At 38.3% G+C, this 57671-nt stretch carries 45 protein-coding genes and 1 other annotated feature; of the genes, 32 read left to right on the top strand and 13 right to left on the bottom strand.

From position 1 onward, the window contains the following. Positions 1-745: 745 nt before the first annotated feature. Complete coding sequence (locus H8Z77_RS06230) at positions 746-6067, bottom strand: beta-L-arabinofuranosidase domain-containing protein (protein ID WP_186996508.1); 5322 nt, start codon at positions 6065-6067, stop codon at positions 746-748. 946 nt (positions 6068-7013) lie between these two features. After that, positions 7014-7259 (top strand) — a binding site (T-box leader). Positions 7260-7413: 154 nt separating this feature from the next. On the opposite strand from H8Z77_RS06230, the gene ilvA reads away from it, so the two are divergent. The 4 genes from ilvA to pepD all read left to right on the top strand — a co-directional run bounded on the left by ilvA (position 7414) and on the right by pepD (position 11864). Continuing rightward, positions 7414-8616, top strand: a complete 1203-nt coding sequence (gene ilvA, locus H8Z77_RS06225) for a threonine ammonia-lyase (protein WP_186996507.1) — start codon at positions 7414-7416, stop codon at positions 8614-8616. Beyond that, positions 8594-9529 (top strand): radical SAM protein, encoded by a 936-nt coding sequence (locus H8Z77_RS06220; protein ID WP_186996506.1) that lies wholly within the window; start codon positions 8594-8596, stop codon positions 9527-9529. The genes ilvA and H8Z77_RS06220 overlap by 23 nt, the downstream gene beginning before the upstream one ends. A 116-nt stretch (positions 9530-9645) precedes the next feature. Further along, complete coding sequence (gene pduB / locus H8Z77_RS06215; protein WP_186996505.1) at positions 9646-10356, top strand: microcompartment protein PduB; 711 nt, start codon at positions 9646-9648, stop codon at positions 10354-10356. 29 nt (positions 10357-10385) lie between these two features. Continuing rightward, complete coding sequence (gene pepD / locus H8Z77_RS06210) at positions 10386-11864, top strand: beta-Ala-His dipeptidase (RefSeq protein WP_186996504.1); 1479 nt, start codon at positions 10386-10388, stop codon at positions 11862-11864. Between the two features lie 112 nt (positions 11865-11976). On the opposite strand, the gene H8Z77_RS06205 is transcribed toward pepD, so the two are convergent. After that, positions 11977-12525, bottom strand: coding sequence for a hypothetical protein (locus tag H8Z77_RS06205; protein WP_186996503.1), 549 nt, complete (start codon positions 12523-12525; stop codon positions 11977-11979). A gap of 569 nt (positions 12526-13094) precedes the next feature. Between H8Z77_RS06205 and ruvC the strand changes: the two genes are divergently transcribed. The 12 genes from ruvC (at position 13095) to H8Z77_RS06145 (ending at position 25383) form a co-directional block, all read left to right on the top strand. Next, entirely contained in the window at positions 13095-13595 is a 501-nt protein-coding gene (gene ruvC, locus H8Z77_RS06200) for a crossover junction endodeoxyribonuclease RuvC (protein WP_186996502.1), read from the top strand. An 18-nt stretch (positions 13596-13613) separates the two neighbouring features. Further along, positions 13614-14231: a Holliday junction branch migration protein RuvA gene (gene ruvA, locus H8Z77_RS06195; protein WP_186996501.1), complete on the top strand. Its 618-nt coding sequence runs from the start codon at positions 13614-13616 to the stop codon at positions 14229-14231. A gap of 21 nt (positions 14232-14252) precedes the next feature. After that, positions 14253-15287 carry a Holliday junction branch migration DNA helicase RuvB gene (gene ruvB, locus H8Z77_RS06190; RefSeq protein ID WP_069989365.1) on the top strand — a complete coding sequence of 345 codons (1035 nt, stop codon included), beginning with the start codon at positions 14253-14255 and terminating at the stop codon, positions 15285-15287. A 36-nt stretch (positions 15288-15323) separates the two neighbouring features. Next, positions 15324-16673: a phosphoglucosamine mutase gene (gene glmM / locus H8Z77_RS06185; protein ID WP_186996500.1), complete on the top strand. Its 1350-nt coding sequence runs from the start codon at positions 15324-15326 to the stop codon at positions 16671-16673. A gap of 22 nt (positions 16674-16695) precedes the next feature. Further along, complete coding sequence (locus H8Z77_RS06180) at positions 16696-17562, top strand: class I SAM-dependent methyltransferase (protein ID WP_186996499.1); 867 nt, start codon at positions 16696-16698, stop codon at positions 17560-17562. Positions 17563-17631: 69 nt separating this feature from the next. Next, positions 17632-18474, top strand: a complete 843-nt coding sequence (locus H8Z77_RS06175) for an energy-coupling factor transporter ATPase (RefSeq protein WP_069989360.1) — start codon at positions 17632-17634, stop codon at positions 18472-18474. Between the two features lie 4 nt (positions 18475-18478). Then, positions 18479-19345: an energy-coupling factor transporter ATPase gene (locus H8Z77_RS06170; protein WP_186996498.1), complete on the top strand. Its 867-nt coding sequence runs from the start codon at positions 18479-18481 to the stop codon at positions 19343-19345. Further along, positions 19339-20151 carry an energy-coupling factor transporter transmembrane component T family protein gene (locus H8Z77_RS06165; RefSeq protein WP_186996497.1) on the top strand — a complete coding sequence of 271 codons (813 nt, stop codon included), beginning with the start codon at positions 19339-19341 and terminating at the stop codon, positions 20149-20151. The genes H8Z77_RS06170 and H8Z77_RS06165 overlap by 7 nt, the downstream gene beginning before the upstream one ends. A 9-nt stretch (positions 20152-20160) precedes the next feature. Beyond that, entirely contained in the window at positions 20161-20895 is a 735-nt protein-coding gene (gene truA / locus H8Z77_RS06160; RefSeq protein ID WP_069989354.1) for a tRNA pseudouridine(38-40) synthase TruA, read from the top strand. Positions 20896-21096: 201 nt separating this feature from the next. Next, entirely contained in the window at positions 21097-22233 is a 1137-nt protein-coding gene (locus H8Z77_RS06155) for a DUF5711 family protein (RefSeq protein ID WP_069989353.1), read from the top strand. Positions 22234-22246: 13 nt separating this feature from the next. After that, positions 22247-22948, top strand: coding sequence for a CvpA family protein (locus H8Z77_RS06150; protein ID WP_186996496.1), 702 nt, complete (start codon positions 22247-22249; stop codon positions 22946-22948). A 152-nt stretch (positions 22949-23100) separates the two neighbouring features. After that, positions 23101-25383, top strand: coding sequence for an ATP-dependent Clp protease ATP-binding subunit (locus H8Z77_RS06145; protein WP_186996495.1), 2283 nt, complete (start codon positions 23101-23103; stop codon positions 25381-25383). A 93-nt stretch (positions 25384-25476) separates the two neighbouring features. On the opposite strand, the gene H8Z77_RS06140 is transcribed toward H8Z77_RS06145, so the two are convergent. Further along, entirely contained in the window at positions 25477-26004 is a 528-nt protein-coding gene (locus H8Z77_RS06140) for a cysteine hydrolase family protein (protein WP_186996494.1), read from the bottom strand. Between the two features lie 93 nt (positions 26005-26097). Here H8Z77_RS06140 and H8Z77_RS06135 point away from each other — a divergent pair, with 93 nt between their 5' ends. The 11 genes from H8Z77_RS06135 (at position 26098) to H8Z77_RS06085 (ending at position 34447) form a co-directional block, all read left to right on the top strand. After that, a complete protein-coding gene (locus H8Z77_RS06135; protein WP_069989347.1) occupies positions 26098-26292 on the top strand; it encodes a hypothetical protein in 195 nt (64 codons plus the stop codon). A 102-nt stretch (positions 26293-26394) separates the two neighbouring features. Further along, positions 26395-27198 (top strand): hypothetical protein, encoded by an 804-nt coding sequence (locus H8Z77_RS06130; protein ID WP_186996493.1) that lies wholly within the window; start codon positions 26395-26397, stop codon positions 27196-27198. 176 nt (positions 27199-27374) lie between these two features. Then, the gene (gene thyX / locus H8Z77_RS06125; RefSeq protein ID WP_069989345.1) at positions 27375-28154 is read left to right on the top strand and encodes an FAD-dependent thymidylate synthase; all 780 of its coding nucleotides are present in this window, start codon (positions 27375-27377) and stop codon (positions 28152-28154) included. A 1-nt stretch (position 28155) separates the two neighbouring features. Further along, positions 28156-28392, top strand: coding sequence for a DUF896 domain-containing protein (locus tag H8Z77_RS06120; RefSeq protein WP_186996492.1), 237 nt, complete (start codon positions 28156-28158; stop codon positions 28390-28392). Then, the gene (locus tag H8Z77_RS06115; RefSeq protein ID WP_186996491.1) at positions 28392-29054 is read left to right on the top strand and encodes a dTMP kinase; all 663 of its coding nucleotides are present in this window, start codon (positions 28392-28394) and stop codon (positions 29052-29054) included. The genes H8Z77_RS06120 and H8Z77_RS06115 overlap by 1 nt, the downstream gene beginning before the upstream one ends. Before the next feature lie 7 nt (positions 29055-29061). Further along, complete coding sequence (locus tag H8Z77_RS06110; protein WP_186996490.1) at positions 29062-29958, top strand: DUF2156 domain-containing protein; 897 nt, start codon at positions 29062-29064, stop codon at positions 29956-29958. Between the two features lie 7 nt (positions 29959-29965). Beyond that, positions 29966-30787, top strand: a complete 822-nt coding sequence (locus H8Z77_RS06105; RefSeq protein ID WP_186996489.1) for a GNAT family N-acetyltransferase — start codon at positions 29966-29968, stop codon at positions 30785-30787. Between the two features lie 13 nt (positions 30788-30800). Beyond that, positions 30801-31337, top strand: a complete 537-nt coding sequence (locus H8Z77_RS06100) for a DJ-1 family glyoxalase III (protein ID WP_069989334.1) — start codon at positions 30801-30803, stop codon at positions 31335-31337. Next, positions 31331-31927: a 5-formyltetrahydrofolate cyclo-ligase gene (locus H8Z77_RS06095; protein ID WP_186996488.1), complete on the top strand. Its 597-nt coding sequence runs from the start codon at positions 31331-31333 to the stop codon at positions 31925-31927. Before H8Z77_RS06100 ends, H8Z77_RS06095 begins: the two co-directional genes overlap by 7 nt. Before the next feature lie 10 nt (positions 31928-31937). Beyond that, positions 31938-33194 (top strand): endolytic transglycosylase MltG, encoded by a 1257-nt coding sequence (mltG, locus tag H8Z77_RS06090; protein ID WP_186996487.1) that lies wholly within the window; start codon positions 31938-31940, stop codon positions 33192-33194. A 14-nt stretch (positions 33195-33208) separates the two neighbouring features. Then, positions 33209-34447 (top strand): peptidase U32 family protein, encoded by a 1239-nt coding sequence (locus H8Z77_RS06085; RefSeq protein WP_270739728.1) that lies wholly within the window; start codon positions 33209-33211, stop codon positions 34445-34447. Positions 34448-34752: 305 nt separating this feature from the next. Here H8Z77_RS06085 and H8Z77_RS06080 read toward each other — a convergent pair whose 3' ends face one another. The 3 genes from H8Z77_RS06080 to H8Z77_RS06070 all read right to left on the bottom strand — a co-directional run bounded on the left by H8Z77_RS06080 (position 34753) and on the right by H8Z77_RS06070 (position 40444). Then, a complete protein-coding gene (locus H8Z77_RS06080) occupies positions 34753-35697 on the bottom strand; it encodes an FIVAR domain-containing protein (RefSeq protein WP_186996485.1) in 945 nt (314 codons plus the stop codon). Beyond that, positions 35669-38899 carry a discoidin domain-containing protein gene (locus tag H8Z77_RS06075; RefSeq protein WP_186996484.1) on the bottom strand — a complete coding sequence of 1077 codons (3231 nt, stop codon included), beginning with the start codon at positions 38897-38899 and terminating at the stop codon, positions 35669-35671. Before H8Z77_RS06075 ends, H8Z77_RS06080 begins: the two co-directional genes overlap by 29 nt. Positions 38900-39184: 285 nt before the next feature. Beyond that, the gene (locus tag H8Z77_RS06070; protein ID WP_286165480.1) at positions 39185-40444 is read right to left on the bottom strand and encodes a glycosyltransferase family 2 protein; all 1260 of its coding nucleotides are present in this window, start codon (positions 40442-40444) and stop codon (positions 39185-39187) included. A 430-nt stretch (positions 40445-40874) separates the two neighbouring features. On the opposite strand from H8Z77_RS06070, the gene H8Z77_RS06065 reads away from it, so the two are divergent. Genes H8Z77_RS06065 through ybaK form a run of 3 tightly spaced genes read left to right on the top strand, consistent with a single transcriptional unit; the run spans position 40875 to position 43483 of the window. After that, positions 40875-41702, top strand: a complete 828-nt coding sequence (locus tag H8Z77_RS06065; RefSeq protein WP_186996483.1) for a putative RNA methyltransferase — start codon at positions 40875-40877, stop codon at positions 41700-41702. 13 nt (positions 41703-41715) lie between these two features. Further along, the gene (locus H8Z77_RS06060) at positions 41716-43011 is read left to right on the top strand and encodes a Na+/H+ antiporter NhaC family protein (protein WP_069989322.1); all 1296 of its coding nucleotides are present in this window, start codon (positions 41716-41718) and stop codon (positions 43009-43011) included. Then, positions 42995-43483: a Cys-tRNA(Pro) deacylase gene (gene ybaK, locus H8Z77_RS06055; protein ID WP_186996482.1), complete on the top strand. Its 489-nt coding sequence runs from the start codon at positions 42995-42997 to the stop codon at positions 43481-43483. Before H8Z77_RS06060 ends, ybaK begins: the two co-directional genes overlap by 17 nt. A gap of 173 nt (positions 43484-43656) precedes the next feature. Here ybaK and H8Z77_RS06050 read toward each other — a convergent pair whose 3' ends face one another. The 6 genes from H8Z77_RS06050 to H8Z77_RS06025 all read right to left on the bottom strand — a co-directional run bounded on the left by H8Z77_RS06050 (position 43657) and on the right by H8Z77_RS06025 (position 51508). Then, positions 43657-44559, bottom strand: coding sequence for a DMT family transporter (locus H8Z77_RS06050; RefSeq protein WP_186996481.1), 903 nt, complete (start codon positions 44557-44559; stop codon positions 43657-43659). A 140-nt stretch (positions 44560-44699) separates the two neighbouring features. Then, entirely contained in the window at positions 44700-46043 is a 1344-nt protein-coding gene (locus H8Z77_RS06045; RefSeq protein WP_186996480.1) for an MATE family efflux transporter, read from the bottom strand. Positions 46044-46223: 180 nt separating this feature from the next. Further along, entirely contained in the window at positions 46224-48746 is a 2523-nt protein-coding gene (locus tag H8Z77_RS06040) for a DUF6273 domain-containing protein (protein ID WP_186996479.1), read from the bottom strand. Between the two features lie 85 nt (positions 48747-48831). Further along, on the bottom strand, positions 48832-49512 hold the full coding sequence (locus H8Z77_RS06035; protein WP_186996478.1) for a hypothetical protein: 681 nt from the start codon (positions 49510-49512) through the stop codon (positions 48832-48834). 14 nt (positions 49513-49526) lie between these two features. Then, positions 49527-50786: an SPFH domain-containing protein gene (locus H8Z77_RS06030; protein WP_186996477.1), complete on the bottom strand. Its 1260-nt coding sequence runs from the start codon at positions 50784-50786 to the stop codon at positions 49527-49529. Positions 50787-51049: 263 nt separating this feature from the next. Continuing rightward, positions 51050-51508 (bottom strand): Lrp/AsnC family transcriptional regulator, encoded by a 459-nt coding sequence (locus H8Z77_RS06025; RefSeq protein ID WP_069989304.1) that lies wholly within the window; start codon positions 51506-51508, stop codon positions 51050-51052. A gap of 142 nt (positions 51509-51650) precedes the next feature. On the opposite strand from H8Z77_RS06025, the gene H8Z77_RS06020 reads away from it, so the two are divergent. After that, entirely contained in the window at positions 51651-52997 is a 1347-nt protein-coding gene (locus H8Z77_RS06020) for an MATE family efflux transporter (protein ID WP_186996476.1), read from the top strand. A gap of 4 nt (positions 52998-53001) precedes the next feature. Here H8Z77_RS06020 and H8Z77_RS06015 read toward each other — a convergent pair whose 3' ends face one another. Continuing rightward, the gene (locus H8Z77_RS06015; RefSeq protein WP_069989300.1) at positions 53002-54009 is read right to left on the bottom strand and encodes an AraC family transcriptional regulator; all 1008 of its coding nucleotides are present in this window, start codon (positions 54007-54009) and stop codon (positions 53002-53004) included. A 208-nt stretch (positions 54010-54217) separates the two neighbouring features. Here H8Z77_RS06015 and H8Z77_RS06010 point away from each other — a divergent pair, with 208 nt between their 5' ends. After that, complete coding sequence (locus tag H8Z77_RS06010) at positions 54218-57652, top strand: glycosyl hydrolase (RefSeq protein ID WP_186996475.1); 3435 nt, start codon at positions 54218-54220, stop codon at positions 57650-57652. Positions 57653-57671: the final 19 nt, after the last annotated feature.

The raw sequence follows: 57671 nt of genomic DNA, 5'->3' as shown, positions 1-57671 counted from the left end.
ACTTCTTATAAACTATTTAATGATAACTATAATTATTTTAATATTTATTTTTTCATAACTGTAATAATTAATTAAAACTACTAATTGAATTGATGATCTATACAAACTCTAAAAAGATACCATATGGGTGTATTTCTTATTAGTATGATGATGTACTGTGCAATTGACTTTTTATTCTGTTCAACTGTTTGTATATAATATCTTCTACACCAGAAGCAACGATTTCAATATTTGTATTTCAAATTGGTCTGTTTTTCTAAAATATTAGATTTTTTTCCTATGATATATTCTATGAATAAATAGGGTAAAATACTTTACTGGTATATGGAGATTGTTCTAGATATCTTTGTACTCCTATGGACTTGCATAACCTTTGTCAGATCCTATATTCTATATACTTTCTATCTATGATATTTTGACACGAATGCTATAGTGCAAAGTCATATGAAATATAATTTAAATACATGCACTAGATTACTATAAATAATGCAATATGATACTAAAATCGCCATTTTGAATCTGCTTAATTTTTTATATTGTTCATGGTAATTCCTTCTTTTACTTTGTAATGCAGCCGATAACTCTACAGCTATTTTAATAAAAATAGATATTCTTTTATCTAAAGATTTTTATTCTCACCGGCTAATCCGGGGTTTCTTTTTGATAAAGCTCCAAAAACAAGCCACTAATCTGAATAGATTAGTGGCTTAAATATTTTTTATTTATGAAGGAGATGTCAAATTAATTATTTTTTCTTTTTCAGGGTTACTACTGCTACGCCTGCCAATACCAGTGCTATTACTCCTGCGATTGGAGCAACATCACCTGTTTTGGCTGCGTTTGCTTTTGTTGTGGTAGATTCTTGCCCTGTTTGTGTACCGTCTGCTTTATTGTCATCTGGTGTTTCGGTAGATGGTTTTTCTACTGCTACCAGACCTTTCATTGCTTCTTGTACACTTGTTACTGCTGCGTCTACTTCTTCCTGAGTTGCGTTTTTATTTTCCATTACTGCGTTTGCTTCTGCTACTGCTGCTTCCAGTACTGCGTAGCTTTCCGCTGTATATGCGTTTGCATCTTTGCCGTTGGCTTCCGCAATTACTTTTTCCAGGATGGATTTATCTGCTTTGTATCTCAGGTTCAGCATCGCATTCAACAGATTGGTTTCTACTGTTTCGATTTCTGCTTGCATTGCATTGTCTTTATCCGCTAATAAATCTTGTGCTGCTTTCAACGCTTCTAAGAATTCTGCCTGACCTGCTTCTACATAGTCATTCATGTCATAGCCTTCTGCCAATGCTACCAGAGCTTCTAAGGAAGTAATATCACCTTTGACAAAGCCTAATTTATGGATTTCTGTCATCAATGCTTTCCATGCTGCATCTATTGCATCCTGAGTTGCTGCTGGGTCAGCCGCAATTTCTTTTGCTGCATCCAATGCTGCGTTGAAGGATTCCTGTACATATGCGATAACATTGTTAAAGTCATCAGATGCTTTCTGTTCTTCTGCATATTTAATTACTGCATCTAAGATAGATTTATCTCCTTTGAGGACAACTGTAATGGTAGTATCTTGTTTAATATTGGTTAAAGTATACTCTGTCACAGCACCAATTGATTTACCATTCACTAAAATGTCTTGCAGTTCTTTACCATTTTTAACGGAAACTGTAAATGTAGTAGAGCCACCAAAAGATACTTCTGAATCTTCGATTGTAACAGTCGCATAATTGTTTTCGATTGCTGTTACAGTATAACTTGGCATGTTTGGTGTATTGTTCCAAATTGGATTTCCACCTTGAACATATGGGATGTAATCCATAGTATGATTGATATTGAGCCAAGTTTCATAGTTGGATTTATCCTGACCACAACTAGCAAAGTCTACTAATTTAACTGGAATACCATTGATAGTTTTTGTTTCTGCAAACAACCAACATCCTTCTTCGCTTCCATCTACAACTTTCATATTTTCTAAGTCACTGGTTTGCAATGTAGCGCCACTAGCTGGCAGGAAGTTATAGTTAGTGTCATATGCAAGTAAAATTGGTCCATAGTAAACAGAAGTTTTACCCGCAAAATTCTTTTCGCCTACCCAATAATGTACTGCGATGTCTAGATTTAATTCTAAGGTATCTCCATTTTTCCATTCACGGTTCATGGTATAGTATTCTCCAGAAACCAAACCGCTAACAGATTCACCATTAATTTTTAATGTGTTTCCTTGCATTGCCCAAACAGGGATTCTCAAATTAAAGTTAAATGTTTCATTTTGTTCCAGATCCAATGTGATTTTAATTGCTCCATCTTTTGGATAATTAGTTTCTTGGTGAATTGTAATTGGATTTCCTGCTGGAGTATAGGAGTGAGCATGGGATGGACCATAATAATTTAAATATAAATCCGTATTATTTGTTAAAACGCCCCATTGTGATAATTCTCCTAAACCACGTGCTGCGTTTGCTTGGCAGCAGTTAAAATCTGGGGAACCACTGTTGTATTGAAATGCGATTTGTTCTTGAGATGAGCCTTTACTGCCATTCATTGGAGTATTGTAGGTAACTTGTTTGTCGTTATTTAACAAGGAGCCTAACATTCCATTGAAATAGGAGATTTCCATTTGGTCCGCTGCGAAGGAATCATGAGATAATTGTAAATATTCTGTGCTAAGAGCCATCCAAGCGACAGTACAGCAAGTTTCAATTGCACCAGTATTGTATGGATCTCCACAAGCTTGTTCACCACTGGTGAAACCTCCTGTATTATGCACATCTGTTTTTTGAATACTGTACCAGATATCCTGCAATGCATTGTAGTAGTTGTCATTATGGTCTACTTCATATAAAGTTCCCAATGTAATAATGGTGTGCAATGCTTCCCATCTTGGCAGTGGAGACTGATAATAATCGTTTCCATTTAATGCGTTATTTAGCCAGTCACCGGATCTTGGCCAATCTTCTACTACAATCTGACGAGCTGCGTTGAGATAACGTACATCACCAGTTTCTTGGTATAAAACAGCAAAACCATGGCTAATACCTAAGTTCATTGTCTGGCTTCCAGCAGAATCAAAAGTACGTCCGCCTTCTATAAAATACTTATAAACATAATCAGCAGCTTTTATTGCTGTATTCAGGTAAGTTTGGTTTCCTGTAATTTTATACCAGTTATATAGGCCATAGATGGAATGGTAATGTCCCCAAACATCCCAGTTGCTTCCTTGTCCGCCCATAACGGAATTTCCTGCATAGATTCCTAAATAACCATCTTTTCCTTGTGCGTTTGTCATAGCGTCCGCCAATTCATTTCCAGCAACCAATAGGTCTGGATCTGGATTTAACAAATAGCTATAGGAAATACCAGTCAATAATTTTCCTGGAAACTCATCATACCAAGCAACCAATGCCCCAGTATATTGGGAAGATTGTTTCAAGGAATCCATGTTCCAAACAGTTTTGAAACTATCTTCGGATGAAATTGCAACAGGAGCTGCTTCGGTTCCATTTACATTACCAACAATTGCAAAATTGTCTAAATAAAAGCTCTTGTCCACAGTATCCTCATTTGGATGGATTCTCAATTGGAATTGGTGAACGTCTTTTAAGTCAATTGTATGTTGTTCTTCTCCTAATTCATCCCAATACACTTCAAATACTTCTGGCGTCAGGGCGATTTTGATCCAACCTTTGAATTGGGCAGGAATCAAAAATGCACGGTTGGATACAGTAGATTCTGTCCAGTTTACACCATCACCGCATAAATATGCTTTGGAACCGTCTTTCATCTGCCAGGATTCTCTTCCTTTTTTGCCGGTAATATTTTGTTCCTCAAAAGCAAATCGGAATTCCAGATTACCAGAGGTCATTTCGGTATTATCAAGATAGAACCAGACCTCTTTTGCACCAGTCCAATCGATTGTAGCAGTACTATCGCCAACAAATCGTACATCTGTATCAGCGGTAAGAGGTGTATTTTTTAGGCTAGTCCATTGGACAGCCTGTGTTCCATCATAGCCTTTGGACTCGTTAATATCCAATTTGTAAATACCTTGACCTAATGCTCCACTAGCATCGGATAAAATACTGCTTAATGCAATTTTTCCATCCCCTGCGGTTACGGATTCAATCTGTTCGATAATATTAGGGTTATCTTTTAAAGCATTTACTTGCCATTGGTCAATATTACCCTGAATATTTTCTCCAACATATCCTTCCAATCCAAAATCCTTTAACAAGCTAACTGCTCGTTCTATGTCCGGTTTTGGCATAGTTGGAGCGTCAGGTGTTTCTGGATATTCTGGAGATGGTGGATCAATCGTTTCACCAGCATTTGGATCAGTTTCCTCGGATACGGTTACATTGATTTGAATTGTTGCCATACGAAGTTGTTCATCCGTTACCCGAACAGTAAAGGTATCGGTTCCAGAGAAGCCTTGATTGGGAATATACAACAACATACCAGAATCCTGATTGATATATGCCTGGCCATGAGAAGCACCAAATGTGCGGTAGGTCAACCTGCTGCTGGTTTCACTGGTCGCACTAGCATCGGTAATTGGAGTAGAACCATTTTTATAACAAGTTAAATTTGGATTGTTTAAAATGTTTTGGTTAAATATAGGAGCTCCTATTGTTGGATCAACAGGTTCTACTGGTAAATCCACGCCATTCACATTTCCTACAAATCCAAATCCATCTAAATAGAGAGTCTTGCCAATGTTGCTGTCATTGGAATTGACATGCATGTTAAATTGGTTAATAGAGGAATAACAAACTGTGGTTACATTTCCACCAGATGACCAATATTGAGTAAAGGTAGCATTGCTTAGTGGAATACGAACCCAACCTTTAAACCCTGCATCCAAAGTAATCAAGTTATTTTCTACTTTTTTGGTTGTCCATGCTTTACCATCATTGGTTTGGTAAGTTGTCCCATTTACCAGTTGGAGTGCATGTTGGAATCCATCTGTAGTATCTTCTTGGAAAGCGAACCGAATCTCTGTTGGTTGGTCTCCAAATTCGGTAGCATCCGCATAGAACCAAAGTTCTTCCGCACCAGTACCATTGGTATCTTTTATTGTACAAGCTTCGCTCCATAAGCGGATATCCACATCGGAATTTGGCAAACCGGCTGTAGATTGATTGATTTTCCACGCCAAGGCAGAACTTCCATTGAATCCTTTGTCTTCGGAAACACTTAAATCATAATATTTGTTTAACATGCCATAGAAGTCGCCCAACATTCCTGGCAAATCGGTGATTCCTTCTACTCCCCACATTTCTTTATAGGAGTAATTTCCTTGTGAGGGCAGTTTGTCTGAAAAGCCTTGGCCAACAATGCCAAAACTATCTAAGTATGCTGTTTTATTTAATGTAGTATCGTTACCCACAATGTGCATATTTAACTGATTTACATCTTTTAAATACATATCATCATAGCCATTCCAATAGGCGGAAAAAGTAGACATATCTAGTGGGATACGAACCCAACCATTAAACCCTACTGGGAAAGTCATCCTTTGGCTACCATCCACTTCTCCTGGAATCCAGTTTAACCCATCATTATAATAGTATAATGCCCCTGATTTCATAGAAAGAGCATGTTGAACATTCAGGGATGTTCCATCTTCCTGATAAACAGTTTCTTGGAAAGCAAAGCGGATTTGTGGTTCCATAGTTCCATATTCCCTAAAGTCCACATGGAACCAAACTTCTTCTGCACCGGACCAATCTGTCTGCCTATTTTCTAATTCATGGTAACGTAGGTCGATATCGCTATAATTTGGGGAAGAAGCAGTATTGGTCCATGCAATAGCATTGCTGCCATCTACACCTTTTCCTTCTGCAATATCCAATGTAAAAATGTTATCCCGGATCATCCCATAAGCATCACCAATAGAAGCCCGAAGCTGTTCCCCTGTAACATCTTCCATTCCCCAAACTTCCTGGAACGTTTGGATGGGTTCAGATGGCGCAGCTGCGCTAACTGTTAAGCCTCCAGTTGCCAAGGATGATGCTAAAATTGCAGCAGCGGTTGCTGCGCTAATTATTTTGCGTAACTTTCGGTTCATTTTTGACCTCCTTTTCAAAAAAGCCTGCAAATTTTAATTTATTTCAATTTCCAATTTCTCTTTTTTTATTAGTTACAACCCTCCTTTAGAATGAAATAATCATTTTTTAGATTGGAAATGAAATGCGCCCAAAACATAAATTATGTAAATAATTACTATTTTATTTTTTAAAATCGGTATAATTTATGTACTTGATTATATAATATATACAAAGTGAAGAAAAGTCAATTATTAATGAAAAAAATGATAAAAAGCGATAAAAAAATCAAAATCAATCGACTTACAATCATAAATAATCAAAATTAGGGTAAATTAACTTTCATAAATTGGATGATTTTTACCATAATTACTATTTTGGAAATATAGATATTATATGGATAAAAATATTATATTGAAACTATTTTTGGTTTAATAACAGTAGTTTAGATAATAAACCTTTATTTAATTAAATGTGAAAGTAATTATCAAATTGTTTGGATTGGATTTGGTTATAATCGTTATCAAAAATGGATGATTGTTTTTGATTGCAAAATGAGCATATTTTATTGTTATTTAACCGTTTATCAGTTTTTCAATTATATATTGACTTTTTATTTTATTTCAGTTAAACTTTAATTGTAAGAAGAAAACAGTTTTATTGCTAATAAAAAATAATATCTAGTAATAAAACAAACAAATTAGCTTTTTTCTTCTCTTTTCTCATTCTTTATATATTTTTTGAAAATTCATAAGCCCCATTTGTGAATTTTCATCCCTGCAATTGGAATTGTCTCCTTACCAGTTGCAGGGATTTTTTTATTTCGATATGATCGGCAATGAGGAAAACAGGGCTTACGTTAGTGATATAAGAAGGCTGGCGATATAAACCGAATACTTTTTATTAAATTATTTTAATTTTACTACTTGACAAATGGAAATAAAAAGAATAAACTAAATTTAGAATAATAAAATTGCGTTGAAAGGGAAGAAATCCAGAAACTTTGGTTCAGAGAGTTGCCGGATGGTGAAAGGTAACCCAAAATCTGCGATGAAAATCACCCTTGAGCAGCCAGCTGAAATTGAGTAGTTCAAGATTAAGCCAGGCCGGTTTCTCACCGTTAACAAGAGAACGTATTATTGGATACGGTTAAGGGGCTGCATTTTTTTGCAGCAAATAGAGTGGTACCGCGGAGTTATTGCCTTCGTCTCTTTGGATAGAGACGAAGGTTTTTTATTTTCCTTTTATAAAATAAACCATTCCGTAACATAATTACATTAAGAAAACAATGTAATGTTTAAGGAAAATAATCTGACCAAAATATTCTTAATTGTATCGGCAAGATATCAAAAAGTGAGGATGGATTGTAATGTTGACTTTGGACAAAATTTATCATGCAGCTTATGTATTAAAAAATGTGGCCCGTAAAACAGATTTGATTTATGCCCAAAAATTGCGGCCGGACGCAAGGATTTATTTGAAAACAGAGAATTTACAGGTAACGGGGTCCTTTAAAGTAAGAGGAGCCTACTGTAAGATGGCAGAGCTTTCCGAAGAAGAAAAACAAAAAGGGGTCATTGCCTGCTCCGCCGGCAATCATGCTCAAGGAGTGGCTTTGGCTGCACAAAAAGGGAATATCCCTGCTATGATTTGTATTCCAGAAGGCGCCCCTATTTCCAAAGTAGAAGCAACGAAAAAATATGGTGCCCAAGTGGTTTTGGTCAAAGGTGCTTATGATGATGCTTACCAAAAAGCATTGGAATTGCAAAAAGAAACAGGGCGGACTTTTATCCATCCTTTTGATGATGATGAGGTCATTGCAGGCCAGGGAACAATTGGTTTGGAAATTCTAGACCAGTTGCCAGATGTGGATGCAGTAATCGTACCAGTTGGCGGGGGCGGATTAATTGCCGGTGTTGCATATGCCATCAAAAGCTTAAACCCCCACTGCAAAGTATATGGGGTGCAGTCTGCTGGTGCTCCTTCTATGTTTAACGCAGTAAAACATGGACATATGGAAGAACTGAAATCTGTTGCGACGATTGCCGATGGTATTGCGGTGAAAAAGCCAGGGGATATTACCTATGAACTCTGTAAAAAGTATGTAGACGATATTGTCACTGTAACAGATGATGAAGTATCCAGCGCAATTTTGGCTTTGATTGAAGAACAAAAATTGATTGCAGAAGGTGCAGGAGCAGTAGCTGTTGCGGCCGCTTTATTCAATAAAGTAGATGTTGTTGGAAAACGGGTGGTATGTCTGGTTTCTGGCGGGAATATTGACGTGAATATTTTGTCCCGTGTCATTACCCGTGGGCTGTTGAAAGCGGGAAGAACAGCCAACTTTACCATTGCGTTGACGGATAAACCAGGGGAACTACAACGGGTTTCCACTATTGTTGCTGATTTGGGCGCTAATGTGGTTGCGGTACACCATGACCGTGCGGATGAAAATATGGCGGTAAACGCATGTTTCTTGAAACTGACGATGGAAACCCGTGACCATGAACAGGTAGAGGAGATCCGAAAAGCTTTGGTTGAGGCCGGATATGAAGTTACAGAAATCCACTGAGGAAGAACTTTGGGCTCTATTGAAAGAATGCCGGATTTGCCCCAGAAATTGTGGTGTAGACCGTTTAGCGGGAAAGCAGGGATTTTGCCGCGCGATTGGAAAAGAAATCCAGGTGGCACGGACAGCCCTCCATTTTTGGGAAGAACCCTGTTTGTCTGGAACCGCCGGTTCTGGAACCGTCTTTTTTTCCCATTGCAATATGCAGTGCGTGTTCTGCCAAAACTATGAAATCAGCACACAGGATATTGGACAAACCATTGATGTAGACCGGTTAGTAGAGATATTTTTCCGTCTGGAAGAACAAGGTGCGTTAAATTTGAATTTGGTTACCCCAACCCATTATATAGTTCAGATTGTGATTGCCCTCCAGAGAGCCAAACAACAAGGGCTTTCTCTGCCGGTTGTTTATAATTGCAGTGGGTATGAATCCGTTTCCTCTCTGCAATTGTTGGATGGATTGGTGGATATTTATCTTCCGGATTTCAAATATTATGAGGAACAGCTTGCTTTGAAGTACTCCCACGCAAAGCATTATTTTACCTATGCGAAACAAGCGGTCCAGGAGATGATACGTCAAACCGGAATCCCCGTATTTGATTCGGATGGAAGGATGCTATCCGGCACAATTGTCCGGCATTTATTGCTGCCTGGTCAATTGGAAGATTCAAAAACAGTGGTACACTGGTTCGCAAAACACTGGAAGGACCAGGCGTATTTCAGTTTGATGAGCCAGTATACACCGCTATCCTGGGTAGAATCCTATCCAGAGTTAAATAGGAAGGTAACCCAGGAGGAATATGATGAATTATTGGAGTATGCCCTCCAAATGGGGTTGGAACATGTCTTTGTACAGGAAGGAGAAGCTGCCTCCGAAAGTTTTATTCCGTCTTTCCAAAACCAAACCTTGCTATAAAAGGTAGTTGTGAGAATTGGAGTTGATTTTTTCCCTTTTATCCGGTATAATAAAATTGATTTTATATGGAGTGAATAGGATCTTTTACTGAATATTAAAAGAAGGATTTCGATACAATGACAAACATACTCAACCAACTGCCAGGTGTACCAGAATTTGTTGGGACCGCTGCTGCTGATACCATTGGTTTGGTAATCGCCAATGTGGATGAGCAACTGCGCAGTAGAATGAACTTGGATTTAACCTATCCTACCATTGGTTTAATAGGTTCCCGTACTGGTGCTGGCGCCCAGATTAAGGCTGTGGATGATGCTGCCAAAATGAGTAATATAGAAGTATTATCCATAGAATTGCCACGTGATACCAAAAGCGGCGGTGGACATGGTAACTTTATTATCATTGGAGGAAAAGATGTTTCCGATGTCCGCCAGGCAGTGGAACTTTCTTTAAAGTTGATTGACCAGAACGCGGGGGAACTTTATATCAGTGAGGCTGGGCATTTGGAAGTACAGTTTACCGCTCGGGCTGGGAAAGCAATTCATATGGCGTTTGGCGCTCCAATTGACAAAGCATTTGGCTTTATCTGTTCCTGTCCGGCACCGATTGGGATGGTTATTGCGGATTTGGCAATGAAATCAGCAGGGGTGGAACTGGTCAGTTACGGAACTCCAACCCAGGGGACCAGTTTTTCCAACGAAGTGGTTATCACAATCTGCGGGGAAGCGGATGCAGTCCGTCAGGCAGTAATAAAAGCGCGGGAAACAGGGATTCAACTTTTGTGTACTATGGGAGAATATCCCGACCCGGTAAAGACACCCTATTTATAAAGAAAAAACAAAAACGTTTTGGAGGCTTTATGGCATTCCCAAAACGTTTTTATCATATGGTTAGAAAGGTGATCGAAATGAGTATTGTATTGGATTATTTTAAGGAAATCGCTAAAATCCCCCATGCCACTTACGATGAAAAAAGGATCAGCGATTTTTTGATGGAGTTCGCAAAGCGGCATCAGTTGGAAGCGGAACAGGATGAAATGTACAATGTTATTATGCGGAAGCCATCCAATCTTCCAGGGTATCAGGGACCAACAGTCATTTTACAGGCGCATATGGATATGGTATATGTTAGTGATGGTACTCGTTCCTATGAAGATGGATTGTTGCTGGAAGAAAAAGATGGCATGTTGAAAGCAGTAGGCACTACATTGGGAGCGGATAATGGCATGGCAGTTGCCTATTATCTGGCTGTTTTAGCAAGCGAAGATTTTTATTACCCCAACTTGGAAGTGGTATTTACAGTTCAGGAAGAGGATGGATTACGTGGTGCCGCTGGTTTGGATTATTCCAAATTAAAAGGAAACTGCCTGATCAATATGGATTCTGAGGAGGAACAAACTTTTTGCACTGGGTGCGCAGGGGGAGTCAGGACACATATCAAACTTCCAGTACAGGATCAATCAGTATCTGATTTCGTGGGATATCATGTAAGCTTAGAAGGATTACAGGGTGGGCATTCCGGTATGGCAATCCATCTGGAGCGTGGAAATGCCATCCAAATGTGTGGCCGTATATTGCAAAAGATTCGGAAATACGCTTGTTTATCCAAAATTCAGTGTAAAGGCCATGCCAATGTTATTTCCCGTGATGCCAGTATGGTGTTGGCTGTTCGTCCACAAGACCAGCAAAAATTGCAGAAGGATTTACAGCAATTTGAAAGGGAATTTCAACAAGAATTACAGTTTAGCGATACAATTTCGATTGCTGTAAAAGAGTTGCCTTCCTCTGTTTCAACTGTATTTTCTTCTAATACTGTTGATGCTCTTGTAGGGTTGCTAACTTTGATGCCAAACGGTGTGTTGCACAACAACGCTGCAATGGAAGGTCTGGTGGAAACTTCCAATAATATGGGTTCATTGGAACAGTGTGGGGAAGCTCTTGTATTAACTGGCTCGATCCGTAGCAGTGTAGCCAGCAGGAAGCAGCAAGTAGTAAAGCAGCTTGAGGAACTAACCCGGTTATGTGGTGGTACCATTGAATTTTTTGGAGATTACCCACATTGGAGCTATCGCAAGGATTCTCCGTTGCGTGACACAGCGGTACAGGTATATCGAAAATTATATGGCAGGAAACCCGAAATTTTTGCTGTACATGCGGGTTTGGAATGTGGATATTTTGCCCAGGCAATGCCGGATTTGGATATCCTTTCATTTGGGCCGGATCTGCACTTTGTTCATACGGTAAAAGAATCCGCTGATCTGGCATCAGTAAAACGGATGTGGAAATTTTTGAGAGAGTTACTGGCTACATTGGCAAATCATATCGAAACAAGCTGTTAAGTATGACCTTGTTTGCCTGTTTAAGATATTCCTAAACAGGCTTTTTACTTTTTTCTAGTATGACCCTATACAATGCATATTCATAGAGAATGGTTAAGGGGTTACTCAATGTTTAAAATCCAATCAATTTCTCTTTTTTAACTTGCATTTGAATTTTTTTTGCAAACCTATTATAGGAGATTTCCATATTTTCTACTATTAGTTTTTTTCCAGTAATTGTTTTGATAACGATTCTTTCAGAGTTTACCTGATTTTGCTTTACCTGACGTACTACAGAAGAAATTTCACTGAAAGTAAAAGAATAAGGTTTTTTAAAAAAAGAAAAAACGGTTATTTTTTCCCCTTTTATTACTACCTTCCAAGCAAGTGTTTTTAAAATCAGATATATCCCCAACCAAAAGAATAAACCAAAGATATAGTAAAAAATAAAATGGGGAAGTTCTTTTGAAAAGAATGTGAATCCAAGTAAAACAGCACACGATGTTATATTACATAGTATTCCAATTATTATAACTGTACTTGGAATTGAAACAGTAAAATTGTCATCGGAAATTGCTTTACCCGGTTTGTTTTCAGATTTGTGTGTTGATAAAAATGCTAGCGGCAAACAGACTGGAAGAAAAATTATGAATAAAATGATACCAATATTTATGGGTACCACCTCCTATTATGATAGATCAATAAAATCATATAGTGTTAGTGCTATATTCCTATGAAACATTTAAAAATATTTTTTCATTATGGGCAGTAAACCTTTGATGTCGAAAGGATTGTAGTTTATTATTATGCCCACTGTAATAGTAAACTAGTATGCACTATTGATAACCTGTCATAGAAAACATATTTTCCAATTATTATAACTTAAGTTTACTATTAAATTTTTATTGTTGTCAAGAGTTTTTGTAATATTGAATGATATATTGGGAATTTTTAGTTAGAAAGAATATAGACAATTATTTAAGAATCCATTATAACAGTAGATTTATTTTCTAAATTTTTTGTCAATTTTATCATCTTTTTTCTAATGAAAATAATAGGTAAAAAATCAAAATAATTGTAACAAAAAATTAAAACCCAGCGTAAAATCATTGCGGGCTATTTTGATTTATGCTATAATAAAACGAATAGAGTTTTGTGTAAACTGAGGATTTCTCGGGTAAATCACACAAAGGACTGAAAGTGTATTTTAGTAAAATTCATAAATTTCTCCCTTAGAGATAGGAGATGTCAATGAAAATTATCGGAATTGACCCCGGTTACGCCATTGTGGGCTGGGGCGTTGTGGATTATCAACGTTCCCGTTTTACCACTTTGGATTATGGTGCCATTACTACCAAAGCGGGGATGCCATTTGAGCAGCGCTTGTTAACGATTCATCAGGAATTAGATTCGATTTTAACGATACATAAGCCGGATGCCATGTCAATGGAAAAGCTTTTCTTTACTACTAACCAAAAAACAGCTATTGATGTTGCCCAGGCAAGGGGAGTAATCCTCCTCTGTGCCACACAACATCAAATTCCATGCTATCATTATACTCCCTTGCAGGTAAAACAATCGGTTGTAGGATATGGAAAAGCGGTAAAAACCCAGGTGATGGAGATGACCAAGAGGCTTCTGCATTTACAGGCTGTGCCTAAACCGGATGATACAGCGGACGCTTTGGCAATTGCTATCTGCCACGCTCATTCCGCCGGTTCCCGTCTAGCACAGTACGGTACCCGTTACTAAGGGGAAAGGAGAGTCGAAATGATATACAGTATTTCAGGAAACCTAGTGGTTTCTCAACCTGTAGATGCTTATTTTATTGTTGCGGTAGAATGTAATGGGATTGCATATGAGATGAAAACAACCTTCACAACAGCTTCTCAGTGCCCAAAAATAGGGGAATCGGTTACTTTATATACCTATCTTCATGTCAGGGAAGACGCACTGGAACTGTTTGGATTCTATGACCAGGAAGAATTGCGCTGCTTTAAGATGTTGATTTCTGTTTCCGGCGTAGGGCCAAAGGCGGCATTATCTATTTTATCCAATGTAACCCCATCCCAATTTGCGCTGTGTGTTGCTTCTGGTGACAGCAAATCTTTAACAAAATCCAAAGGGATTGGTGGAAAAACAGCACAACGAATTGTGTTGGAGTTGAAAGATAAAATTTCTAAAGAGCAGTTATCCAGTAGTGTAGTAGCTGGAAAAGAAATTGAACTGCCTACTAATGCTGGAAATGTGGCGGAAGCTATTAGCGCATTAGTGGTGTTAGGATATTCTAAATCAGAAGCTGCCCAGGCACTTGCTGGAATTGACCCGTCAACTTCTGTAGAAGATATGATTCGGGTTGGATTAAAAGCATTGGCTACCATTCGATAAAAGGAGGAAAAGAACATCAGTATGTTTGACCGTGAAACGGATTTTGAAAGCCGGATTACTACACCGGATTTTTCTCCAGAAGATATGGATGTAGAGTTTACGTTGCGTCCGAAAACCTTAAAAGAATATATTGGCCAGGACAAAGCAAAAGAAAATTTGAGTATTTATATTGAAGCGGCCCGCCAACGTGGGGAACCTTTGGACCATGTCTTGTTATACGGACCTCCTGGGCTTGGAAAAACCACCTTGTCTATGATTATCGCCAACGAGATGAACGTCAATATCCGTGTCACCTCGGGTCCGGCTATTGAAAAACCAGGGGATTTGGCGGCGTTGCTTTCCAACTTGAATGAAAATGATGTGTTGTTTATTGATGAGATCCACCGGCTTTCCAGGGCGGTAGAAGAAGTATTGTATCCAGCCATGGAAGACTATGCGTTGGATATTATCATAGGCAAAGGGCCTGCTGCCCGCTCTATCCGCATTGATTTGCCTAAATTTACACTGGTAGGTGCTACAACTCGTGCGGGACAATTGACCGCTCCGTTGCGTGACCGATTCGGCGTTATTTTACGGCTGGAACTTTACAATGAAGAACAGCTTTCGGAAATTATTATGAGGAGCGCCAGCCTGCTGGAAATTCCTTGTGAAAGGGATGGGGCTTTGGAACTGGCAAAGCGTTCTCGTGGTACGCCTCGTATCGCCAACCGTTTACTAAAACGTGTTCGTGATTTTGCCCAGGTGTTGGGAGATGGCGTGATTACCAAAAAAATTGTAGATTCCTCCCTGCAAAAATTAGAGATTGATGAACTGGGTCTGGAGCCATTGGACCGCCGGATGCTAACTACCATGATTAAAAACTACAATGGTGGACCAGTTGGGTTAGAAACCATAGCTGCTATTTTGGGGGAAGAAGCGGTTACTATTGAGGATGTTTATGAGCCTTATTTGATGCAGTTGGGCTTTTTGTCCCGTACTCCTCGTGGAAGATGTGTCACCTCATTGGCGTACCAGCATCTTGGAATCAGCCAAGATGGACAGCAAACATTAATATAAATAGAAAATGGATTATTCGAATAGGAGAGATTACATATGGGTCGTTTATTTGGAACAGATGGTGCGAGAGGAATCGCAAATACCGAGTTAACCTGTGAATTAGCAATGCAGATTGGACGTGCTGCGGCAGTGGTATTGACACGGCATAGCCAAGAAGAAAAGCCAATGATTTTGATTGGGCGGGATACCCGTATTTCATCCAAAATGCTGGAAGCTGCACTGGTAGCTGGCTTATGTTCTGTAGGTGCGGATGTCACCTTAATCGGTGTAATTCCTACCCCCGCAGTTGCTTATTTGGTGGGAAAATATGGATGTGACGCTGGGATTATGATTTCTGCATCCCATAATCCGGTGGAATTTAATGGAATTAAAATTTTTAATAACCAAGGCTATAAACTGTCTGATGAGATTGAAAATGAGATTGAAGCTTTAATTTTGGACACCCCTGATCAAATTCCATTGAAACAAGGGGTAGAATTGGGTAGAGTATTCCAGCGCCGTTCCGCTGTCCATGACTATGTCAGCCACATTGCAAGCAGTATTGATGGGGATTTGAAAGGGTTACGGATTGCTGTGGACTGCGCGAATGGTAGTGCCAGCACAACCGCTGATTTATTGTTCCGCAGTTTAGGTGCGGATCCAGTGATTATCCATGCGGAACCAAATGGGGAAAATATCAACGACCGTTGTGGTTCTACCCATATGGAGAGTTTGCGTGTCTATATGATGGAACATAACTGCCAGGCAGCAGTTGCCTTTGACGGAGATGCGGACCGCTGCCTTGCGATTGACGAAAACGGCGATGATGTGGATGGCGATAAAATGATTGCCATTTTCGCTAAGGATATGAAAGAACGTGGTTGCCTAGCAAATGACACCGCAGTAGTTACTGTGATGACTAACCTAGGTTTTTTCCACTTTACTGAAAAAGAGGGTATCAAGACCGTTGCCACCAAGGTAGGTGACCGTTATGTACTGGAAAATATGCGTCAAAATGGTCATGTGTTAGGTGGGGAACAATCCGGACATATTATTTTCAGCGATTATGCTTCTACCGGGGATGGACAACTTTCCGCAGTACAATTGTTGAGCATTATGAAACGCACAGGAAAATCTTTGTCTGAGCTGGCTTCTATTATGGAACGATTCCCACAGGTACTGTTGAGCGTACAAGCGGACGCAGTAGCGAAAGATAAGTTTAACCAAGATGAAGACTTAAAACAGATGATTGTGGATAAGGATGATGCCTTAGGGAAAGATGGCAGAATTTTAGTTCGTCCATCCGGTACAGAACCAATTATCCGTGTGATGGTAGAAGGAAAAGACCATCAGGAAATTACAAATATCGCAAAGGAAATTGTATCTTTAATCGAGTCCAGAATTTAATGAGTAAGAAGGGAGTATGCAGATGAGAGTTGCAGCGGATTGGAAGGATTATGAAATTATAGATACTTCCAACGGAGAAAAATTGGAGCGTTGGGGGAAAGAGTTCTTTATTCGTCCAGATCCACAGGTGATTTGGCATACTCCACATCAGCATCCTTCCTGGAACCAGATACATGCTCATTATCATCGTTCCAATAGTGGGGGCGGCTCCTGGGAATTTTTAAAGCCCATTCAATCCCCAAAAACAATCTCTTATAAAGGGTTGCGTTTTAAAATAGAACCCACTGGCTTTAAACATATGGGACTATTTCCAGAACAGGCTGTTAACTGGGATTATTTTCGGGAACTCATTCAGTCAAGTGAGCGGCCAATCCAGGTATTAAACCTGTTTTCCTATACCGGTGGGGCAACCCTTTCCTGCGCAGCAGCGGGAGCTTCTGTTTGCCATGTAGACGCCTCAAAAGGGATTGTTTCTTGGGCAAGGGAAAACGCCGTTTTATCCAAGTTGTCTGATCGGCCAATCCGTTGGATTATTGATGACTGTGAAAAATTTGTGATGCGGGAAATCCGCCGTGGCAGAAAATATGATGCCATTATTATGGACCCACCTTCTTATGGAAGAGGGCCAGGCGGTGAAGTTTGGAAACTGGAAGATAAAATTTATGATTTGCTCAACCTGTGTTCCCAGGTATTATCCGACCAGCCACTTTTCTTTGCGTTAAATTCTTATACCACAGGGTTATCCCCTTCTGTTATGAGCTATCTGTTGGGAACAACAGTGGGAACCCGGTTCCGTTCTATTACAGCGGATGAAATCGGGTTACCAGTGAGCAATTCTGGCTTTGTGTTGCCTTGCGGTTCTACTGCGATCGCGGTAAATGAAATCTGAATAAATGTTACAATCAAAACCGCCCGACCTGGCTTTTCAGGCGGACAGGAGTTCAACTAGGAGAACCTTATGAATGAAATGATTCAAACAAAAGATTTGTGTTTTGAATACCAAGGGGAAGAACAAAATACCCAGGTGCTAAAACAGATGAACCTTTCAATCCGTAAAGGGGAATTTATAGCTGTTTTAGGGCACAATGGTTCTGGAAAATCCACCCTTGCCAAACACTTTAATTCCATATTGATCCCTACCAGCGGTACAGTATATGTGGAGGGAATTGATACTTCTCAGGAAGAATTGGTGTTTGACGTGCGTCAGCGGGTTGGCATGGTATTTCAAAATCCAGATAACCAGATTGTAGCCACCTTAGTGGAAGAAGATGTGGCGTTTGCCCCTGAGAATTTAGGAGTACCACCGGAAGAAATCAGAAGTAGGGTAGATTATTCCCTCAAGGCGGTGGGAATGTACGAATACCGCAACCGTGCCCCACATCAGTTGTCCGGCGGACAGAAACAGCGTGTTGCGATAGCCGGGATTATCGCTATGCAGCCGGATTGTATTGTATTGGATGAAGCTACTGCTATGTTGGACCCAAGAGGGCGGCGAGAAGTGCTGGAAACAATCCAAAAGTTAAACCGTGAATTGGGGACAACCATTGTCCATATTACCCATTACATGGAAGAAGCGGTTTTAGCGAACCGTGTGGTTGTGGTAGACAATGGAGAGATTTTATTGGATGGAACGCCAAACGAGGTATTCCGCCATGTAGAACAATTAAAACAGGTGGGGTTGGATGTCCCTCAAGTAACTGAACTCATGTATGAGCTGCGCAAAGATGGCTTTGATGTACCGGAAGATGTATTGACAGAGCAGCAATGTGTGGCAATCTTATCAAAGTTATTGGAGGGTTAAGACGGTGGCAATTATTAAAACAGAACATCTTGTGTATACCTACAATACAGGAACACCACAGCAAAAAGTCGCGGTGGACGATGTTAATTTAGAGATTGAGCAAGGGGAGTTTGTCGGAGTAATTGGCCATACTGGTTCTGGTAAATCCACCTTGATTCAGCATCTAAATGGTTTGCTCGCCCCATCTTCCGGAAAAGTATATGTGGATGGGGAGGACATCTGGGCAGATAAATCCAAGCTGCGCCAAGTCCGCTTTAAGGTTGGTCTGGTGTTCCAATATCCAGAATATCAGTTATTCGAAGAAACAGTGGCAAAAGATATTGCGTTTGGTCCAAAAAATATGGGGTTATCGGAAGAAGAAATTGACCAACGGGTACAAGAAGCCGCTAAGTTCGTCGGGCTGCCTAAAAGCTATATGGAAAAAAGCCCATTTGAACTATCCGGTGGACAGAAACGCCGTGTAGCCATTGCTGGGGTAATTGCCATGCGTCCAAAGGTGTTGATTTTGGACGAGCCTACAGCGGGGCTTGATCCAAAAGGACGGAAGAAGATTTTGGGGCAGATTCAGGAATACCATCGCCAGGAACAGAATACGATCCTGTTGGTTTCCCACAGCATGGAAGATGTGGCGCAATACGCTTCTAAAGTCTTAGTTATGAACAATTCCAGATTATTTGCCTATGATACTGTGGATGAAGTTTTCTCTAAAATAGAACAGCTCAAAGAAATGGGGCTTTCTGTACCACAGTTGTCTGAGGTGTTTTACCAGTTGCGCCAAAAAGGGTTTGACGTCAACACCAATATTTATACAGTAGAACAGGCAAAGGAAGAATTGTTGAGAGCGTTGAAGAAAGGAACCGAATTATGCTGAAAGATATTACCATAGGACAATACTTTCCAGGGAATTCGGTTGTACATCGTGCCGACCCCAGGACAAAAATTATCTTAACATTTGTTTATATCGTGTTGCTGTTTTTGATTGATAATCCAATTGGATATATTTTAACTATTGGGTTTACACTATTTTTGTATGGAATTGCACGTATTCCAGTAAAAATGATTTTAAAAAGTTTAAAACCAATTATTCCAATTTTGATTTTTACGGCTATTTTAAACATGTTTTTTGTTTCGGGCGATCCGTTGGTGAAATTTTGGATTTTTTCCATTAGTGGGAAAGGAATTAAAACCGCAATTACTATGGCAATCCGGATTTTATGTCTGATTGCGGGGTCATCCATATTGACGTATACCACATTACCGATTTCATTGACCGATGGGATTGAACATCTACTCCGGCCATTGAAAAAACTCCATTTTCCAGTTCATGAACTGGCGATGATGATGACAATCGCTTTGCGGTTTATCCCTACTTTGATTGAGGAAACGGATAAAATCATGTGTGCCCAAAAGGCAAGGGGGGCGGATATGGAAAGTGGAAATCTGCTGCAAAGAGCAAAAGCGTTGATTCCAATTTTGATTCCGTTATTTATTTCCGCTTTCCGACGTGCAGAGGAACTGGCTATGGCAATGGAAGCCCGCTGCTATCATGGTGGGGAAGGCAGGACCAGATTAAAACAGTTGAAATACTCTAAAGTGGATTTCGGATGTTACATTATTATGGTGCTATTAATTGCCGTTATTATTTGTTTAAATTTATTTGTACCATCATTTTTTTAAAGGATCACTATGAGAAACCTTTTATTTGAAATTTCTTATAATGGAAGTCGCTATCATGGATGGCAGGTACAGCAGAATGCAATTACTGTCCAGCAGGTAGTACAGGATAGTATTGAAAGGCTTTTTCAGAAACGCCTGGATATTTCCGGATGTTCCCGGACAGACACTGGAGTACATGCCAACCAATATTTTTTCCATATGAAAACCGAGTCTAAAATTCCTTGTAACAATATACAGCGGGCAATGAACACATCTCTGCCAGATGATATTGTGGTGTTGGGGTGTTCAGAAGCCCCATTGGATTTTCATGCCCGGTACAGCTGTACAGGAAAAGAATATGTTTATCAAATTTGGAACGCGGAATATGGCAACCCTTTTTTGCAGGATATGGTATACCATTACCGCTATCCACTTCGGATAGAGCGTATTCAGCAAGCAATGCAATATTTGCTAGGAACCCATGATTTTTCTGCTTTTTGTGCTTTGCATACCGATGTGGAAGATAAAACTAGGACGATTTTCGATGCCAGAGTAGAGCAAGAAGGAAATTTGATCAAGCTGGTTTTTCGAGGAGATGGGTTTTTATATAATATGGTGCGGATTATGGTAGGAACACTGTTATTTGTATCCGAAGGAAAAATCCAACCAGAGCAGATTCCAGAAATCATCCAAAAGAAGGATAGAAGCTTAGCTGGAAAGACAGCGCCAGCCCGAGGGTTGTATTTAAACCGGATTTTTTATTAACGATATGAACCAAGATATTAAGACTATATTCATGGAAGCGCAATGTATATCCAATAAAATAAAATTAATCATACAAACTGTAGGGACAGTATGAATCATAAATCGAAAATGAGTAAAAACAAAATACCATTTATGAGGATGTAGTGCCCTTGCTGATACCATATAAAATGGTTAGCAAAATTTTAGTACAAGGAGAACAAAATGGCACGTGTTAAGAACATAGAAGATTATCGAAAAAAAAGGCGCAAAAAGGTTCTGCTAAGACGTGTGCTGTTTTTTTTATTTATTATTTTTATTGTTCTTGGCGGATGGATGATATATCGTTCTTATCAAAATTCCATTGTAGATCAAGGGGTGGCAGAGCAGAAAAACACCAGTTTTCCTGTCTCATTAAAAGGGGATGCTATAAAAGGCTTTACCATGTGTGGCAGTAATGTTGCGCTGCTAACAGATAAAGAATACATGTTATACAGTGCCAAAGGAAGAACATTGCAAACCGTTCAGCATGGTTATTTTAATCCAAGTATTAAATCTTCTTCTAAACGGATCCTGATTTATGATATTAGTGGAACAAAATTTATGGTGGCGAATAAATCAGGGACTATTTTTGATTTATCGACAGAGCAAAAAATTCTGTTTGGAGAAATTGCGGACAATGGCAATATAGCGATTATAACCCAGGATGACCGTTATCAGTGTCGGCTAACGGTTTATGATTCCACTGGTCAGGAAGTATATAAATGGTATTCGGCAGAAGCACTGGTAACCTCCCTTGATTTTACTGGCTCAGGGAAAGGCTGTGTCCTTACAGCGGTAAACACAAAGTCCGGTATTATGCAGTCAGAGCTGATTAAATTGGACTTTGATAAAGAGCAGGAAATTTTTAAGCAGACGATGGAACAGGGAATGGCCGTATCCGTTGTTGTCAAATCCAGTGGGAAAATACAGATGGTGACGGATACTGCGGTCGTCACATTGGATGGTAATGGAAGCCAGATTTCTAGTTACGATTTTTCAAAAGATTTAAAATATTATGTAAATACATCGGGCTATACTGTTGTGCTGCAGGGGGAAGAAGTAAAAGATAACCAAAAATTAACAGTATTGGATTCCAATGGAGGGACGGTAGCGGAGACGACAATCAACGATCAAATCCGAGATTTGGACACAGATGGAAACTATGTTTATTTATTGACCAACCAACAGGTACAAAAATACAACATGAAATTAGAGTTAAAGGGTTCTATTGAAGACCAGGCTGTGGTTAGCCGCATTATCGGAAAAAACAATACTGTATATGGAGTGAGTACCTCCAAGTTAGAATGCAGTTCGTTGTAATAGGAGGCCAAATATGACCAGTATTATTTTGGATTGCTTTGTAATAGGGCTACTTTGTTTATGTGTTTGGGTTGGATACCGGAAAGGGCTAGTGGCTTCTATTGTTTCGTTAGGTGGATATATCATTTCCCTTTTGGCAGCTACCTGGTTGGGAAAGCTATTTGCCCCCATGGTATTTGAACGTTGGCTTCGATCTGGAATGATTGAGAAGGTTGGAGAACAACTGGCTAGTGCAGGCAGTGTAGAGGAATTACAAGCTGCCGTCAACCAAATTTCAGATAAAATACCCGGCTTTTTAAATGGAATCCTGTTTCAGGGGCAAACAGCTTCGGACTATATGGCATCCCATTTGGGGGATAGTGCCTCTTCGATAGCACAAGATCTGGTAGACCAGTTTTTGGGCCCTGCTACCATTTTTTTATTAGAGTGTATTTTATTTGTCATTTTGTTTGCTGTTTGTAGGCTGTTAGTTCATATTATTTTAAAAATAGCGGTGACTATCAACTATATACCGGTCATTGGCACGGTGAATGGTTTGTTGGGCGGCTGTGTTGGCGTATTTCAGGCAGGTGTTTACTTATTGTTGTTGGCAATGGTTTGTGAGATTATTATTCTCTTTACCCACGACAGTTTAGGCTGGCTGAATACCCAGCAAATAGAGTCTACCTATTTATTTGCTATGTTTTACCGTTTTAACCCATTACACTTCTTTTAATCTATTTTTATTGCAGTAAGTTCATAAACTCGGTATTTATTCATAATATATTACTTGAATTTCTGTTTTATCCAGTGCATAATGGTATTTGTTATCCCAAAAGAGGGGTTGTATTTTGTGTGGTTCACACTTTACGATAAAAGGAGATCAACATGATTTGTAGCAGATGCAAAAAAAGAATGGCTGTTGTTTATGTATCCCGTCAGGAAAACGGTCAGACAATTAATGAAGGGTTATGTTTAAAATGTGCGAAAGAGCTAAACATCCCTCAAATTAAAGAGATGACTGAAAAAATGGGAATTACAGATGATGATATTGAAAACATGAGCAATCAGTTAATGACCATGATGGAGGAAGACTTTGAGCCAGGTGGAGCGGATGTCATGAATCCATTTGTCAGTGGAATGTTTGGCAATGTCAATGGAAATGAAATGGCAGTACCTGCTGAACAGGATGAGGACACGGAAGAAGATGGTTCCGATAAGGATAAAAAATCCAAAAAGAAAAAGAAAGAAAAATATAAATATTTAACTACTTATTGCACTAATTTAAATTTACGTGCCCGCAATGGGGAACTGGATAATATTATTGGAAGGGATCGGGAAATCTATCGTGTAACTCAGATTTTATCCCGCCGTACCAAAAACAATCCTTGCTTGATTGGGGAACCTGGTGTTGGTAAAACAGCAATTGCGGAGGGGATTGCCCAGAAAATCGAAGCCAAAGAAGTTCCTTTCCGTTTGGCTGACAAAGAGGTTTATTTGCTGGATATGACAGCGTTAGTGGCTGGTACACAATTCCGTGGCCAGTTTGAAAGCCGTGTCAAAGGATTGATCAGCGAAGTAAAAAAAGCTGGCAATGTTATTTTGTTTATTGATGAAGTGCATACTTTAGTGGGAACGGGGGATTCTGAAGGTTCCATGAGTGCCGCCAATATTTTGAAGCCAGCATTATCCCGTGGGGAAATCCAGGTGATTGGTGCCACTACCTTTAATGAATACCGGAAACACATTGAAAATGATTCCGCGTTGGAACGCCGTTTCCAACCAGTTACAGTGGATGAACCTACGATTTCCGAAACTGTTGACATCTTAATGGGGATTAAAAAATACTATGAATTACATCATAGGGTACTGGTATCCCCTGAAATTGTCCGCAGTGCGGTGGAACTTTCCGAACGATATATTACAGACCGTTTTCTGCCAGATAAAGCGATTGACTTGTTGGATGAATCCTGTGCATGCCGCTCATTACGCTGTAAAGAGTTGACGGAATATGACCGTTTGAACAAACAGTTAAAAGAGCTGTACCAGGAAGAGGAAGATTTATCATCTGAAACAGAAAACCCTGATTATGAACGGATTGCCAACGTAAAATCCGAAATCAGTAAAGTAAAAGAACATTTAAAAGAGTTGGAGCCAAAGGTAATGAACATCCGTGTTACCATGGAAGATGTGGCAAGGGTGGTAGAATTATGGACAGGTGTTCCAGCAAATAAAATTCAGCAGAATGATATTAAACGTTTGACCACATTGGAAGATGAACTGAAATCCAAAGTGATCGGGCAGGACCATGCAGTAAAACTGGTAGCGGAAGCAATCAAACGGAATCGTGCCCAATTGAGTAAGCGCCGCCGTCCAGCATCGTTTATTTTTGTTGGTCCAACTGGTGTGGGAAAAACAGAGCTGGTAAAGGTGTTGGCATCTACTTTATTTGACGGGGTTGATCCATTGATCCGTTTGGATATGTCCGAATACATGGAGAAACACGCTGTTTCCCGGTTGGTTGGTTCCCCTCCAGGATATGTGGGGTATGACGATGCTGGCCAGTTGACCGAAAAAGTACGCCGTCGCCCTTATTCTGTCATTTTATTTGACGAGATTGAAAAAGCTCATCCAGATGTGATGAATATCCTGTTGCAGATTCTGGATGAAGGAAAGGTAACAGATTCCCATGGTAGGACTGTAAACTTTGAAAACACAGTCATTGTAATGACTTCCAATGCTGGTTCTAGCACCAAAACTGGTGTGGCAGGCTTTAATAAAACGGAAGACCAGGTGGATCAGGAAAAAGCAATCCGAGCTTTGTCTGAATTCTTGCGTCCTGAGTTTATGAGCCGTGTGGATGAAATTGTGGTATTCCACCACCTAACCCAGGAGAATATGGAAAAAATTGCCTGCTTAATGTTGGACGAATTGAAAGAAGTATTGGCAGAAAAATACATCAAATTCCATTATGACCAAAAAGCGGTTGTTTACTTGACCAAACAGTCGGATGGAGCTCGTTTTGGCGCTCGTGAATTACGGAAAACTATCCGTAAAAAAGTAGAAGATGGAATCGCGAATATTATGATTACCAACACAGATGAAGTGTTAACATCAATTGAACTTTCCGAACAGGATGGGGAATTACTATTCCAAATAAATCAGCAATAGAATAAAAGCCTATTATTGTTATTTGCAATAATAGGCTTTTTTCGATATAGATGGATTTCAAGTAATTTTTTGCTGGATGGAGTTTTGATCGGTTTATAAATTTTTTACCTGTATTTGTAGCCCTTGCATCACCTGTAAAGCAGCTTGATTTAATTGGCTATCATTGCTGGCAACACAGTGCGCATCCACAATTACTTCTGCTTCTGGTAAAGCTGTTTTTGCCAAAATTGCGTTGGAGATGACACAGATATTAGAGACGATTCCAACCAGTTCAATTTCTTCATAGTTTCCACGCTGTAAAAAGGAAATCAACTCTAAGGAGCCAAAGCTAGGTTTCAAAATAACAGCGTCTTTCTCCTGTTTTTCTTCTGCTACTTTTCCAAATAGTTTCCATCCTTCTGTATGTTGAATACAATGGACTATGGGGAGATATTTGCCCTCTTTTGTATCCAGGTAGTTCTTCTGGTGGGTGTCAAATGTAAATAGGACATCTTGGTTTTCCTGATGGTATTGTTTTATTTTTTCATAAATAGGCTGTTCCAACTGTTCAGCTTCTGGAAAGCCCAGGCTTCCGTTGACAAAATCCTTTTGATAATCCACCACAATTAATAATTTTTTCACTCCAATACCTCCATTCTTGATAAGAAAAGCTTTTTCTTGTATTATAGCATAAACCAAATGTAAAGTGGTATGCTATTTTTGAGGTGATTTGTTATGAAATCAGAAATCAATTTAAAAGATTTACCAATGGGTTTGGGAATGGCATTGGCACAAAACACAGACGCAATGAAAAAATTTGTGGATTTATCCAAGCCAGAACAAGCCGCTATTATTGACCATACGCACAGTATTCACAGCAAACAGGAAATGCACGATTATATCAATCAAATTTTTGGAGCAGGGCTATAACTTAGCTGGATTTTAGCACAATTTTGAATCCTTCACATATGATATAGTAAGCAATTGCTTCCGAGGTATACCTCAATATCATTTTATTATAGGAGGATTCTTATGGCAGAAAATCAATTTGGCACATTTGGCTGTGGAAATTCTGACGAATTTAAAGAAGCCGTTTGTATCGATGCCGCAAGGATTTACGATTCCTGTGGAGATAAGGATTGTCTTGCTGACTTAAGGGTGTATTTTACTGATGTTACCCAGCCTATTATCGATACTGCTTACACAGTAAAAGCAAAAAACGTGGATGTTGCCAGCGCCTATTTATCGGTTGAGCCGGTACCGTTTAACAAAGGGTTTTATTCGGTGGACATCACATATTTTTTCTTGGTTCAGTTAGATGCCTATACATCTCCGGTTAATCCGCCGACAGCTGTGTGCGGTTTGGCAACAGCGAACAAAAAAGTAATCTTATATGGCAGCGAAGGCAGTGTAAAAGTATTTACTAACGATCAGAATGAACAGGATTATATTGCGCCAAAATACCTTCCAAAGGCACGTTTGCAGGTGGCACAGCCTATGTTGCTTTCCTGTGATTTGTGTGATTGCCCAGAACCAAACCTGGATTGTTGTATTTCCGTTCCAAACTGTGTATGCAAACAATTTGAAGGTTCCTTTGAATGTGTATTACCACAAAGGATGGTTACTGTGACAATTGGCTTGTTTTCCATTATCCAGTTGGAACGCCAAGTACAAATGATGATCCCTGTTTATGATTTTTGTATTCCAGATAAGGAATGCACCACCACATCAGATAGTCCTTGCGACATCTTTGAAAAAATTCAATTCCCAGTGGATCAATTTTTCCCACCCCGCATTGATGATTGCAGCAGTGATTGTGGAGAATGCGGCAAATAGTTCCATCAACTCAGGCGGTAAACTTCTGGTTTTATACCAGAGGGAACCGCCTGTTTTTTATCTCTGTATATTTGATTTTATTGATATAATTTGCTATAATAAAAGAACAATTGGCATATTATACAATTTCGTGCCACAATCAATGGAGATAGTACAATATAGGGGGTTCGTTTTACATGAAGGTCCAGTTGATTTCTTATACACCAAACCCAGAAAAAACTGTAGCTTGTGCTGCAAAACTCTGTTATAGTCCCATTGGGATTGATCAGGTTTATGACGGGTTAACCGAAGAAAAAGCCAGGGATTTTGTGGACATGCTATCTAGCATGGGGCATGAGAGCCCTATTGAACATGTCAGCTTTACCTTTGGAATCGAAGGGGTATCTCGTGCATTTTTGGCGCAGGTTACTCGTCACCGTTTAGCATCTTACAGTGTGCAAAGCCAACGCTATGTAAAAGAAAATCAATTTGAATATGTAACACCTCCTGAAATTGAGGCTGATCCAAAGGCAAAAGAGATTTTTATAAAAGCAATGGAACAGGATATGGAGAACTATCATGCCTTGGCTGATCTTTTAGCGCAAAAGCATTACCAGGAATTTTTAGAACAAGGATGCACAGAAAAACAGGCTCGTTCCAAAGCAGAAAAAAAAGCGATTGAAGACGCCCGTTTTGTTCTACCCAACGCCTGTGATACCAAAATGATTTTAACCATGAATGCTCGTAGTTTGATGAATTTTTTCCATCATCGTTGCTGCAATCGTGCTCAGTGGGAAATCCGTGCGGTTGCCAATGAAATGCTGCGGTTGGTTTATCAGGTTGCCCCAGCATTGTTCCGGAATGCAGGACCATCCTGCTTAACTGGAAAATGTCCAGAAGGAAAAATGTCCTGTGGAAAAATGGCAGAAGTAAAGGCCTATTTTGAACAATTAAAGCAGGAAAGCGGGGAAGAATAATATGGAACGGTATCAAGAGATTTTAAACCGAATTAATGAATTGGCAAGGACTGCGAAAGAGCGAGATTTAACCCCTGCGGAACTGGTGGAGCGGAATGAACTGCGCCAGGAATATTTAAAAATGTTCCGTGCAAGTTTTAAACAACAGTTGATGGGAATTAAAGTGGTGGACGAACAGGGAAATGATGTTACTCCAGAAAAATTGAAACAAGCACAAAAAGAGGAGCAAGATAAGTAATGCCAGAACGACACTTAATCGTAATTGATGGCTTGGATGGTAGTGGAAAAGCTACTCAAACAGCATTGTTAGCAGAGTATTTTCAATCCAAAGGAATTCCAGTGCGGAAGGTTACATTTCCTGATTATAACAGTAGGTCATCCGAATTGGTAAAAATGTACCTGAATGGAGAAATTTCTAACAATCCAGAGGATATCAACGCCTATGGTGCTGCTGGATTTTATGCGTCAGACCGGTATATCAGCTATTTGACTGACTGGGGAAAAGATTATCAAAGGGGAACATTAATTTTGTGTGACCGCTATGTCAGTTCCAATGCAATCCATCAGATGGTAAAATTGCAGGAAAAAGATTGGGACTCTTTTTTGGATTGGTTGCAGGATTATGAATATGATAAATTGGGGCTTCCACGTCCGGACCAAATCCTATATTTGGATATGCATCCGGATGTATCCCAGAAATTATTGAGCGCCCGTTATCAAGGGGATAACTCGAAAAAAGATATTCATGAAAGCAATCTGAATTATTTATTAAACTGCCGGAAAGCGGCTTTGTACGCAGCAGAAAAATTGGGTTGGACGGTGATTCCTTGTAGCGATAGCCAACAACCCTATACAATTGAAACTATTTCGGAGCAAATCAAAAGAATCATTGGAAAGTAAGGGTATTATGTTGGAATTAAAAGAGATTGAGTTAACGGACAAACCTTGGGTGGATGAATTACTTTCTTATTCGGATTTCCGCGGATGTGAGTATAGTTTTTCCACCATGTTTTTATGGAAATTTATTTATAAAACCAGAATCGCCCGCGTCGGGGATAGATTAATTGTTGGGTCAATGGTAGACGGAAAAATCAGCTTTTTATTTCCGCCAGGTAAAGGGGAGTTACGGCCGGTAATCCAAGCAATGGAAGAATATTCAGTCCAGTTGGGGCAGCCGTTTTATCTTCACAGTGTCAACAAACAGGCACAGGAACAGCTGGAACAGGAATTCCCAGGAAAATTTGAGTTTACCGAAACTAGGGATTATTTTGATTATATTTATTTCACCGAGAAATTAACTACTCTTTCTGGAAAAAAACTTCATTCTAAGCGGAATCATATTAACCGTTTTTTGGAAAATAATGAGGGTAGATGGTCATATGAACCAATTACACCGGAAAATAAAGAAGAATGCCGACAGATGAACAAACGTTGGTGTGCTGTGAATGACTGCTTAATGGATGATGAAAAATTAAGCGAGCAATGTGCTGTTGCGCAGGCATTTCGGCACTTTGATGCACTAGGATTAAAAGGTGGATTAATCCGTGTGGACGGAGAAGTGATTGCCTATTGTATGGGGGAACCTTTAAATTCTGATACCTTTGTGGTCCATATTGAAAAAGCGATGTCTGAGATTCAGGGAGCTTATCCAATCATCAACCAACAATTTGTAAAAAATACTTGTCAAGATTATCAATATATCAACCGTGAAGATGATACTGGTGCGGAAGGATTGCGCAAAGCAAAGCTCTCTTATTATCCAGCATTATTAGAAGAAAAATGCAATGCAGTTGCAGTTAGGTGAGAACAGAATGATTGAATTTGCAACCAAACAAGATATTCCAGCGTTACAGGCAATCTGGATGGCATGTTTTAGCGACCCAGATAGCTATATCCAATCTTATTACGAACATCGCGGGGAAGTTGCCAAAACTTTAATTATGCGGGAATCGGATGGAACCGTTTCTTCGATGTTGGATATGATTGATATTACTTTAGTTTCCAATGGTAACCGATATCCAGCTTTTTATATTTATGCTGCTTCCACTTTGCCAGAATATCAGGGGCGTAGGTATATGCACAGTTTGATTGAGTATGCCTGTGATTTTGCGGCAAGAGAAGGAAAAGTCGCTTCACTGTTAATTCCCCAGACAAAAAGCTTGGTAGATTTCTATGAAAAACAGGATTTTACAACACCAATCCTGATTGGACAAAAAGAATACCCAGCAAAAAGCACAGCTTCTATTTTATCCCCTTTATCAGAACAAGAATTTGTTCAGATGAAATTAGAATATGAACGTAACCATTCCAGTTATTTGGAACATAGTCCGGAGATGATTGCTTTAATCTATCAACAGGTAAAGATTGCGGGCGGATTTGTTACCAAAATTGAAACTGAAACAACCAGCTCTTATGCTGTGTATTATAAAGAAAAAAGGAAGTTGTGGGTACAGGAAATTTCCTCCCAGGAGGAAAGCTTAGAAAATGACCTGTCTGCCATTTGTGAGTTTGCGGATGTAAAAAAGGCAGAAGTGTCTTTTCCAGGAAATACAAGGCTTTATGGTTTGGCACGCATTTTACGGCCTTGTGATATTGATTGGACAAAGTTTTATATGAATACAATGTTAGATTAAGGAGGAGTTTATCATGGTATACTTATTTTTAGCAGAAGGTTTTGAGGAAGTGGAAGCGTTAACTCCATTGGATTATCTCCGCCGTGCTGGAGTTGAAGTATGCTCTGTTGGGGTGACGGGGCAGATTGTGACCGGATCTCACGGGATTATGGTACATACGGATATTACTCCAGATCAAGTGAATTTTGACCAGATTGAAATGATTGTACTGCCAGGTGGTATGCCAGGTACTTTAAATTTAGAGAAAAACCAGATTGTCCAACAGGCAATTGATGTTTGTACAGCAAACCATCACATAATTGGTGCAATCTGTGCAGCTCCAAGTATTTTGGGACATAAGGGTTTGTTGCAAGGAAAAAAAGCAACCTGTTTTCCAGGATTTGAACCGGATTTAATCGGAGCGAACTACCAAAATCAACCAGTCTGTGTGGACGGTACGATTATTACTTCCCGTGGGGCTGGGGCCGCTCAACAATTTAGTTTTGCTTTAGTAGAACAGCTTTTGGGTAAGGAGAAAGCCGAAATTCTGGCTCAACAGGTACAATGGTAAAACAGGATATTCGCCCAATAAAACAGGAGCTCCGCCAAAAATATAAACAAATCCGGCGGACCATGGACCCACAGATGAAACAAAAAAAGGATAATGATATTTTTGAAAGGGTCATTTCATTAAAGCAATATCAACAGGCGGATATGTTGATTACGTTTGTTTCCACTGAAATAGAGGTGGATACTCATCAGTTGATGGCACATGCTTGGAGTACAGGCAAACGAGTGGTTGTGCCTCGTTGTATTGATGGAACCCGATTGATGGATTTTTGTGAAATACAATCCATGGAGGATTTAGAACCTAGAACATTTTCTGTATTAGAGCCAAAACAAAATTGTTATATTTTAAACCAATTTCCGAATTCGTTTTGTATTGTTCCTGGTTTGTCTTTTGATTTATCCGGCTTCCGTTTAGGGTATGGAAAAGGATATTATGACCGGTTTTTAAACCAGTATGATGGAACTACAGTTGGAATTTGTTATTCCAGCTGTTTACACCCATCTTTGCCTCATGGAAAATATGATAGGGCAGTACAATGGCTGGTAACAGAAAAATTTAAGAAGCACCTAGAAAAAAGTAGTAATAAATAGGAGGGAATCCATGTCAGAACAGGAAAAGGATCAACAAAAAATAACGGAAGAACCAGTAAAAGAACAGGAAATTTCGACAGTGTCTGCTTCAGATATACAAGATGATACAGTGATTTTTAGCAGTACTTCTGATAAAGAGTTTTTAGCAGAAAAGGAAGAAAAAAACTCAATAGAACAGCCAAGCCGTAAATCAGTGAAAAAGAAGAAAAAAGGAAAAAAGTGGACAGGATTTTTAGTAGCCGGAATAATTATTATCATTTCTATTGGGCTTGCATTCACCATTTTAACAGGTTTTAACGATGTATTTGCCTTGAGTAAACCAGCGATATCAGCAGATATTGAAATTCCTTCCGGTGCTACTACTGCGCAAATTTCCAAATTACTAAAAGAGGAAGGTATCATTGATCAACCATGGTTATTCCGCTTTGTAGTAAAAATGCGTGGAGAAGGTTCTGGATTTCAGGCGGGAGTCCATAGTTTTAGCGCAAAATGGGACTATGACGCGATTATTGAAGAATTGAATATGGTGCCATCAGAAAATCCGAATGTGATAAAAATTACTTTTCCAGAGGGTTCTACCTTGGATGAAATTGTGCGTTTATTAGAAACGAACGGCGTTTGTGATGGAGACCAGTTCTTGCGGGCTTTAGAGGAGAATTCGTTTGACTTTGCCTATCAGGATATGCTCACAGAGGAAAAGAATGATTCTAAATATCATGTGATGGAAGGATATGCTTTTCCAAATACCTATAATTTCTTTAAAAATGAGGATGCAGAATCTGTTGCGCGTAAGTTTTTACAGGCATTTGATGAACATATGCAAGAAGCAAACCTTTATGAACAGATTAAATCCTCCGAATTTAGTTTGGATGAAGTGATTACATTGGCTTCTATTGTCCAGGCTGAGGCTGGAAGTATAGAGGATATGCCAAAAATAGCATCTGTTCTAATGAACCGTATCCATAATTCTGACCAATACCCGAAATTGGAATGTGATCCTACTAAAAGTTATGCGAAGGAAATTTCAGGGAATTTAAAATCAGAAGGAACATCGGATGCTATTGCGGAGGCGTATGATACCTACGTTACACCTGGTTTACCCCCAGGGGCAATTTGTAATCCGGGAATTGATGCCATCCAGGCTGTCTTACATCCTGCAACTACAGATTATTATTATTTCTGTGCTAATATTGAAACAAAAGAATGTTTTTATGCAAAAACATTAGAAGAACACAATCAAAACCTGAAAAAAGCCGGTTTAATATAAGGGGGATTTCGTTTTTGAACAATCAAAATCAATCATTTCCAAAACTATTGTCTCCAGCGGGGGATTTTGAACGTTTGGTTGCAGCAATCCGTTTTGGTGCGGATGAAGTATATCTTGGAGGATCCCAATTTGGCATGCGTGCGGTATCCGCAAAGTTTGATTTTCCCATGTTAAAAAAAGCAGTAGATTATGCCCATGAACATGGTGTACGGGTCTATTTAACTTGTAATACAGTTCCCACAAATGAGGAAGCAGACCAGCTGCCGGAGTTTTTGAAAAATGCCCGGGATGCTGGTGTGGACGCTTTTATTATTGCGGATATGGGGGTTTTTGCGGCGGCAAGAGAGTATGCACCAGAAGTTGAAGTTCATATGTCTACGCAGACAGGGATTGTTAATTACCGTACTGCCAATGAGCTGTATCGTATGGGAGCAAAACGTGTTGTTTTAGCCCGTGAATTAAGTATTGACGATATCCGTACCATTCGAGAAAAAACACCTTCTGATTTGGAAATTGAGGTTTTTGTACATGGCGCTATGTGCATGTCTTTTTCTGGCCGTTGTTTGTTGTCTCATTATCTAGTTGACAGGGACGCTAACCGGGGAGAATGCGCCCAGCCTTGCCGTTGGGGATACCATTTAGTAGAAGAAAAACGCCCAGGCCAGTATTTTCCGATTTTTGAGGATGAAAAAGGGAGCTATATTTTAAATGCCAAAGATCTTTGTTTGATTGAATATATTGACCAGTTGGCACAAGCTGGTGTTACTAGTTTAAAAATTGAAGGAAGGGCAAAATCCTCTTATTATGTTTCAGTTATTACCAATGCTTATCGGATTGCCTTGGATCAATATCAGCGGGATCCAGAACATTTCCAGTTGGAACCTTGGCTGTTGGATGAGGTTTGCAAAGTGAGCCATCGCAGATATAACACAGGATTTTTGCTTGGCCGTCCTGAAGATGGACAGTATTATGAAAATGGTGGCTATTTGAGAAATTTTGATGTTGTGGCAATTGTGGACCGTACAGATGGTGAATTTGCGTATTGCACCCAAAGAAATAAATTTTTGGCTGGGGATACCGTAGAGGTATTGGAGCCGGGCAAAAAACCTTTTGAGATGGTAATCAGTCAGATTTTTGATGAAGAAAACCAATTGGTAGATTCCGCCTGCCATGCAATGATGAAATTTAAAATCCCCTATCAGGGAGTATTACAGACTGGCACAATCATCCGTAAAAATAAAGCGGAATCGTAGTTCTAATTGGCTCCTTTTTACAATAGAAAATTTCTTTTACCATGGCAATAACCTATTTCAATGGATAAAAAATTTTTTCTACATCTAATGGATACTAATTTTGACTATATTTTTAATAAAATGATTAGAAGTCGATTTCTTCCTACTTGTATGGCGATCAGAAGATTTTATAAAAACAGTAAAAAACGCACCTGTTTTATCAGGTGCGTTTTTGTATACCTTATTTTTGCTTAAAATGTGCATTAGATGATGGAAACATTTCAATAGAAATATTGGAAATATGGTTTCATAAAATCATTTTATAGCTATTTTTTCTTGCGTAAAATGAGTAAACTGATTCCTGATATCAATAGTCCTAATCCTGTGATTGAAACAACATCCCCTGTTTTCGCTGCATCTGCTTTTGGTGTTGCGCTTTCTTGTACGGTTTGGGTCGCTTCACTTCCTGCTGTCCTTATTGGTTCCAGTTTGCTTTGTGCCGCCTTCAGTTCCATTGCTTTTGCATTAATTGTCCCTTCATCTTCTTTACTTAGGTCATTGTTGTTTAACATTTCCTGGGCTTCTGCTAACAGTACTTGGAAGGTTGCTGCGCTTTCTACTGTATATTGGCTTAAATCGATTCCTTTTGCTTCTTCCACTACTTCCTCTAATAAGCTGTCCGCTTTGAATCTCAATTGTAGCATTCCTGCTAGCAGGTTATCTGCTGCTTCATTGATTTCTTCTTGCGTTGCGTCTACATTGTTATAGACTTCTTCTGCTTTTGCTTTCGCTTCTGCATAGATTCCCCAGGTATTTTCTGTATATTCTTCTTGTTGATATTCTTTTGTCGCTTCGATTAATGCTTTTAGTTGTCTTTTATCTGCTGCCTTTTCTAACAGGCTATATGCTGTTTCCAGTTCGTCGTATGCTTTGTCAATTTCTTTTTGCATTGTATTTGGGTCTGCCAACACTGTTGCTGCCTGTTCTAATGCTTTTACAAAATTCTCTTTGGATACACCATCTTTGTAATCGTCTAGGTCTACTTTGCTCATTTCATCATACAGTGCTTGCAGTTTTGTTTTATCACCTACTTGAAATCCTAGTTTATGGATTTCATTCAATAATGTTCTCCATGCTGTGTCTATTTGTTCCTGGGTTGCGGAATCATTATCATTGATTGCTTTCGCATCGGTCAAAGCCTTGTCAAAACTATCTTTGACAGATGGGATTGCATTGGTATATTCATCCGTTTTTTTTTGCGTTTTCCGCATACTGAATGACTGTCTGTAATATCGATTTATCTGTTTCTTCTACCACCGGTTGGGTTTCATCTACAATAAACATAGATTGTATTCCAGTTAAGCTCAATTGAACTTTTGTAATACCATTTTCTACTGTAAAGGTTGCTGCTTGTTTTGTTCCTGTCATGGGGTCCCACAGCATTGGCTGTTCCATTTCTCCACGCAGTGAAACGGTTATATTCATAGCAGTATCACTGGAATTTGCGATAAAGTAGATGTCCTGATTATCCTTTACTTTATGAATGTAGCTTAAATTACCGCCAGAAATAGCTGGAACCTGGTCAATTTCCACATCATAGGTTGGGAGAGCATCATCTAAAACAGTTTGCAGTTTTGTTTCAAATCCAGTTTGAATGAAATATGCTGTACCACCTGCCGCATTGGTATTTTTGGTGTATTCCCCCGTAGAAGATGCCAAGGATTGCCCTGTAACAGGATCAACCTGGAACATTTCTTTAATAATAGAAATTACTTGTTCATTTTCGCTGTCTTCGATTCCACGATAAGGGAGTTGGGTGGTAGCAATTACTTTTCCGCCATTATCGTAGAAATCTTTAATTTTTTCCAGATTGGAAAGGCTGATTACCTTGGTACCTGGAATTACAAAAACTTTATAGTCTTCATAGTTGGTTTCATTTTCTAAATGGAAGGTGTCTCCATCTACAGAACATCTTTCATCAATAATATCTGGATGCAAATAAGTAAAATCTCGACGAGCAGTTAAGGATAAAGTTTCCCCAACACGCATATAGTCTGCGTCAGAAGGGTTATTTGCGTCACCATTGAAGATAAAGCTGGATTCTAAATAATCGATTGGATAAAGCATGGCAATGTCCGCAACATGCCTACCATCTTGCAACATGGTATTTAACCTTCCCATATAGTTATTATAGATTGGCAATTCTTCACGATATCGTTCATTACGGTAGGAAAGTTCAGGTGGAGCATCAACATGGTTGATGTTATCATACCAGATAGCATGTGGAATAATCATATTAACTCCTTTTGCGTACTGGTCCATAGAAGATTTATGTAAGATATTTTTATCCATATTTTCTCCCATGGCTCCAAATGATTCGGACATTACCACTCCTTTATCCCAATTGTTGGCAGAAGAAGATATAATTTTATAAGCTTCTTGGGTGTAGCCATAGCTGCCAATAACGTCCACACCAGGAATTTGCTGGTCTTTAAACACTTTCATCAAATCACCATGAAGTCCGACTGGATTGACCCATTCTTCCAATAACATATGTCCCATCAGGTCGATTCCATGGTCGTCACACCAGTCCGCAATCTGTCCAATATAATTTTCTGCGAACAGCTCGGTACGTACATATTGCAACTTATTTCTTGCTTCGTCGGTGTCTTTACCAATCTCATACCACAAAGCAGGATAATTTAACACAGGGCTTTCACCGTTAAAGGTTTCTTCATAAGCTTTGTTATATTCTGGTGTCCATAAACGCGCTCCTTCCGCACCATAAGGAGTAGTACCCGGCCAAGGCCAGAAAGTTGGTTCGTCATAAAAAGCGGATGTAATGGTACCATTTTCAAAATATTTTTGGAACCGGCTATAGTATTCTTCATAGGTAATATCGATAAAGGCACGTACAGAATCGGCGTCTAAATAATCCATGCCATTGTTGCCGTCTTTTACGCACATAAAGGCCATTACTTTCCAGCTTCCATCTGGGACAGTATATTCCAAATGAGAACTTTCTGGCTGCTGTTGATCTTCATTAATCTGAATTTTTGTATTGCCATCATAAAGTTCTATTTCCCAGATAGTTGGGCTCATTCCATTTAATCCGTCCATTAATAAACGCATTTTTGTAGTTTGGACAGAGTCAAAATTTAAGGTAAGCCCAGCTGAACCAATTGTAGAACCTGTAGCACAATCCACCCAGGAATCACCATTCCAGTATTGTAAATGGAATGAGGTAATACGGTCCAAATCTTCATATAAAACTGCTTTGTTTACATTCCGGACTTCCCCAAAAGAAATCTCTAACCATTGGGGCGCTGTACCCCGGGCAGCTGCATTCCAACGGGTTGTCATATCTCCATCGAATGCTTTATCAGCCTCATAACCTGCTTCGATTTCATAAACAGAAGAAGCGGAATATCCAGCTTTCTCTGGAACAAGTGGGGTAGGAGGAACTTCTAACTGTTGATTTCCATTAAAAATTTGGAACTCGCTAATAGAAGCGCTATCCTGTGTAATATTTCTGATATAAAGGCGAACTAATTGGGCAGTAACAGGCTCAAAGCTGTGGGTTGCACCCTGATCGGTAATTTTAGTTCCAGTGGCAACAGTTTTCCACCTATTTTCAGCTATATCCCAGTATTGGATGGAATAGTCTTTGGTCCTATGTAGTTCTTCCAGTTTATCTTCATATACTTTGACAGAATCGAAGGTTTTTTCTTCTCCAAAATTGATTTGCAGATACTCACCACCACCGGATAAGGATTCTGCGTTCCATCTAGTAGAGAGTTCACCATCTACCGCTTTGCTAGCTTCGTAACCACTGGTTACACTATAGGTAGAAGAAGCGGAAACCCCCAGAGGCTGGGTATCTGGGCTGAATGGAGGAGGATCAACAATTGTAGCTTGGTCGCTGATATCAATCCGTTCCATTGTATCCATATTCATCGCAACTGCACCCATTAGTTTTCCTTCTGGAAGGGATAAATAAACTTTTTCACCGTTGGAAGCATCCTGTTCAAATTTATCCAAACGTTTTGTAGTCAGCTCAGGATAATTTTCTTCCAATAATCCTCCAGCGTTATAGCTGGGAAAACCATTTTCATCATATAGTGAGAACTGCATACCATATTTGCTTCCCTCATCCAATGCAGCTTCGTACAACTCAAAATAGTTATCCGAAAGATATTGGCTAATCCAGTTTGGTAAAATTCCAAAGCCATTATATCCGCTTTGTTGATAGGATTCCCGAACAAGTTCTCGCACTTTTTCTGGCGTCATTTCATCCAGTTCGGTATTCCAAAACCATAGCGGACGGGTTTTACTGCTGTCTGGTGGCGTTTGAAAATCAAACCATAATTGGTTTCCCGATGTTTCTGATTTTGCGAACGAAACCATGCCTGTACATTGGAGGCATAAGCATCCGGCTAACAATAGGCTCATAAATTTAACTCTTTTTTTCATTTTCTCTTTCTGCTCCTTTCCAGTTCCAAGCAAAAATTGCCCGTTATTTTTCATTGAAATGGTAAAATAAATCTGTATCTTCCTATAACAGGAAAAAATTTACTAAAATTTATTCTATCAGATTTCTTATCGAAATGATATTGTAGTTTTAAACAAAAAACAGAAGTGTTCTTTGTAAGAATTATTTTTGTATATAAGTAAAACAACGCAAATCATTTTGTTTGCGTTGCGTGTTAGATGAATATGATAAAAAAATAAGCCATCAGGAAAACTGATGGCTTATGGTTATTGTACATCTTCAATGGATTTCGTAACAGTATGTTCGATTGGTTTCCATTCGATTTTTTTAAATAGGGCAACCAATGCGATTGGAATATAAGTAAACATAAATAAAGGAAATGTAAATAGGGATAGAACTATTTTAACAGGTTTTGCATAAATCTTTTTCCATTCTGTAATTAAAGTTAAACCACCAAAGAAGAAGAAAATACAATAAAAGTTTAAAAGTGTTCCTCCTAATGAAGTTAAGGTTGTTGTAATAATTGCTTGAGATGATTCTGGGGATAATAACCCACAGATTAAGAAGACGGCATTCATTACAATACTGGATAAAGAAACAAACATTGCTGGAGAAATCGTCATAAACATATCAAAGCAAGCAAAACTGTGATTTTTGAAAATGCCTTTTAACAATCCACCGCCATATCTTGCAAATACTTGATAAAATCCTTTTGCCCAACGCAGTCTTTGATTCCATGATTGTCTAAATGTAGTTGGCTGTTCATCATATAATACAGCAGTGCCACAGTAACCAATTTTTTCTCCTTGAATAATATTATCTGCTGAGAACTCAATATCTTCTGTTAAAAGATGGTGCTTCCAGCCGTTATTTTTAATGATAATATCACGATGAACAAGGAATCCTGTGCCAGAAATTGCACAACTTGTATTCAACATCATACGTGCATTATTTAGGTATTTTGATTCCCTTAAGAACCATAGGGAATAACCAGAGGATAGCCAGTTAGTATCATAGTTTTTAGAGTTCCGGTAACTGGTTACAATGCGGTAACCATTATCAAATACTTTGTTCATTTCTGCGATATAATTTTCATCTAACAGATTGTCTGCATCAAAAACAAAATATCCTTCATATGCATCTGCTTTAGAAGAATTATGGATAATTTTAAAAATATAATCTAAGGCATATCCTTTTCCTACTTGTTGTGTATTAAAACGTTCATATACAATCGCGCCAGCTTCACGGGCAATTTGGGCCGTATTATCGGTACAGTTATCGGCTACTACATAAATATCAATGAGTTTTGCCGGATATTTTTGCTGCCGAATACTTCTGATTAACTGGGCAATTACAGCGCTTTCATTTCTAGCCGAAATAATCACAGCATAACTGTGTTGTTTTGTAGCATCATATTGTTTTGGCTTTTTGAATAAAGCATAAAAAGCATAAAAAAATTGGTATGCATAGCATACTGTAAATATTATCATAATTACCAAATTGAAATTTTGAATAAAATTAAGCAAAAGAACTTCCCCCTATATCCTCTAAAACAATAGCGTTATTTTGTTTTGCTTACAATAAATTTTTAATACCATTTTAACGTAGCATAGTTTAACACAACAAAGATATTCAAGATCAAAAAATATTATAGCATGATATTTTTAAGAAACAATTGAAATATGCAGATTATAAGAAAGTGTTCATAATAAACAATGAAATCCATAAATTTTAATGTTATTTTATGGGTTAGTATGGCAATTTTAACAATAAAAAGATTTGATTTTTTGCATGATTGACAAAAAATTATCATAATTTTGGTAATACATGATTTCATTGGAATTCATTTCAAAATATGTTATAATAAATCTGATTTAAATAGCTGTTTATCATGATCAGAAGATTAAATTGAAACAACAGTACTCGAAATTAAGATTTTAAAAAAGGACTATTATTATGAGTATATTTTTATGTCCATGCTGTGGAAGGCCATTACAACAGGACCCCGCCAAATATTATTGTCCCAAGGGGCATGTATTTGACCGCTCTAAAAGCGGATATGTCAATTTATTACTACCCAATAGTAAGCATTCAAAATTGCCAGGGGACAATAAATTAATGGTTGCTGCACGTCGTAATTTTTTATCCAAAGGGTATTATCAGCCACTGGCAGAACTAATTTGTAAAATAGCAGAACAATACTTCCAAAATAGTGATATTTTGTTGGATGTTGGATGCGGGGAAGGATATTATACCAATCAAATACAGCGCCATCTTAATCATAATCAAACTCAGGTTTCTTTATCAGGGATTGATATTTCTAAATTTGCGTTGGACAAGGCTGCTAAACAGAATAAAGCGATTAATTATGCAGTAGCCAGTGCGTTTCATCTTCCAGTAGATGATCATAGCTGTAACGGTGTATTTAATTTGTTTGCCCCTTATTGTGGGGAAGAACTATTGCGTGTTTTGCGGCCAGATGGATATATGATATTGGCTGTTCCTGGAAAAGAACATTTATGGGAACTAAAACAGGCAGTATACCAACAACCATATAAAAATGAAGTAAAAGACACAATACTGCAAGGATTCCATTTGATTGAGCAACAGCATTTATGCTATCCAATACATCTGGAAGAACCAGAATTGATAGATTCCCTGTTTAAAATGACCCCTTATTACTATAAAACATCTATAGAAGATTACCAACGTTTAGCTTCCTTAAAGGAATTGACGGTTACAGTAGAGTTCCATTTATTCGTATATCAATCCAATTTAAAATAGGAGAATTATTTTTATGGAAAAAGGACATGTTTTAGGATTGTTGCCAATTGGCATCTTTTTGATTATTTTTGTAGGTACAGGAATCATTACAGGAGATTTTTATATTATGCCTGCTGTGGTTGGTTTTTTAGTGGCATTGGTAGTAGCACTATTTCAAAACAGGTCGCTCCCATTGGCAAAAAAGATTGAAACAGCCTGCAAAGGCGCCGGAGATGAAACAATTATTACCATGGTGTTTATCTTTATATTAGCTGGAGCTTTTTCTGGTATTGTAAAAGCTGCTGGTGGGGCAGATAGCACCGTAAATTTTAGCCTTTCTATTATCCCTCCTAATTTGGCTGTAGTGGGTATTTTTATAGTGGGATGCTTTATCTCTCTTTCTATGGGGACTTCGGTAGGAACAATTACTGCCTTAACACCAATCGCGGTTGGTATTTCAGAAAAAACCAATCTTCCATTGGCTTTAACGGTAGGAGCCGTAGTATGTGGGGCCATGTTTGGAGATAACCTTTCTATGATTTCAGATACTACCATTGCTGCAGTACGGACACAAGGTTGTGAAATGAAGGATAAATTTAAACAGAATTTTTTAATCGTCCTGCCAGCGGCAATTGTTACCATTATCATCTTAGTATCACGTACTTTTCATAGTACCTATGTTGTTACAGGGGACATGAGTTACAATATATTTCAGATTTTACCATATTTGGTAGTTTTAATTGGGGCGTTAATTGGCTTTAATGTATTTATTGTATTGTTTTCCGGTATCGGGGTATCTATCATTGTTGGACTGGCAACAGGAAAGTTTGATTTTTTAGGAATGTTTGAGGCTCTGGGTTCTGGTATAGAATCCATGTATGAAATTTCTATCCTTTCCATGGTGGTTGCTGCAGTGGTAGCTTTAGTGAGGCAAAATGGAGGGATTCAGTTCTTAATTTATGCCATCCGAAAATGCTTTAGAGGAAGAAAAGGGGCAGAATTGGGGATTGCCGGAATTTCCGCTGCTGTCGATGTCTGTACGGCGAATAACACCGTAGCGATTGTAATGGCCGGTGGGATTGTAAAGGAAATTGGAGAGGAATATGAAATACCTCCGAAAAGGGTAGCTTCTATTTTAGATATTTTTACCTCAGTGATACAGGGAATCCTCCCGTACGGAGCACAGTTGTTGACAGCTGCTTCGTTAGCATCCCTACATCCAACGGATATTTTACCAAATTTATATTACCCTGTTTTAATGGGTGTTAGCGCAATTCTATTTATCTGTTTTGGAAAGAAGGTTATCAAAAATAATGGCAAAAAAGAATGATAAAACCAATGTAATGCGTATTTTAGACCAGGCAAATATTCCGTATCGACACTATACATATTCCCATAAAGGGAACGAGGCAGTAGATGGGGTTTCAGTTGCTGAACAACTTGGACAACCTTTGGAACAGGTGTTTAAAACTTTGGTGACAAGAGGACATAGTAAAGATTATTTTGTATTTGTAATTCCAGTAGTAGCAGAGCTAGATTTAAAAGCTGCGGCAAGGTCTGTGGAAGAAAAGTCAGTGGAAATGATCCATGTAGCAGAAATCAACAAGATAACTGGCTATATTAGAGGAGGATGTTCCCCTATTGGAATGAAAAAACAGTATCGCACTGTAATCGACTCTACTGCACAAAGTTTAGACACGATGATTTATAGTGGAGGAAAGATTGGATATCAAGTAGAAACTTCTCCAACCGACCTTTCAAGATTAATTGGCGCTAGTTTTGCGGATATTACCAAAAAGTAATTTTGGTTACTGGAGCAGTAATTGATTTTCTAACAGAAATCCTACCATATTATGTAATCGAAATAGATAAAATTTAGTTCCTTTAAAATAATATTTTTATTCTCATTAGAAACTACCTTATCAAGTGAAAAAGAGAAAAACTCCCTGAATTTACTCAGGGAGTTTTTTCGTAACTAGTGTTTTTTTCGGTTTGCTAAAAAATGTTGGCTTTCTGAGATAACAAGGCCGGTTAATGTTAAGCATGTGCCTAAGATAGTGATCCAAGTTATGTTTTCGTGCAGAATAAGAAAAGATGTAACAATAGTAACCACTGGAACCATATAAATATAAACGCTTGTTTGAATAGCACCAAGCTGTTTTACTGCTAAATTCCAGCTGACAAAACAAAGCGCACAAGCCCCTAAACCCAAAAATAAAATATTGCCCAGATAGGTGGGATTGAAAAAACGGATAAGGTCAAATTTAAAATCCGAGAAAAATAACGCTGGTATCATAAATACAGTCCCATAAAAGAACGTCCTTCTGGTTGTTTGTATCGTATTGTATCCATACATGCTAATTTTTCGAGTGAGAATGGAATATATAGACCAAATAAAGGAAGCTAAAATCGCTAATATCTCCCCAATCGGATTTAGGTGTACATCAGAATAATCCGGAAAGCTAATCAAGCAGATTCCAGTAATAGCTACGATAAAACCGATCAAAAAGTTTATTTTTAATTTTTCACCTTTCAAGAAAAAATGAGATAAAATTGCCGTAAAAAATGGTGAAATAGAAACAATAACACCTACATTAGAAGCCATTGTATAAGTTAAAGCAATGTTTTCCAGCAAATAATACAAGGTTACACCGGTTACCCCAGCTCCTATAAAAAGTAACTCTTGTTTTCCATCAGTTAATTTTAAACGTCGTGGATAGGCAATTACCAACGCGATTAGTCCCAATACAAACCGAAAAAATAATATTTCGATTGGTGTAAAATCTACTAATAAGATTTTTGTAGAAATAAAGGTAGTTCCCCATATGATAATTGTAAATAATGCTGTTAAATGTCCAAAAAATCGCTTATGTTCCATTGTAAATTCCTTTAATTCTTCGTTTATTATATAGCCTATCATAGCAAATATTGTTTTTCAATAGTTGTATAGAATGTTATATGATATTGGTATACCTGATAGAATTAATATTATAAAGAGCGCTATCGTAGTTCTCTTTTTTATTTTAAATTTACAGTTGTGGAAAGAGAACGCATATTCTTGAAATATACAGGTAATAGGAATACAACTGCGCCTAACCATGCCATTGGGGTAGCAAAACAAACTCCTTTATATCCCCAAAGATATACTAATCCCAAGGCACATGAAACACGCATTACCAGTTCAATCATGCAAGCGATAAATGGCCCCCATGTAATGCCAATACTTTGTACTGCGGAACGGTAAGTAATTAAAATCCCCAACAGAATATAAAAGGGGACTACAACAAATAAATAATCTTTTGCGTACATAAAAATTTCTGGATTTGGGTTTTCTACAAATAAGGGAACTACCCATGGCTGCAACAATAACATTAATCCAGCAATGAGAATATTGGCTATGGTTGTCATAATAAAACAATCAAGGACGCCTTTTTTTATCCTTGCAACCAGCCCAGCTCCATAGTTTTGTGCCACATAGTTTGAAATAGCAATGCCAAATGCGTTATTGATTAATACGGAAATTTGGTCCATTTTTGTAGCTGCGGTATATCCTGCAATGGCATTGGTTCCAATGCTATTTACAGCAGATTGCATCGCTAATAGTCCAATACACATAACTGACATCTGGAAGCCCATAGGAAATCCAATTCTTAAATGGGAAAAGATATCTTCTTTTGTAATTTTCCAATCTTGACTTTGTAAATGCATGATATCAAACTTTTTCAAAGCAAACAGGGTACATAAAATAGCCGAAACAAGTTGGGACAATACAGTAGCATAAGCAGCGCCAGCTACTCCCCATCCGAATGGGACGATAAATATATAGTCTAATATAATATTTAGAATAGAGGATAAAATTAGAAAATACAGTGGTGTTTTACTATCTCCCAATGCTCTTAAAATATTGGAAATTAAATTGTAATATACCGTCGCTCCTGTTCCAAGCATGATAACAAACATATAGTCATAAGCCATTTGATAAATATCATTTGGTGTATGGATCCATCCCATTATTGGGTGGGCTAGGGAGCAGCTGATAATAGTAATAAAAATGGTAAACAGAATGGATAGCAAAATAGAAGTAGCAACACTGCGTTTCATTTGCATTTTATTTTTGGCTCCGAAGAACTGTCCTAATTTAATGCCAAAGCCACTGGTAAGACCTTGGATGAAATATAGAATCAAACATACTACAGTACTGGTCGCCCCGACTGCTGCTAGAGCATCAGCACCCATTGTTTGCCCTACAATCATGGTATCCGCTAAAGTATAAAATAGCTGAAATACATTTCCTCCAATAACAGGAATTGAAAATTTTAATAATACTGGAAATGGGTTTCCTTTGGTTAAATCCTTTTCCATCAAATCACCTTCTTTTTTCAAAATATAAAAATCAATTTATTATAGAAAAAATAAAAGTGATTTTCAATAGTTTTCTTTATAATAATTTAATTTTATCATTCTATATAATTTATATTATCATCAATTAAATTTTTTGTTATTGAAAAGGCAGTACCTATTTAGATACTGCCTCTCCTAACATTATACGAATTCTTTTACCGCAATCCACATAGCAGGACGTATTTCCATTCGGTTTTCTGCATATTTACCTACCATATTTATTTCACCTACTGTAGATACACAGGATATTAGTCCAGCTGTCATACCAGGAGAACGTAGATACCATCCATTTCGTGGTAAAAATTCTGATAATATGGTATCTTCAAGTTGTTGAGTTGGAAGTGAAAACCTGTTTTGTTTTTCTGGAAAATAAGTTTCTACTTGATCAATGCTAAGTAAAAACAGTTTATCTTTTGTATCTTGTCCTCCTAAAGTACCATATGTTGGATTTGGAGGGGTAGATATAGTGCTAGTTATAATTTTTTGTTGTTCTTGTTTTGAAAAAGCGGTTTTCATAAAATCTTCATTTAACCATTTTCTTAAAGTAGAATGATACCAAGTTCCATAATCATCTAATGAATCAATAAAAGGCCGACAGTCTAAACTTTTATCGGATAGCAATAATGCATTTCCGTCCTTTACAGTAAGAATTCTCCATTCAATAGGTTCTTTTTGATTCGGGTCAGTCTGAGGATAATTGCCAAATGTAACCGTTTGACCGTGGAGGTTTTCGATACAATTTTGTAAATAGTGAGAGCTATCTTGATAGGAGCCTGCTTTTGAAAAAAGTTCAGCTGCTTCCAGATAATTTCTATTATTAAAATCAGAAATTGCTTGATTGTATTTCATGGATGGAGAAATGACAACAGAAAAAATAATAATACCCACTGTAATTAAAACAGCTAAAATCACAATAGGAATACCAATTATTTTGATTAATCTTCTTCTTTGCATCTTTTTTTGATGTTGAAGCGAAAGATTTTGCTTTAATTTATCTTCTGTTTCTGAAATTTTTTCATTACACTGTTTTATTAATTCTTTTGCATCATGATAGTTAGGAATAGATTCTAGTTTTTCTTTTGCGGTATATAAATTAGATAAAATATTACTTTGCATTAAAAGCTTTGCAGATGAATAGATAGGAGCATAATTGCAATCTTCAATTTTTTGGTTACACAACTTAATTTTTTCGGTGGAATCTTTGTAATCAGGAATATTTTCTAAAAGAGAGATAATGTGGTAAAAAGATGGGATACTTACTGCTGATTCAAGTTCATAGATTGCTAGCTGATAAATTTTTTCTTTACAGAATGCAATTTTTTCTTTTGCATCTTTATATTCTGGAATTTTATTTAAGAGTTGTATAATCTTAATAAATGGAGTATTATTTGTACAATACTTTAGTTGTTCCATTGCCTGCTGATAGATTTCCTCGTTTTTTTGATAATGATAATTTTTTAAGGTCTGTTCTTGGTAGGATTTTAGTTTTTGAGCTGTTTCTGGGTCAGCAAAACGGAGAGCTTTTTCAAAATTGTTGTTGTTCTCAATAGGAATACAAAGCTTAGTTAATTCTTGTTCTGTCTTACAATGATAAAATGCCAAAAGTTTACCTATATATGCATCCGAAAATTCTGGGTCCATATCCAATACTTTTTCACAGTATTCATCTGCGGACGCCCAATCTTCATCTTCCAAAAAAATGTGCGCACGTTTTAACAAAGAATTTACGGTAACACCACTGGTAGCAGTATCATCCTCTTGTTCCTTTTCTGGTTCTACTAGTTTTTGGATTCCATGGGTCAGGTCTTGCATAAAACCTAATTTAGACATATCCAATGCCTGCAAATGGGAGAATTCTTCTGGGAGGTCATAGGGGTCCATATCTTTGTATGCAGGGATTAAGGTCTTTTTTGCCCCTTGTCGGATTAATGCCAAATAACGATTCCATTCATTTTTTACCCAGACAGCATTAAAATACTCTGCCCGAGTTCCCAGTACCACCATTACTTTTGAAGAATTTAAGGCTGCGAAAATATAGGGTTCATAAGCGGAACCCAGTTTATCCTCTAGTGTAATACGGGAAAAGAATACTTTAAATCCAATTTCAGTTAACTCATGGTATAATTCTGTTGCTAATACACTATCTGGAGTTCTTCTTCCATGATTATCTGTTTCTTTATAGCAGATAAAAATGTCAAAGGGTTCCTCTTTTTGTGAAATTTCCAAAATCCCTTTTTGAATTTCATCAATTGCTTTTGCTTCAGTTTCGTAAATCCTTTTTTGGTTTGGATCTGCGTATTTCAAAGCGGATTGGTAATCTACGTCGTCAAAAATGGAAGTAAACTGGGTGCGGTTACAGGTTGGAACTCGTTTATGGGAAGAGGGGTCTTCTACATATTCAATCCCATATTTACATAAAATCAATGACCAATATGCTTCTGCATCCGTGTGGTCTTCTTCTAAAATCGACTCATATATCGACATCGCTTTATCAAACTCATTATTTCTGCGGAAATGATTGGCGCGGTCATAAAGATTCATCCGTTTTTCATCATTTAGTTTTGGGATTGTTTGCTGGGTACCACAGTACTCACATTCGGCTACTCCAGTTTCCCCGGTAACATTAAGGTCCCCTCCACACATTTTACATTTAAAAATTGCCATGAATAATTCCCTCCAAAGATGATTGTATTACGCCTAAAAAGGTAGGCAGAAAGATACACTGTTGAACTTCAACAGTGTATCTTTCTTATTTTAGTAATTTGCATTTTTGGTTTCGCTCGGTTAATAAAAGTCCGATTTGGTTACAAATCATTTTTACCTGTTCCAGCTGGTTCGATGTCACTGCATATTCTAAAATACGGCATTGCTCAGAAATTCTGGATTCTACGTCCTGCAATGCTGGATTGGACATTGGGTCACTGTACCGGACGGCTTCTTTTATTTTTGAAAGTTCAGCGGAAATAGCTTGGTCAGTAGATTTGGCAGCCATGGTTTCCAGTTCTACCGATAAAAAGCGAATAAAAATAGTTTGATTTTTCACTTTTTCATCAATTCCTCCAACAATATTTCGAGTAATGAATACAGAAAGGATTTGAATAACAAAAAACGCTGTTAAAACTGCACTGACAATCAATGCAACCCAACCTGGAATTACAGGAACAAACATGCAAACAAAGCTGAAAATTACCTGTAAAATAAGGTAGATAGAAGAAAGCTGGATGACTGACAATCCCATAAAAGAGGTTTTTTTATTATTTCCAAACGCAAGAGCAGAAAAAATAATTTCTAAAACAAAAGCCAATAAGCAAAAGCCATATCCAATCCAAAAACTAAGTGTTGGAAGATGTGGTACACAAAACGCCACAATATTAAATGCGATTAAGCCAACCAGGGCTATTATTATTTCTACCAAAGTATTTTTTTTCATAATTGCCAAACCTCCTACAGTTTCTCACCACATTCCAGGCAGAATTTTGCTCCGTCTGGAAGTTCTGCACCACAGTTAGGACAAATTGTATTTAATTTATGGCCACATTCCAAGCAGAATTTTCCTTTTGGAATAGCCTTTCCGCATGCGGGGCAAATAATGGTATCATCGGATGCAGTTGGAACAGGTTCTCCACATTCTGAACAGAATCTTGCGCCATTGGGTAGGGAAGCTCCGCATTTTTGACACTTTAATGCAATAGCAGCTGTATTGCTGGATGAAGTAGGAGGGTTAAGGGTTCCCATTGCATCATTGATTGCGCCACCAACAACACCGCCGACAGCTCCACCAACGCCAGCCATGGTTCCTAATCCAATCCCCATATTCGTAAACTGGCCAACAGCTTCGTTTTCCGCTACTTTCCCAGCTACATCAAATCCGCGTTCCTGCTGGTATGTATAGCCTTCCTGTGCTCGTTTTTGTGCGATTGCTTGGGATTCAATGATAATCTTCTGGGCTTCTGTCTGCTGTTCAATAATTCCTACCTGCTGGCGCAATTTTGCTTCCGCAACATCTGCATATTGACGGAAATGCAGTGATTTAAATTGCTCATAAGCAGGGTCTCCATCTGGTTTTACTACCGTTGTGACAAAAAAGCGTTCCAGCGCAACACCATAGTCAGAAAAATCTTCGATTAATTTTTGATGTAATGCGGTAGAAAGTTCACTGAGATGTTCATCTATCTCAAAAATACTAATTTGCTTTTCTTTGATTGTCTGCGCTAGGTAGGTTTTTACTTTTGTCATTAAAAACGCGCGGAAATAAGCAACTAATTTGGACTGATCTAAAGAAGTTTCTGTTCCTACCAATTTTAAGAGCAGTTTACGGGAATCCTCTGCCCGTAGGCTCATCTCCCCGCAAGCACCAATCTGAATTGGGAACTGATAGGTAGGCTCCATAAACTGGACTTTACTATCCGTCCCCCATTTAATCGCCATCTGTTCAGTTTTATTAATGAAATAGACTTCACAATGGAAAGGGGATTCCCCGCCAGTAGGAATTTTAACCAGTTTATTCAACAGTGGGATGTTTTGTGACTCCAATGGATAACGGCCAGGACCAAAGAGGTCCAAAGCTTGGCCATTCATAAAGAATAATGCTTCTTGGGATTCATGTACAATTAACTGGGAAAGTTTATTAAAATCTTCACGGGGATGTTTCCAGATAAACGTACCGTTATCACCTTCATATTTAATAACATCAATTACTGCCATATGGATGAGACCTCCTCTTCTTGAATCGAGAAAAATAGTAATTTCGACAAAATAATTGTGATAGAAATGATATATTCAAACAAATGATACAATTATAATCGGATTTATATTTTATATTTTGATGATTATTCATAAGTTATATGATACCGTTTCTCACGAAAATTGTCAATATATTCAGGTAAAATAGATAAGGATTACCGATAATTTATATTCTAGCCAAAAATAAAAAATACCTTCTTCAGTTCATGAAGAAGGTAAGCGTTTTAAAGACGTAATCCTTTAATATCCTTAATGCGGGATAGGATAATATTGCAGCTAATCTGTTCTATTCCAGGAAGATGGTCGATGGTTTCGCAAATAAATTGATCCAGTTCTTCCTGATTCGCGGCGACTGCATGTACATGGAGTTTATTTTTTCCTGTTACCCGATAAATTTGGGTCACAATAGGATGATGATATAATTGATCTATCACATTTTGTAAGGAATCCGGGTGAAGTTCAATTTCAAAATAGCAGGAAACAGCTCCACTTATTTTTTGTGGATTAATTACTGTAGTATATTCCTCAATTACGCCCCGTTCTTCCAACGAGCGAATACGCATTTTTACCGCAACCCGGGAAATCCCTACCTGTTCTCCAATATCTGAATAGGACATCCTAGCGTTGTGAATTAACAGAGTGAGAATTTTTTGGTCTAACTCGTCCAAGCCATCTAAGAACATTCTGGAATCCCTCCTTCTTCTTTATTATAAACCTTTTTTTCATTTTTGCAATCAAATTACTTGACAAATTGTTCGATGATAGATTATGATAATTACAAAACGTAATATAAAAATATCGTTTCGTAATTAAGAGGGTGAATTTATGCAACAGGATTTGACAACAGGTAATATTACTAAAAAAATGTTGGCATTTGCTGTACCAATGATTTTGGGAAATTTATTGCAGCAGTTTTACAATATAGCAGACACTTTAGTTGTAGGGCAGTTTTTGGGGGCGAATGCGTTGGCGGCAGTGGGATCTTCCTATACCTTAATGACGTTTTTAACCTCTATATTATTAGGGCTTTGTATGGGGAGCGGGGCTGTCTTTTCAATTCAATATGGGCAAAAAGATATGGAACGCTTACGCCACAGTTCCTTTGTTTCGTTTTTGTTAATCGCCCTAGTTGCGCTGGTGATTAATGTGATAGTATTTGTTGGTATGAACCCAATTATTTCGTTACTACAAGTACCAACGGATGTTGTTCCCTATATGCAGGATTATTTACAAGTGATTTTTATTGGAATCGGTTTTACCTTCCTCTATAATTATTTTGCATCCCTATTGCGTGCGGTGGGGAATTCTATGGTGCCATTGGTATTTTTGGCAGTGTCCGCACTGTTGAATATTGTATTGGATATCTGGTTTATTTTGGATTTCCATTGGGGAGTTGCTGGAGCTGCAATTGCCACAGTGATAGCACAAGGTGTATCCGGTATCGGCATTACCATCTATGTGTTGTGGAAATGTCCTTCTTTAAGGGTTGGAAAACGGCATTTGTATTTGGATAAAGCCTCTGTAAAAGAGATTTCTCAATATTCTTTTTTGACCTGTATCCAACAATCTGTTATGAATTTTGGAATTTTGATGGTACAAGGACTAGTAAACAGCTTTGGTACTGCTGTTATGGCGGCATTTGCGGCAGCGGTAAAAATAGATTCCTTTGCCTATATGCCCGCACAAGATTTCGGAAATGCCTTTTCCACCTTTATTGCTCAGAATTACGGAGCAAGAAAATCAGAACGGATTCAAAAAGGAATCCATAGCGCGGTAAAGATAGTATTATTATTCTGTGTGATTATTTCAGTTGGCGTATTTGTATTTGCGAAATGGTTGATGTTGATTTTTATTCAGCCTCAAGAAACCGAAATTATCGCCATTGGTGTACAGTACTTACGGATTGAAGGGACATTTTACTGTGGTATTGGCTGTTTGTTTCTATTTTATGGGCTATACCGCGCTATGCGGAAACCTGGAATGTCAGTGGTGCTGACTGTGATTTCCCTTGGAACACGGGTAGTATTGGCATACATTCTGGCTGCTATCCCTGCTGTTGGCGTTGTGGGTATTTGGTGGTCTATTCCAATTGGTTGGGTATTGGCAGATTTAGTAGGATATTTCTATTATAAAGGGAAACGGAAACAAATTTATCAATCATTGGATAATTAATTTTTTAATAAGCAATAGACTGGTTGCGGTAGGATTTTGGCGTAATGCCATAGTGTTTTTTGAATAAACGATAGAAATACGCCTCATCCTGGAATCCAATGGCTTTGGCAATCTCTCCAATCGAAAGGGGAGTGTGGGTCAGATACCAAGCGGATTTTTCTAGTTTAAATTTTTGGATTAGTTCTCCAAAATGTTTTCCGCTAGTTTGTAAAATGAGTTTGGATAAATAGCTGGTGGAATAGTGAAATTTTTCTGCCAATTGTTCCAAAGTAAGGGAGGTACAGTTTTCATCCATGTAGGAGATAATCTCAAATATTTTAAAGTTTTTATCCTGTTGATGAAGGGGTAACCCTTTTGTTTCAGTTTGCATTCTAGATAAATGGGCGAATAACATCATTAAAGCTGCCTGCATCATATTATCTTTACAAGGGCGTTGGTTGATGGATTCTAGAATAATGGTATGAATTAGTTTTGTTGCTTCTGGAGATTTACCCGATTCAAAATATAGATAACGCTGATTTTTATTGTTGGAATACAGCGAGTCCATAAAAAAGAAAGAAAAGAGCGGGTTATCCTTTAAAATAGAAGCTGCCGACTGCTGAAATAGATTGCGGGAAATCATAATATCGAATACAATGTCCTCTTTACATTCGGTGTAAACACTGTGTAGCACATTGGAATTTAATAAGAGTAAATCTCCTTGATGGAGTTGTAGCGTTTGATCCTGGAACTGATTATAGAAATTTCCGTGATAAACATAAATTAGTTCAAAATAATCATGTCGGTGGAAACATCTCAAAATATCTTTCAATTCTGGTTCTGGTGGAAATCCATGAAAATGGACGGCCATCCCACCAGGAATATTTTCCGGTACAATTGCATGCCCAAACTGTTTGTTTTCTTTTTTTAACCGCTCAATTAGCTGTTTTTGAAACAAAATATCCTGGTCATTTTTTGGGGATTCTAAGTATTGTTGGTAACACTCCTGGATATATTGGTTTATGGTTTTCATGGTATATCTTCCTTTCTTGATACTATAAATATAGCATATTTTCACAGAAAAAGAAATAAAAAACCGTCATACTGTATTTTAAGTTCATTTTTGTCATAGTTTTTGCACAATTCCCTCCAATTGTTTTGTTGTTAAAAATAAATATAATAAAAATCAAGTTCATTTTTATGAATCAACAATAAAACGATTTTAAAATTGGAGGAAGAGTATGAAACAGTTGAAACGAATGTTAGCCTGTGTGATTGCAGCGGCTGTTGCGATACCTACAGTAGCGGCAAGCCTGCCAGCAACAGCTGCAGAACAGGATTCATCAATTAGCATGGTGGATAAGTTCCGTAATCCGGATAACCAAGCCCAAGGAATGTTCCGGTTTTGGTTACCAGATGCTTCGGTGGATCAATCAGTATTGGAAGCGCATTTCAAAGCAATTCAGGAAGCTGGATTTAGCGGAGTGGAAATTGCACATGTGCCTTATAGTAGGGTAGAAGGTGACCTTGCAACCAATGGTTGGGGGACACCAGCATGGCAACAAGCTTTGATTAAGGTGTACAAAGCAGCTAACGCAGTTCCAGGAGAATTTAATGTGGATTTAACGGTATGTACCCAATGGCCAGCAGCTTTGGATACGATTGATCCAAACGATGATGCTGCTTCCCAGGAATTGCAGATGACTTATCAAAAAATTACTACAACAGGAATCAACGATTTATCGTTACCTCAAACCAAACTGGCAACAGAATCTGGGGAGTCCTTTATTTTCGCAGACCATTTTGTAGCGGCTACGATTGCAAAGGTAAGTGAGGTAACGGAAAAAGGATTAGTATTAGACAATAGTACCATGCAGGATGTTAGCAATCTTACTACCCAAGCAGAAAAACAAACACCTGCAGGAATTCCAAACCCGGATGATGAATATTGCCAACAGTTATATCATAATGCCGGTGTTACTTTGGACGTATCTGGCTGGGGTGATAAACAAAAATTGCAAGATCAGCAGTATTATTATCAAACCGATTTATCTTCTGTTCCAGAATTAAATGGTTATACTCCTTCTACTGGTGATGATATCCAGGCAGGGGATTGGGTTGTATTTAGTTTTTACCGCCGTGGTACAGGGGATACTGTTTCACCATCTGGTCCGTTTGGAGAGATGGGGGTAATCGGAAAATCATTTGCAACCTGTGGGACGGTATTGGATAGTTACAGCCAAACCGGGGTATCTACTTTAATTGATTTTTGGAACAACAATATTTTAAATGAAGAACTGATCTCTTTGATGCAACAACGCGGAGGCAATATCTTTGAGGATTCATTGGAAGCAAATAATGCTACTATGTTTTGGAATAAAGATATGTTAAATTCGTTCCAGGAAGTATTAGGGTATGATGTGACAAAATATTTACCTTACTTATTTAGTGAGTTAAATGGAATCACATCCAGTGAAGGAAATGAACAGGACTTTATCCAAGACCGCAGCCTGGTAGAAGATTATCTGTACAATAATGTACACTTAAAATCCTTGCAGGATTGGGCAAAAACATTTGGATATGGGTTAAAAACCCAGAGTTATGCCCACTATGGTTCCCTTGACCACGGCTTGGCAGCCGCTACAGTGGATGTAGCTGAAGGGGAAACCATCGAATTTGGTAAATCCTTTGACCGTTTCCGTACTGTTTCTACAGGGGTACATACAGCGGGAAAAAACCTGGTTTCTGATGAAACTCTAGGGAATGGTGCTCCTTATACCTTAACCTGGAAACAGGATGTTGCCACATTAAATGCGGAATTCGCGGCTGGTGTAAACAGGATTGTTATCCACGGCTATTCTTATCCAAATACCGAAAATATGAATGTACCAGGAAAGGATACTGCGGATGTATGGCCAGGATGGACCACTTTCGTTTCTACTGGGGACTGTTGGGGAACTCGCCAGATTTCCTGGCAGAATATTGATATTTTCTCTGACTATATCGCACGGACAGAGGCAATTTTACAATCTGGAATTTCAAAGGCTGATCTAGCGATTTTAACGCCAGCTTTTGATGAGGAACATCAATCCTTATCCGGAGCCAATGATGGAAGGGAAAACGATTTATCTTCTTATACAGCTTTGTTGGATCAGGGGTATACTTATGGAGTGTATACAGAGGGTGTTCTGAATATGGAAGAATGTTCTGTAACCAATGGAGTATTAAACGCAGATGGTTCCGAGGCGAAAGCGTTTATCGTAGATAATCTGGATACATTACAATTGGAAACAGTACAAAAACTTTACCAGATGGCGCAACAGGGGCTTCCTGTTATTTTTGCGGGAAGCTTACCGGAAAAAGTAAAAGGTTCTGATACTAACCAGACAGGTTCTATAAATGGCTCTAGCAGTGAATTGCAAGAAACTGTATCCAAAATGCAGCAGTTGGATAATGTGTATTTCGTACAGGATATGGATTCTTTGTTTGGTATATTAAAAGAACAACAGCTTTCTCCAAACGCTAGTTATTCCCAAAAAGATGTAAGGGTAAACCTCCATCAGGATACGGACGGCAGTAACTACTATTATTTGTATAATGATAACGGAAAACCTGTTACCTTTGATGTTACTTTTAATGGTACAGGAGTTCCATATCAGTTGGATGCTTGGACAGGGGAAATAGAACCAATTGCCTGCTATCAAAAGCAGAATGATAAAGTTTCTATGACAGTGACTTTAGATGCTGGAGAAGCAGATTTTATCGCAATTTCCAATGACCAGCAAGAGTTTGGAGAAACAAATTCTGTATGGGCAACCGATGCGGATACTACCGTAAATTATACAGAAAACGGAATGGAAATTCGGGCAACACAGCCAGGAAAATATCATACTGCATTTTCAGATGATACCTATAAGACCATAACAGTGGATGAGATTCCAGAACAAATGAATTTGACTGATTGGAATTTATCCATTGAAAGTTGGGGGCCAGATGTGGAAGCCAACCAAACGGATTTGACTGCTTCCAAAAAGACCACAGTGGATTTTGGCTCGGTTGGTTTAGGGCTGTGGAAGGATATTCCAGCTACAGCGGAACAGTTGGCTAAATTGGAAGTTGATGAAATGGGAAATGTCAGTGGTATTGGCACTTACACTACTACTATAAATCTTCCAGATAACTGGGATAACCATTCCTCTGGATATTATTTGAACTTCTCCCATAACAATGATATGATTACTAATATTTATGTAAATGGCAATCAGATTCATCATATTAATCAATCCAGTGACCAAGTGGATATTGGTAAATATCTGCAACCAGGAGAAAACTCCATACAAATTGAGTTAACAACTACAATGTCCAATCGTATTTTGTACGAAGCAGACCCAGATTCTCTGTTTAGTAAACTCAGTTTTATTAATAAAACTTGTGATTTTGGTTTAACAGATGTGACATTAACTCCTTATGTAATGGAAACCGTGTATGAAAATTCACAGGAAGAACCAATACCATCTCATCCAGGGGAATCCTCTCAACCAGAATCTTCAACAGATTCTACTTCAAGTACTGATGGACAGAATAGTCCACAAACAGGAGATGTATTTCCAATTGTAGGGGCTGCTGCGCTATTAGTAGCGGGAGCTGGAATTGTATTTTTAAAACGGAAAAAATAATCTTGCCATAAGAAAAACA

Source organism: Clostridium facile, assembly GCF_014297275.1.
GTDB lineage: Bacteria > Bacillota > Clostridia > Oscillospirales > Ruminococcaceae > Massilioclostridium > Massilioclostridium facile.
Note: the sequence above shows the minus strand (reverse complement) of the source record. Positions and strands in the feature narration are given on the sequence as shown.

Bases quoted from the DNA above. Each gene is read 5' to 3' on its own strand.
- H8Z77_RS06040 (WP_186996479.1), bottom strand. From the start codon at position 48,746: ATGGCAATTTTTAAATGTAAAATGTGTGGAGGGGACCTTAATGTTACC.
- H8Z77_RS06065 (WP_186996483.1), top strand. From the start codon at position 40,875: ATGAGTATATTTTTATGTCCATGCTGTGGAAGGCCATTACAACAGGAC.
- H8Z77_RS06130 (WP_186996493.1), top strand. From the start codon at position 26,395: ATGGCAGAAAATCAATTTGGCACATTTGGCTGTGGAAATTCTGACGAA.
- ruvA (WP_186996501.1), top strand. From the start codon at position 13,614: ATGATATACAGTATTTCAGGAAACCTAGTGGTTTCTCAACCTGTAGAT.
- pepD (WP_186996504.1), top strand. From the start codon at position 10,386: ATGGCATTCCCAAAACGTTTTTATCATATGGTTAGAAAGGTGATCGAA.
- glmM (WP_186996500.1), top strand. From the start codon at position 15,324: ATGGGTCGTTTATTTGGAACAGATGGTGCGAGAGGAATCGCAAATACC.
- truA (WP_069989354.1), top strand. From the start codon at position 20,161: ATGAGAAACCTTTTATTTGAAATTTCTTATAATGGAAGTCGCTATCAT.
- H8Z77_RS06010 (WP_186996475.1), top strand. From the start codon at position 54,218: ATGAAACAGTTGAAACGAATGTTAGCCTGTGTGATTGCAGCGGCTGTT.
- H8Z77_RS06030 (WP_186996477.1), bottom strand. From the start codon at position 50,786: ATGGCAGTAATTGATGTTATTAAATATGAAGGTGATAACGGTACGTTT.
- H8Z77_RS06165 (WP_186996497.1), top strand. From the start codon at position 19,339: ATGCTGAAAGATATTACCATAGGACAATACTTTCCAGGGAATTCGGTT.
- H8Z77_RS06180 (WP_186996499.1), top strand. From the start codon at position 16,696: ATGAGAGTTGCAGCGGATTGGAAGGATTATGAAATTATAGATACTTCC.
- H8Z77_RS06095 (WP_186996488.1), top strand. From the start codon at position 31,331: ATGGTAAAACAGGATATTCGCCCAATAAAACAGGAGCTCCGCCAAAAA.
- H8Z77_RS06100 (WP_069989334.1), top strand. From the start codon at position 30,801: ATGGTATACTTATTTTTAGCAGAAGGTTTTGAGGAAGTGGAAGCGTTA.
- pduB (WP_186996505.1), top strand. From the start codon at position 9,646: ATGACAAACATACTCAACCAACTGCCAGGTGTACCAGAATTTGTTGGG.
- H8Z77_RS06105 (WP_186996489.1), top strand. From the start codon at position 29,966: ATGATTGAATTTGCAACCAAACAAGATATTCCAGCGTTACAGGCAATC.
- H8Z77_RS06135 (WP_069989347.1), top strand. From the start codon at position 26,098: ATGAAATCAGAAATCAATTTAAAAGATTTACCAATGGGTTTGGGAATG.
- thyX (WP_069989345.1), top strand. From the start codon at position 27,375: ATGAAGGTCCAGTTGATTTCTTATACACCAAACCCAGAAAAAACTGTA.
- H8Z77_RS06025 (WP_069989304.1), bottom strand. From the start codon at position 51,508: ATGTTCTTAGATGGCTTGGACGAGTTAGACCAAAAAATTCTCACTCTG.
- ybaK (WP_186996482.1), top strand. From the start codon at position 42,995: ATGGCAAAAAAGAATGATAAAACCAATGTAATGCGTATTTTAGACCAG.
- H8Z77_RS06045 (WP_186996480.1), bottom strand. From the start codon at position 46,043: ATGGAAAAGGATTTAACCAAAGGAAACCCATTTCCAGTATTATTAAAA.
- H8Z77_RS06115 (WP_186996491.1), top strand. From the start codon at position 28,392: ATGCCAGAACGACACTTAATCGTAATTGATGGCTTGGATGGTAGTGGA.
- H8Z77_RS06110 (WP_186996490.1), top strand. From the start codon at position 29,062: ATGTTGGAATTAAAAGAGATTGAGTTAACGGACAAACCTTGGGTGGAT.
- mltG (WP_186996487.1), top strand. From the start codon at position 31,938: ATGTCAGAACAGGAAAAGGATCAACAAAAAATAACGGAAGAACCAGTA.
- ilvA (WP_186996507.1), top strand. From the start codon at position 7,414: ATGTTGACTTTGGACAAAATTTATCATGCAGCTTATGTATTAAAAAAT.
- ruvC (WP_186996502.1), top strand. From the start codon at position 13,095: ATGAAAATTATCGGAATTGACCCCGGTTACGCCATTGTGGGCTGGGGC.
- H8Z77_RS06075 (WP_186996484.1), bottom strand. From the start codon at position 38,899: ATGAAAAAAAGAGTTAAATTTATGAGCCTATTGTTAGCCGGATGCTTA.
- ruvB (WP_069989365.1), top strand. From the start codon at position 14,253: ATGTTTGACCGTGAAACGGATTTTGAAAGCCGGATTACTACACCGGAT.
- H8Z77_RS06150 (WP_186996496.1), top strand. From the start codon at position 22,247: ATGACCAGTATTATTTTGGATTGCTTTGTAATAGGGCTACTTTGTTTA.
- H8Z77_RS06015 (WP_069989300.1), bottom strand. From the start codon at position 54,009: ATGAAAACCATAAACCAATATATCCAGGAGTGTTACCAACAATACTTA.
- H8Z77_RS06035 (WP_186996478.1), bottom strand. From the start codon at position 49,512: ATGAAAAAAAATACTTTGGTAGAAATAATAATAGCCCTGGTTGGCTTA.
- H8Z77_RS06175 (WP_069989360.1), top strand. From the start codon at position 17,632: ATGAATGAAATGATTCAAACAAAAGATTTGTGTTTTGAATACCAAGGG.
- H8Z77_RS06155 (WP_069989353.1), top strand. From the start codon at position 21,097: ATGGCACGTGTTAAGAACATAGAAGATTATCGAAAAAAAAGGCGCAAA.
- H8Z77_RS06080 (WP_186996485.1), bottom strand. From the start codon at position 35,697: ATGCGGAAAACGCAAAAAAAAACGGATGAATATACCAATGCAATCCCA.
- H8Z77_RS06020 (WP_186996476.1), top strand. From the start codon at position 51,651: ATGCAACAGGATTTGACAACAGGTAATATTACTAAAAAAATGTTGGCA.
- H8Z77_RS06220 (WP_186996506.1), top strand. From the start codon at position 8,594: ATGAAGTTACAGAAATCCACTGAGGAAGAACTTTGGGCTCTATTGAAA.
- H8Z77_RS06120 (WP_186996492.1), top strand. From the start codon at position 28,156: ATGGAACGGTATCAAGAGATTTTAAACCGAATTAATGAATTGGCAAGG.
- H8Z77_RS06145 (WP_186996495.1), top strand. From the start codon at position 23,101: ATGATTTGTAGCAGATGCAAAAAAAGAATGGCTGTTGTTTATGTATCC.
- H8Z77_RS06060 (WP_069989322.1), top strand. From the start codon at position 41,716: ATGGAAAAAGGACATGTTTTAGGATTGTTGCCAATTGGCATCTTTTTG.
- H8Z77_RS06050 (WP_186996481.1), bottom strand. From the start codon at position 44,559: ATGGAACATAAGCGATTTTTTGGACATTTAACAGCATTATTTACAATT.
- H8Z77_RS06230 (WP_186996508.1), bottom strand. From the start codon at position 6,067: ATGAACCGAAAGTTACGCAAAATAATTAGCGCAGCAACCGCTGCTGCA.